General features: G+C 29.0%; 44 protein-coding genes, 1 pseudogene and 1 riboswitch (2 of these 46 cut by a window edge). Of the genes and pseudogenes, 11 read left to right on the forward strand and 34 right to left on the reverse strand.

What is annotated here, in order from left to right; genetic code table 11:
• Positions 1–561, forward strand: the 3' portion of a protein-coding gene (locus tag HMPREF9630_RS08790; protein ID WP_009528158.1) for a hypothetical protein. It extends 504 nt beyond the left edge of the window; the window shows 561 of its 1065 coding nt (coding positions 505–1065); its start codon lies off the left edge, out of view; its stop codon occupies positions 559–561.
• A 342-nt stretch (positions 562–903) separates the two neighbouring features.
• Here HMPREF9630_RS08790 and HMPREF9630_RS08795 read toward each other — a convergent pair whose 3' ends face one another.
• Entirely contained in the window at positions 904–2892 is a 1989-nt protein-coding gene (locus HMPREF9630_RS08795) for a cell division protein FtsA (RefSeq protein ID WP_009528159.1), read from the reverse strand.
• Between the two features lie 140 nt (positions 2893–3032).
• The gene (lexA, locus tag HMPREF9630_RS08800; RefSeq protein WP_009528160.1) at positions 3033–3656 is read right to left on the reverse strand and encodes a transcriptional repressor LexA; all 624 of its coding nucleotides are present in this window, start codon (positions 3654–3656) and stop codon (positions 3033–3035) included.
• A gap of 520 nt (positions 3657–4176) precedes the next feature.
• Between lexA and HMPREF9630_RS08805 the strand changes: the two genes are divergently transcribed.
• The 5 genes from HMPREF9630_RS08805 (at position 4177) to HMPREF9630_RS08825 (ending at position 8587) form a co-directional block, all read left to right on the forward strand.
• On the forward strand, positions 4177–4902 hold the full coding sequence (locus tag HMPREF9630_RS08805; RefSeq protein WP_009528161.1) for a polyphosphate polymerase domain-containing protein: 726 nt from the start codon (positions 4177–4179) through the stop codon (positions 4900–4902).
• A gap of 120 nt (positions 4903–5022) precedes the next feature.
• The gene (locus tag HMPREF9630_RS08810) at positions 5023–5724 is read left to right on the forward strand and encodes a DUF4956 domain-containing protein (RefSeq protein WP_009528162.1); all 702 of its coding nucleotides are present in this window, start codon (positions 5023–5025) and stop codon (positions 5722–5724) included.
• Positions 5725–5802: 78 nt separating this feature from the next.
• Complete coding sequence (locus HMPREF9630_RS08815) at positions 5803–7440, forward strand: carbohydrate-binding domain-containing protein (protein ID WP_009528163.1); 1638 nt, start codon at positions 5803–5805, stop codon at positions 7438–7440.
• Between the two features lie 119 nt (positions 7441–7559).
• Complete coding sequence (locus HMPREF9630_RS08820) at positions 7560–8057, forward strand: helix-turn-helix domain-containing protein (RefSeq protein WP_009527519.1); 498 nt, start codon at positions 7560–7562, stop codon at positions 8055–8057.
• Positions 8039–8587: an IS630 family transposase gene (locus HMPREF9630_RS08825; RefSeq protein WP_009528164.1), complete on the forward strand. Its 549-nt coding sequence runs from the start codon at positions 8039–8041 to the stop codon at positions 8585–8587. Before HMPREF9630_RS08820 ends, HMPREF9630_RS08825 begins: the two co-directional genes overlap by 19 nt.
• A 164-nt stretch (positions 8588–8751) precedes the next feature.
• On the opposite strand, the gene HMPREF9630_RS08830 is transcribed toward HMPREF9630_RS08825, so the two are convergent.
• The 23 genes from HMPREF9630_RS08830 to def form a co-directional block, all read right to left on the reverse strand.
• Entirely contained in the window at positions 8752–11394 is a 2643-nt protein-coding gene (locus HMPREF9630_RS08830) for a valine--tRNA ligase (protein ID WP_009528241.1), read from the reverse strand.
• A gap of 120 nt (positions 11395–11514) precedes the next feature.
• The gene (locus tag HMPREF9630_RS08835) at positions 11515–11847 is read right to left on the reverse strand and encodes a hypothetical protein (RefSeq protein WP_009528242.1); all 333 of its coding nucleotides are present in this window, start codon (positions 11845–11847) and stop codon (positions 11515–11517) included.
• 62 nt (positions 11848–11909) lie between these two features.
• Positions 11910–12674 (reverse strand): nucleoside phosphorylase, encoded by a 765-nt coding sequence (locus HMPREF9630_RS08840; RefSeq protein WP_009528243.1) that lies wholly within the window; start codon positions 12672–12674, stop codon positions 11910–11912.
• A gap of 19 nt (positions 12675–12693) precedes the next feature.
• Entirely contained in the window at positions 12694–14229 is a 1536-nt protein-coding gene (locus tag HMPREF9630_RS08845; RefSeq protein ID WP_040465239.1) for a YifB family Mg chelatase-like AAA ATPase, read from the reverse strand.
• 232 nt (positions 14230–14461) lie between these two features.
• Entirely contained in the window at positions 14462–15106 is a 645-nt protein-coding gene (gmk, locus tag HMPREF9630_RS08850) for a guanylate kinase (protein WP_009525013.1), read from the reverse strand.
• Between the two features lie 19 nt (positions 15107–15125).
• Complete coding sequence (locus HMPREF9630_RS08855; protein WP_009528245.1) at positions 15126–16004, reverse strand: YicC/YloC family endoribonuclease; 879 nt, start codon at positions 16002–16004, stop codon at positions 15126–15128.
• Between the two features lie 25 nt (positions 16005–16029).
• Positions 16030–17934 (reverse strand): alpha/beta hydrolase family protein, encoded by a 1905-nt coding sequence (locus HMPREF9630_RS08860; RefSeq protein ID WP_009528246.1) that lies wholly within the window; start codon positions 17932–17934, stop codon positions 16030–16032.
• Positions 17924–18349, reverse strand: a complete 426-nt coding sequence (locus tag HMPREF9630_RS08865; protein ID WP_009528247.1) for a Fur family transcriptional regulator — start codon at positions 18347–18349, stop codon at positions 17924–17926. Before HMPREF9630_RS08865 ends, HMPREF9630_RS08860 begins: the two co-directional genes overlap by 11 nt.
• Before the next feature lie 367 nt (positions 18350–18716).
• Positions 18717–19502 (reverse strand): YlmH family RNA-binding protein, encoded by a 786-nt coding sequence (locus HMPREF9630_RS08870; RefSeq protein WP_009528248.1) that lies wholly within the window; start codon positions 19500–19502, stop codon positions 18717–18719.
• A gap of 216 nt (positions 19503–19718) precedes the next feature.
• Positions 19719–19997, reverse strand: a complete 279-nt coding sequence (locus HMPREF9630_RS08875) for a YggT family protein (RefSeq protein WP_009528249.1) — start codon at positions 19995–19997, stop codon at positions 19719–19721.
• Positions 19985–20482 (reverse strand): cell division protein SepF, encoded by a 498-nt coding sequence (locus tag HMPREF9630_RS08880; RefSeq protein ID WP_009528250.1) that lies wholly within the window; start codon positions 20480–20482, stop codon positions 19985–19987. Before HMPREF9630_RS08880 ends, HMPREF9630_RS08875 begins: the two co-directional genes overlap by 13 nt.
• A gap of 13 nt (positions 20483–20495) precedes the next feature.
• Entirely contained in the window at positions 20496–21206 is a 711-nt protein-coding gene (locus HMPREF9630_RS08885) for a YggS family pyridoxal phosphate-dependent enzyme (RefSeq protein ID WP_100216163.1), read from the reverse strand.
• Positions 21203–22468: a biotin/lipoyl attachment domain-containing protein gene (locus HMPREF9630_RS08890; RefSeq protein ID WP_009528288.1), complete on the reverse strand. Its 1266-nt coding sequence runs from the start codon at positions 22466–22468 to the stop codon at positions 21203–21205. The genes HMPREF9630_RS08885 and HMPREF9630_RS08890 overlap by 4 nt, the downstream gene beginning before the upstream one ends.
• A gap of 264 nt (positions 22469–22732) precedes the next feature.
• Entirely contained in the window at positions 22733–23746 is a 1014-nt protein-coding gene (locus HMPREF9630_RS08895; protein WP_009528252.1) for an NAD(P)H-dependent glycerol-3-phosphate dehydrogenase, read from the reverse strand.
• A gap of 9 nt (positions 23747–23755) precedes the next feature.
• A complete protein-coding gene (plsY, locus tag HMPREF9630_RS08900) occupies positions 23756–24346 on the reverse strand; it encodes a glycerol-3-phosphate 1-O-acyltransferase PlsY (protein ID WP_009528253.1) in 591 nt (196 codons plus the stop codon).
• A gap of 140 nt (positions 24347–24486) precedes the next feature.
• Positions 24487–25356 carry a class I SAM-dependent methyltransferase gene (locus tag HMPREF9630_RS08905; protein ID WP_009528254.1) on the reverse strand — a complete coding sequence of 290 codons (870 nt, stop codon included), beginning with the start codon at positions 25354–25356 and terminating at the stop codon, positions 24487–24489.
• A gap of 69 nt (positions 25357–25425) precedes the next feature.
• Entirely contained in the window at positions 25426–26364 is a 939-nt protein-coding gene (mnmL, locus tag HMPREF9630_RS08910; protein ID WP_009528255.1) for a tRNA modification radical SAM protein MnmL/YtqA, read from the reverse strand.
• Between the two features lie 32 nt (positions 26365–26396).
• Complete coding sequence (locus tag HMPREF9630_RS08915; RefSeq protein WP_009528256.1) at positions 26397–27218, reverse strand: undecaprenyl-diphosphate phosphatase; 822 nt, start codon at positions 27216–27218, stop codon at positions 26397–26399.
• 37 nt (positions 27219–27255) lie between these two features.
• Positions 27256–28266 (reverse strand): hypothetical protein, encoded by a 1011-nt coding sequence (locus tag HMPREF9630_RS08920; protein ID WP_009528257.1) that lies wholly within the window; start codon positions 28264–28266, stop codon positions 27256–27258.
• 260 nt (positions 28267–28526) lie between these two features.
• Positions 28527–30179 carry a nucleoside kinase gene (locus HMPREF9630_RS08925; protein ID WP_009528258.1) on the reverse strand — a complete coding sequence of 551 codons (1653 nt, stop codon included), beginning with the start codon at positions 30177–30179 and terminating at the stop codon, positions 28527–28529.
• Between the two features lie 69 nt (positions 30180–30248).
• Positions 30249–31604: a magnesium transporter gene (mgtE, locus tag HMPREF9630_RS08930; protein WP_009528259.1), complete on the reverse strand. Its 1356-nt coding sequence runs from the start codon at positions 31602–31604 to the stop codon at positions 30249–30251.
• Positions 31605–31636: 32 nt separating this feature from the next.
• The gene (fmt, locus tag HMPREF9630_RS08935) at positions 31637–32557 is read right to left on the reverse strand and encodes a methionyl-tRNA formyltransferase (RefSeq protein WP_009528260.1); all 921 of its coding nucleotides are present in this window, start codon (positions 32555–32557) and stop codon (positions 31637–31639) included.
• An 18-nt stretch (positions 32558–32575) separates the two neighbouring features.
• A complete protein-coding gene (gene def, locus HMPREF9630_RS08940; RefSeq protein ID WP_009528261.1) occupies positions 32576–33073 on the reverse strand; it encodes a peptide deformylase in 498 nt (165 codons plus the stop codon).
• A gap of 330 nt (positions 33074–33403) precedes the next feature.
• Here def and HMPREF9630_RS08945 point away from each other — a divergent pair, with 330 nt between their 5' ends.
• The 4 genes from HMPREF9630_RS08945 to HMPREF9630_RS08960 all read left to right on the forward strand — a co-directional run bounded on the left by HMPREF9630_RS08945 (position 33404) and on the right by HMPREF9630_RS08960 (position 36986).
• The gene (locus tag HMPREF9630_RS08945) at positions 33404–34189 is read left to right on the forward strand and encodes a prepilin peptidase (protein ID WP_009528069.1); all 786 of its coding nucleotides are present in this window, start codon (positions 33404–33406) and stop codon (positions 34187–34189) included.
• Between the two features lie 112 nt (positions 34190–34301).
• Positions 34302–34982 (forward strand): cell division ATP-binding protein FtsE, encoded by a 681-nt coding sequence (ftsE, locus tag HMPREF9630_RS08950; RefSeq protein WP_009528070.1) that lies wholly within the window; start codon positions 34302–34304, stop codon positions 34980–34982.
• Positions 34979–35860 carry a permease-like cell division protein FtsX gene (gene ftsX / locus HMPREF9630_RS08955; RefSeq protein WP_009528071.1) on the forward strand — a complete coding sequence of 294 codons (882 nt, stop codon included), beginning with the start codon at positions 34979–34981 and terminating at the stop codon, positions 35858–35860. The genes ftsE and ftsX overlap by 4 nt, the downstream gene beginning before the upstream one ends.
• 4 nt (positions 35861–35864) lie before the next feature.
• Complete coding sequence (locus HMPREF9630_RS08960) at positions 35865–36986, forward strand: murein hydrolase activator EnvC family protein (RefSeq protein WP_009528072.1); 1122 nt, start codon at positions 35865–35867, stop codon at positions 36984–36986.
• Between the two features lie 214 nt (positions 36987–37200).
• On the opposite strand, the gene HMPREF9630_RS08965 is transcribed toward HMPREF9630_RS08960, so the two are convergent.
• The 5 genes and pseudogenes from HMPREF9630_RS08965 to HMPREF9630_RS08985 form a co-directional block, all read right to left on the reverse strand.
• Complete coding sequence (locus tag HMPREF9630_RS08965) at positions 37201–39195, reverse strand: phosphodiester glycosidase family protein (protein WP_009528073.1); 1995 nt, start codon at positions 39193–39195, stop codon at positions 37201–37203.
• Between the two features lie 399 nt (positions 39196–39594).
• Complete coding sequence (gene metK, locus HMPREF9630_RS08970; RefSeq protein ID WP_009528074.1) at positions 39595–40782, reverse strand: methionine adenosyltransferase; 1188 nt, start codon at positions 40780–40782, stop codon at positions 39595–39597.
• A 95-nt stretch (positions 40783–40877) separates the two neighbouring features.
• Positions 40878–40980: riboswitch (SAM riboswitch) on the reverse strand.
• A 191-nt stretch (positions 40981–41171) separates the two neighbouring features.
• Positions 41172–42116, reverse strand: a pseudogene (locus HMPREF9630_RS08975) (DDE-type integrase/transposase/recombinase).
• A gap of 105 nt (positions 42117–42221) precedes the next feature.
• Positions 42222–43985 (reverse strand): ABC transporter ATP-binding protein, encoded by a 1764-nt coding sequence (locus tag HMPREF9630_RS08980; RefSeq protein WP_009528075.1) that lies wholly within the window; start codon positions 43983–43985, stop codon positions 42222–42224.
• A complete protein-coding gene (locus HMPREF9630_RS08985; protein ID WP_009528076.1) occupies positions 43978–45723 on the reverse strand; it encodes an ABC transporter ATP-binding protein in 1746 nt (581 codons plus the stop codon). Before HMPREF9630_RS08985 ends, HMPREF9630_RS08980 begins: the two co-directional genes overlap by 8 nt.
• 866 nt (positions 45724–46589) lie before the next feature.
• Between HMPREF9630_RS08985 and HMPREF9630_RS08990 the strand changes: the two genes are divergently transcribed.
• A complete protein-coding gene (locus HMPREF9630_RS08990) occupies positions 46590–47531 on the forward strand; it encodes a diguanylate cyclase domain-containing protein (RefSeq protein WP_009528077.1) in 942 nt (313 codons plus the stop codon).
• A gap of 450 nt (positions 47532–47981) precedes the next feature.
• Here HMPREF9630_RS08990 and HMPREF9630_RS08995 read toward each other — a convergent pair whose 3' ends face one another.
• The 4 genes from HMPREF9630_RS08995 to HMPREF9630_RS09010 all read right to left on the reverse strand — a co-directional run.
• On the reverse strand, positions 47982–52601 hold the full coding sequence (locus HMPREF9630_RS08995) for a DUF7601 domain-containing protein (RefSeq protein ID WP_009528078.1): 4620 nt from the start codon (positions 52599–52601) through the stop codon (positions 47982–47984).
• Between the two features lie 560 nt (positions 52602–53161).
• A complete protein-coding gene (locus HMPREF9630_RS09000) occupies positions 53162–55123 on the reverse strand; it encodes a putative bifunctional diguanylate cyclase/phosphodiesterase (RefSeq protein WP_242824702.1) in 1962 nt (653 codons plus the stop codon).
• Positions 55124–55531: 408 nt separating this feature from the next.
• Positions 55532–56638: an AI-2E family transporter gene (locus tag HMPREF9630_RS09005; RefSeq protein WP_009528080.1), complete on the reverse strand. Its 1107-nt coding sequence runs from the start codon at positions 56636–56638 to the stop codon at positions 55532–55534.
• 240 nt (positions 56639–56878) lie between these two features.
• Positions 56879–57671: the 3' portion of a YeiH family protein gene (locus tag HMPREF9630_RS09010; RefSeq protein WP_009528081.1), read on the reverse strand. 251 nt of this gene lie beyond the right edge of the window; only the last 793 of its 1044 coding nucleotides appear in the window; its start codon lies off the right edge, out of view; the stop codon is at positions 56879–56881.

The raw sequence follows: 57671 nt of genomic DNA on the forward strand, positions 1-57671 counted from the left end.
GATGATGTATACTATAATTTAATCGCTTCATTGGTTATAAGAGACAAAAAGCTATCAAAAGAATCTAAATTTTTATATGATACTCATAGAGACAGCAAAGATGATTACAAATTATATGTAAAAGTTACTATGGAAGACGGTATAGGCGACCACTATATAGGGACTTATATGATTGACACTGTTATGAGAACTGTTACTGATCAAAAGACAAAAAAAGTTTTATATGACGATTCGGCAGTTATGAAATATCCTGAAACTTTTATAACTGAGAAACAGGCAGGAGAAATGGCTGCGAAGATATTAAGAAAATTGAAGATATTGGGAGCTAATCAAAGATATTATGTCACTGATGTTAAAGAGACTACAGATGATAATAATTATTTAGTGGAAGGTAGAGAAGGATATTTCTTGACAATAATGATTGACAATCCTAAAAATCCAGAAATCAAAGAGCTTTTAGGACATTTCTTTATTAACAATACAAGTACAGTTATGATGAAATACTATGTTGTAGAAGATTTATATGAATATATTTATGGAAAATATACTCCATTTGGTTAAAATTAGTTTTTTAAAATCTTGTATTAATGCTAATAACCAATTAAACAGTGTAGATAATCTATATCTTATGAGTAACACTTTTTAAAATATATTTAGTTAATAAATTTATGGTGTCACATAATCTATCTACTACATTCTTCAATATTTATATTGGTTTTTAGTATAAAATCTTATAGAATAACGGAAAATCATAATAATTAATCTTTTCAATAAACTATGTATCAATGTTATATAATTATATAAGTTATCCATAATTTTATTAGAAAACAGTATAACTATAAATACAAAAGCACTGATAAATATATAGTATATTATGTATTTATCAATGCTTTTTTGCTTAATTTATATTATTTTTTCTTCCCAAAAAATTTCCACTCTGTCACCATTTCTAAGTTCGCTTGTAAGCTCTGCTGTATTACCGTTATGTTTCATAATTAGATTACCTTTCGGCTTAGAGCGATCAAAATCTATATTGTCAAATATATCTATAAACAATATCTTATCTCTTTTTGATTTAATTGTTATCATAGAACCGTTATATATGACCGTTATACTCTTTTTAACAGACTGTACATCATCTGAAGTTTCTTTTTCTTTCGGCATATCGGATATTTTTATTTTATCATTAGGTTCTACACTTAAATCATATTTTGAAAATTCTCCGTTTATAAAAATTTGCTTGTCATCCGCTATATTCATATTTTGTCTTATTTTATCTGTACTATCCAAAATGTCATAACTTATTTCATCTCCATTTTCAAGCATTGTAGAATAATCTTTACATTCTATTGAGTTTATCTTTATATTGCAAAAATAAGGAACTATATCATCATTTATATATATATACTTTTCACTTATCAAATCTTTTATTGAAACTTGTGCATTTTGACCTGAAGTAGCAGGCTCTATTGATATTGTATCTCCATCATGTATATTTGTGTCAATATTTGCTTTTTGATCATTTAAATTTATTTTAGCTTCTTCACCATAAGTTCCGTTAAATATTTTTTTATCTCCATTTATAGTTACAAGTATTGATTTTCCTTTTCTTGATATTAAATCTCTCGGATTAAAACCCGCCAATATCAGCGCATCACTTATTTTAAGATCTGCTGATCTAAATAGCTTGATCTTCTTATCATTCACTTTTATCTCCATAAAATCTTTTCTCTCATTTTTTATTGCACATGTCAATATACCTACAGGTGTTATAGATTGCGGTCCTTCTAAAATAGGTGTATCATATTCTATATTTTGAATGTTTTCGACAGATTTTACCACAACTCTTGATTCTTGTAATTGAAGATTGTCTGCTATAAGTTTGTTAAGAATTGGTAATTGAGAACCTCCTCCTATCAAAAAGACGGCACTTGGAGATTTTCCATTAGTTTTTAATATAGCATCTGATATATTTTTTGCAACCAAATCTATAGAATCTTGAATTTGCTCCAATATTTCATTTGTAGTCATATTTATTTGTGTACCGACTATATCTGTAAAAGATTGCTCTGAAGATTTACAAAGATTGCATTTTATAATCTCAGCCGTATCAAAATCTAACAGGAATTTTTGAGATAGAGCTTCTGTTATTTCATCGCCTGCTGTAGATGTCATTGAATATCCAATTATTGTTCCGTCTTTTGTAATCGCTATATCTGATGTGCCTGCACCTATATCGACCATTGCAATATTTAAAAGTCTAACATTTTCAGGTATGGCAACTTCTAATGCTACTATAGGCTCCAATGTCATATACGATATGTTCAAGTCAATTTTGTGCATTACCGAATCCAATGCCTCAACTACTATTTTAGGTAAGAAAGTAGCTATTATTTCAAGTGAAATTTTTTTACCTTTATGTCCATTAGGATTTTTAATCTCATAATCATCCAATTTATATGTCATCACTGTATGTCCGACATTATAATACGATACATTGTCATTCAAATTTTCTTTAAGTATGTTTGCTGCTTGCTGTAATACTTCTATTTCTATATTTTTCATTATTTGAGAATCAATTAACGTTTCTTCTTCAAATTCTTCAATAACATTTGTATGTATTGTTTTTAATGAACGTCCTGCCGCAGCAATCGCAACATCTGTAAGTTTTACTCCGCTTTCTTTTTCCAATCTGTTTTTTACTATCTGGGCTACATCAGCCACTGCTTGAATATCATGTACCTGTCCGTCATACATAGCTCTCTTTTTATGCAGTTCCATAGCTACATTTTTTATTTTTATTATATCTCCATCTTTTTCGCCTAAAATTCCCATAATACTTCTTGTACCTATGTCCAAGGCAAAGAAAGTTTCATTTTGATTAATGTCCATTTTATAAAGACCCCTCTTAAAAAATATTTACATAAAATTTAATTTTTTTATTTTAAATCATTAACTCTATATATGCTTAAACTCCAATATTTTCCGTCTTAATAACAAAAAATCTGTAAAAATCTTGACTTTATAATAAATCAAAAAAAACTTCTAATACATTTTTTCACTCTTCCAAGTATTCTTATGTTTTTAAAATATATTGCGTCATAATTTGAATTTTCCGGTTGGAGTCTTATTCTGTCTTGCTTTTCCATATAAAATCTTTTTACTGTTAAATTTCTATCGTTAATTAAAGCTACCGCTATTTCGCCATTTCTAAGTGTTTGAATTTTTTGTACTATAAGCAAGTCTGAATTATATATACCTGCATCTATCATTGAATCATCATTGGCTTTTGTTATAAAAAAATCTCCCTGACTTATCCAATTATTGGGTATAGGTATGTAATCCTGTATATTTTCTTTATCAAATACATCAAAATCCATATTTCTATATTCTATAAGAGGAAGCAAGGTTATATTATTCTTATAATCATATTCGTCAACTCCATCCACAAGCGTTATCGATCTGTTCTTATTAGACTGCCTATTAATATAATTTTTTTCTTCCAACGATTTCAATATCCTGTGTACAGTAGAAGTAGATTTCAAATCAAGAGATGTCTCTATGTCTGATATAGATGGGGAAAATCCATTTTCAGATAAATACCATTTTATATATTCATATGTTCGTGCTTCATTGGCATTAAGCTCTTTTTTCATATTCTAACACCTCCTCAAAATATTTTTTCTATTGTCCAACTGAAAACCCGATATTGTAAAACTTTATAAAATCAATAAATCTACAAAAATGCAATAACTTTAAAAATTTAATACTTGCTTTTTAAATTTTGTACAATATTAACAGTAAAACAATCCATATTTTTTATAAATTTTTCTTAATCGTTTTAGCTTCTTTAAATTTAAAAATTTTATTTATAACATAATAACATAAAAATATAATTTTATAAATTCTTTTTTGTAAATAACACTATAAATAGCTGATTCATTAATAATATTAACTTAAATTTTTCATATTTTAGTTTAAAGTTAATATAAAAAATAACTTATTTTTTATATTTTTCAAAAATTTTTTTATATAAAAAACTGTAATTTCAAACATTATATGGTATTAACAAAACTTTAAGTAAATTTAAACTATAATTTTAACTTGAGTTTAAGTAGAGAATTTATAATTAATTTATCAAAAACAAACAACAGTCATAAAAAGGGGTGATAATATATGAAAAACACAAATATATTCAAACGTGTAGAACAAAAATATTTAATAACAAAGCAGGAGCAAAAAATTTTATTAGATGCTATGAAAGAACATATGCAAGAAGATGAACACGGAAGAAGTACAGTAATCAGTATATATTTTGATACACAAAACAATCTGCTTATAAGACGTTCAATGCAAAAGCCTGCATACAAAGAAAAACTCAGAATTCGCTCATACGGTATTGCTACACATGACAGCAAAATATTTATAGAACTCAAGAAAAAATATAAATCAGTCGTATATAAAAGAAGAATATCAATGCCTGAAAAAGAAGCTATGGATTATCTTATAAACGGTAATAGGCCTGACAAAAACAGTCAAATATTAAACGAAATTGACTATTTTATAAAAATAAACGAAGGTATCACATCTAAAATGTATATATCTTGTGATAGAGAAGCATATTTTGATATGGAAGATGACAATTTCAGAATAACATTTGATACAAACATAATGTGGAGACAAGATAAGTTGTCCTTATGTGAGCGCCCTTACGGAACACAGATTCTAAAAGATGGTATGGTGCTTATGGAAATGAAATCAGTAAACGGTCTTCCTTTATGGATGACAGACATACTTACAAAAAATCATATATATAAAACATCTTTTTCAAAATATGGAAATGCCTACAAAATGGCAAAAGAAATAAAAGATATGAAAATATTGATATTAAAAGCATCTTAATTTTTTTATAAAATCATTTAATATTATATTTTATAATCATATTAAGCCAATATAAAACTAAAAAAGGCAATTAAATAATATTAATACTACTTAAAAACAAAAAAGAAAGAAGGAAAAAATATGAATATGGCTATTTTCACAGGAGTATTTGAAGATGCTTCGACAACTGCAACAACAGTTGGAATAACAGGTTTTATGACTTGTTTAATATCTGCACTCATAATAGGACTTATAATAGCACTGACATACAAATATAAAAATAAATATTCTAAAAATTTCGTCACAACATTAGCTCTTATGCCAGCTATGGTTTGTGTAGTAATAATGATGGTAAACGGAAATGTAGGTGCCGGTGTTGCAGTGGCAGGTGCATTTTCATTAGTAAGATTTAGAAGTGTTGCAGGAACTTCAACAGAAATAGGTGCAATATTTTTAGCAATGGGTAGCGGACTTATGACAGGTATGGGATATATAGGTTATGCAGCAGTATTTACAATAGTTATATGTATGATGCAAATAATATATAACCATATAGGAATAGGCTCAAAAAAATATGCAGCCTTGGACAAAACGTTAAGAATAGCAATACCTGAAGACCTTGAATACACAGGCTCATTGGATGACTTGTTCCAAGAATACACTACAAGTTGCCAAATGACAAATGTAAAAACTACAGATATGGGAAGCCTATTCAAATTAACTTACAATATAACTTTAAAAACAGAAAATATAGAAAAAGAATTTATAGATAAACTTCGTTGCAGAAACGGAAACTTGGAAATATCAATATCACAACAAGAAAATAATATAAATGAATTATAATTCATTTAAAATAAATATTAATTTATAAAATTTAATTTACATTTAAAAAATAAAATTTCAAATTCGGAGGAAACTAAAATGAAAAGAAAATTAGCAACACTAATATTAACAGCCGTATTGGCAATGAATACGATAGCTTGCTCAGCAACTGCAAAAGCATCTTCAACAACTGTTACAAATACAACAACTTCACAAACTACTTCTCAAACAACTTCCAACAATAGCACTGCAATAGACGCACTCGACTCTGCAAATCTATTTTCTAAAAAAGACAAGGAAATAGAATATGACGAAAAAACAAGCAAAAATATAAAATTAAATAATGAATCTGTAACCATCAGTGAAGAAGGCACATATATATTATCAGGAACAATAACAAACGGACAAGTTATAGTAGATGCACCAAAAGAAGCAAAGATAACATTAGTTCTTGACTCTGTATCTATAAACAATGACACATCAGCAGCTATTTATGTAAAACAAGCTGATAAAGTATTCATAACTCTGGCAAAAAACAGTATAAATACACTGTCAAATAAAAGCGAATTTGTAGCAATAGATGATAACAATATAGACGGTGTAATCTTCTCTAAAGACGACCTTACACTTAACGGTCAAGGCAAGCTAATAATAAATGCCAATTATGGAAATGGCATAGTATCTAAAGATGATTTGGTAATAAAAAACGGTGATTATGAAATAACAGCAGCTAATCACGGTTTACAAGGAAAAGACAACGTAAAAATATCAGATGGAAATATAACTATAAAAGCAACTAAAGATGCAATACATTCAGAAAACAGTGATGATACATCACTTGGATATGTATATATAGGCGGTGGAAATCTGAATCTCACATCAAGCAGTGATGCAATAGACTCATCAAGTATAGTACAAATAGACAATGGAACGATTAATATAACAGCCGATGATGATGGTATACATTCAGACGGAAGACTAATTATAAATGGTGGAAAAATAAATATATTACAAAGCAACGAAGGATTAGAAGGAGAAAAAGTTGATATTACAGGAGGAGAAATAAATGTAATATCTAAAGATGACGGATTAAATGCAACAAGTGGAAGCAGTACAACAAATACTCAAACTCAAAATAATTCACAGTCATCAGAAAGTACGCAAAAACAAAGCAAAAAAGACAGACTATCTCCACCACAATACGGTCAAATGCTAAATTCATCAAACAGACCTGAACCTCCACAAGATGGACAAATGCCTCCACATATGGGAGGAGGAATGGACGAAGTTCAAGAAAACGCATATATAAATATAACAGGTGGAACAATAACTATAAAAGCCGGAGGTGACGGTGTAGACTCTAACGGAAATATCACCATAAGTGGAGGAACAACATATGTTTATGGACCTACTAATGATGGAAACGGCTCATTAGATTATAATGGAGCAGCAACAATATCAAGTGGAACATTCGTAACAGCAGGTTCATCAGGTATGGCTCAAAATTTTGGAAATGATTCAACACAAGGTTCAATTTTATTAAATTTATCTTCAAGCAAAAATGAAGGAACAAAAGTTACAGTTACAAACTCATCAGGAAAAGCCATACTGACATTCACACCTCAAACAAAATACAACTCACTGCTAATAAGCTCACCTGATATAAAACAAGGAGAACAATATACAATAACAGCAGGAGATGAAACTCAAACCGTTGAAATGACAAGTAATATATAGTTCAAACGAAAGACGCAGATAATTCAAACTTCTATTTCGTTATACTGATTAATACTAAAATCTAATAGAACTATGGATATATTTCATAAAATATGATATACTAATATAGGGTGAAAAAAATGCATAAAATTAGTATAGAAGAAGCGAAAAAAATAAGCGAAATGAGAAATACAATTAAAGATAAAAAAGAAGATAAAAGACTACATGCTATACAATTAAGAGGACAAGGGAAAAGTAATAAAGAAATAGCTGAAAAACTTGATACCTCAATTAAAGTAGTAAATAACTGGATATGCAAATACGTAAAAGAAGGAATAGAAGGACTTTTAAGCAAGGGGCAAAAAGGAAATCATAGAAATCTAACATTTGAGCAAGAAGAAGAAATGTTAAAAAAATTTGAAGAAAAAGGCAAAAAAGGACAGATAATAACAGTCAAAGAAATAGAAGAAGAATATGTAAAAATAGTAGGACATAGTATAGGAACAGCACAAATATACTATGTTCTAAAAAGACATGGGTGGAGAAAAGTAATGCCAAGAAGTAGACATCCGAAGAAAGCAAATCAAGAGGTAATAGAAGCCTCAAAAAAATTAACAGTATGGCAGAAGAGTTATTAAACGTTTACCCTGATAAAATAGTAAGAATAATGTTTCAAGATGAAGCAGGTTTTGGAAGGATAAGCAAACCAAAGTATTGTTGGTGCACAAAGGATGTAAGAGCGGAGGTACCATGTCATCACATAAGAGAATATAAATACGCATATGGAGCAGTAGAACCACAAACAGGAGAAAACTTCTTTTTAGTAATGCCATACTGTGATACAAATAATATGAACGTATTTTTAGAAGAATTATCGAAAGAATATAAAGAAGATATAATATTATTAGTATGTGATGGGGCAATATGGCACAAATCAAAGACATTAAAAATACCTCAAAACATAAAGATAACACATATACCACCATATACACCAGAGATGAATCCCATAGAGCAAATATGGAAACAAATTCGTCAGATGGGATTCAAAAATGAAGTATTTAGAACACTAAATGAAGTAGTAGACAGATTATGTGACACAATAAATTTATTAACAAAAGATATGGTAAAAAGTATCACAAGAAGAGAGTGGATAAAATCCATAGCTTAAATAGAGTTTAGTATAAAAGGATATTAATATAAAAAGCAAAATAATCTATTAAAAACGATACAATATATAAACCTTTTATAAGGTAATTAGTATAAAAAAAGTGTACCAAGTAAAATGTGGTACACTTTTTTTATTAAAAGTATTTTATTCAAGAATATATAATACTATTTTATTTTTTCAATGCTTGCATTTACTTCTTCGAGCATTTTTTCAAATTTTTCTTTTTTTGCTTTCTCTTCATCTATCAATTTTTGAGGTGCTTTTGCAATAAATCCTTCGTTGGCAAGTTTTTTTACCACTCTGTCTATCTCGCTTATGAGTTTTTCTTTTTCTTTTTCCAATCTTTGAAGCTCTTTTTCAAAGTCTATTAACTCGCCTGTAGGTATATATAGATTTGCAAATTCTGTTATCACTTTTATAGTATCGCTTGGAAGTTTGCTTTCATCTTCAAATATAACCTCTGTTGTTCCTCCAACTGCAATAAAATATTCTATTCCTTTTTCAAACAATTCTTTTTTACTATCATCCTGCATAGAAATATATAGTTTTGCTTTTTTTGATGGAGGTATATTCATATTTGCTCTGGCGTTTCTCATCTTAGTTATAGAATTTATTATGTTGTCCATAACTTGTTCTTCTTGAGGATAATTTCTGCTTTCATCATAAACACACCAATCTGATACTATAATCATTGTATCAGGATTCAAATGCCCCCATATCTCCTCTGTGATAAACGGCATAAACGGATGAAGTAATTTTAATATATCTTCCAGAACGGATTTCAATGTGAAAAGTGCGGCTTGCTTTGAAATTTTATTTTCACTGTTATATAGTCTTGGTTTCACTATCTCTATATACCAATCACAAAACTCGTTCCATGCAAAATCATACACCTTGTTTACAGCTATGCCAAGCTCATATTTATCCAAATTCTGTGTCATTTCTCTTGCTACCGTATTTGCCCTTGACAATATCCATTTATCAGAAATTTCTAAGTTGTTTTCTATATCTTTATCTGACAATGCCACATCTTCATCTAAATTCATAAGGATAAATCTTGCACTGTTCCATATTTTATTGGCAAAGTTTCTTGAAGCTATAACTCTTTCTTCATAATATCTCATATCATTTCCGGGGCTATTTCCTGTTGCAAGTGTAAATCTTAGTGCATCAGCTCCGTATTCATCTATTACTTGAAGAGGATCTATACCATTTCCAAGAGATTTACTCATCTTTCTGCCCTGTGAATCTCTTACAAGTCCATGTATAAACACATCTTTAAACGGTACTTTGTCTGTTATAAAAAGAGATGAAAACACCATTCTTATAACCCAAAAGAATATTATATCATAGCCTGTAACAAGTGTATTTGTAGGGAAGAAATGATTAAACTCTTTGGAATTTTCAACCCAACCGAGTGTTGATAAAGGCCATAGAGCTGATGAAAACCAAGTATCAAGTACATCCTCGTCCTGTTTTATATTTTTTGAACCGCATTTTTCGCATTTTTCTACCTTAGTTTCCGATACTTGCATATGATTACATTCTTCACAGTAATATGCAGGTATTTGATGTCCCCACCAAAGTTGTCTTGATATGCACCAATCTCTTATATTTTCAAGCCAATTCAAATATATTTTATCAAATCTGTTCGGCACTAAATTAAGCTCACCATTTTTTAATGCTTCTATTGCCGGTTTGGCAAGCTCATCCATTTTTACGAACCATTGTTTCGATGTCATAGGTTCTACAACTGTATGACATCTGTAACAATGTCCTACATTGTGTGAATGATCTTCTATCTTAACTAATTGTCCTAAATCTTCAAGGTCTTTTAATATCTGTTTTCTACATTCATATCTGTCCATACCTTGATATTTTCCGGCATTTTCATTCATACTGCCGTCTTCATTCATTACGAGTATTTGTTCTAAATTATGTCTCAATCCTACCTCAAAATCGTTAGGATCATGGCAAGGCGTAATTTTCACTACACCTGTACCGAACTCCATATCAACATAATCATCAGCTATTACTGGTATAATTCTATTTAATATAGGCAGAATAACATTCTTGCCTACTATATCTTTGTATCTGTCATCATTTGGATTTACGGCAACAGCTGTATCACCAAGCATAGTTTCAGGTCTTGTTGTAGCTATCTCCACCACTCTATCAGAATTTTCTATCTTATAGTTTATATGATAAAAATGCCCTGATGACTCTTCATGATCCACTTCAGCATCTGAAAGTGAAGTTTTGCAATCCGGACACCAATTTATTATTCTATTGCCTTTATATATATAACCTTTTTCATATAATCTTACAAAAAATTCATTGACAGCTTTATTACAACCCTCGTCCATTGTAAATCTTTCTCTCGACCAGTCGCAAGAATCACCGAGCTTTTTCATCTGCTCAACTATTTTGCCGCCAAACTCTTCTTTCCAGTCCCATGCTCTTTTCAAAAACTCTTCTCTGCCTATTTCTTCTTTAGTTTTTCCTTCTTCTTTTTTTATTTTCTCAACCACTTTTACTTCTGTAGCTATAGATGCGTGGTCTGTACCGGGTTGCCACAATGTATCATAACCTTGCATTCTTTTAAATCTTATGAGTATATCTTGAAGTGTATGGTCAAGCGCATGGCCCATATGAAGCTGACCTGTGATATTAGGTGGAGGAAGCACTATCGAATAAACCTTATCTGTGTCTGTTACCTTACATTTAAAATAACCTCCGTCTTCCCATTTTTTATATATCTTTTCTTCAAAATCTTTCGGTGTATATTTTTTTTCTAAATTTTGCATAAAAATATCTCCTAATTTTATAATATTTAAGTTTAAAAAGTGTTTTTTATTATATCAGTTTTTTATAAAATTTTATATATAGTTTTTTTATTTGTTTTTATCTTTTATTTTAAATAATATTTAATACATATATTTTCTTTTAATAATCATCTCATAGCACCATATCAAAGCTACTATACCTATTGTCGATATCAATGTTAGAAGTATTATCCCTAATTCAAGTTTAAAGAATGAAATAAAGGCGGTTACAAAATATAATAAGCCATATGCCTTCCACATCTTAGCATTCGCATTATTATAGGCCTTTATATCTTTAACTTTATTTGGATCTATAACCTCTCCTGACCAAAACCACATAGGCTTTTCAAGTTTGCTTGCAAATACGCCTATACTGTAAAATACAGTGCTACAGATAAGTGATATTACCATCATTATTAAATCTTGACTTTCCATAACTTCCTCCCCATATGTGACAAAAAACTGAAACTAAGTAAAGTGTTTATTTATATAATCTCCTATAGTTCAACAACTGCATCAAAACATAATTTTAACGCTAAAGAAATACTGCCTGCTCCCCAATTTCTATCATTGTGATTGTCTATATTTGCCAATGTATCTGCTGTAAACAATATTTGACCGAATTCAGCTTTTCTAAATTCTGCACAAGCCATAAGAGCTGAACATTCCATTTCTACTACGCCAAACCCTTCTTGTTTTCTATATTCAACCATATCTTTAGTTTCTCTGTAAAATCCGTCTGTACTCCAAGTTTTACATTTTTGATATGATATTTTATTTTTCAAAAATGCTCTTTCAATCGCTGCTACTGCGTTCTTATTTGCACATATTGTCCTTTTTGGTGGTAAATAATGATATGACGTACCTTCATCTCTTAATGCTTCAACAGGAATCAAAAATACATTTTCTTCAATATCTGTTAACGTCCCACAAGAACCTGACGAAATTATTTTTTCAGCTCCATATCCTATTAAAAAATCCAGTATCTGTACTGACGCTGATGCTCCTACCGGTGCCTGACACAAACAAATATCTTTTTCTTTGTATTTGAATATATATATGGGATATATCTTTGTTATACTTATAAACTCTCCAATTTGCTCTAAACTCATTTTCTTTGCAAATTTTTCTATTTCATCTCCAAGAAATGCAAATACTGCATATTTAGGAAAACTGTATAAGCCTGCTCTATTTGGCATAATAACTGATTTTTCGTTATCATCATACTCCAATATAGGAATAGAATTTTTATAAATTGCCATGATATGCCCTTTCTTTTTATTATATCTTTTCCCAATATTTGCTATATGTTTTTCTAAAACTGATGGCTTCTGCTATGTGATTTTGTTTTATTTTTTCACTTTGCTCCATATCTGCTATAGTTCTTGCTACTTTTAAAAGTCTATGATAACTTCTTGCAGTAAGTTTCGATGATTTAAAAAACATCTGAATCAACTTTTCTGCATCACTTTCCAATTTGCAATAATATTCTATATGTTTGGAATTCATCTGAGAGTTATAATTTATGTTTAAGTCTTTAAATCTTTCTTTTTGAACTTGCACAGCAATATACACACCTTTTTTCAGTTCCTCGGATGACAGCTCTTCAGTACCATTGTTTGTCAAATCATCATAAGGTATAGGAGTAGTTTCTACAAATATATCCATTCTGTCAAGTATAGGCCCGGATGCTTTTTGTAAATAGTCATGTATCTTTTTTTCAGTACAAACACATTCTTTTAAAGGATTCATAAAATTACCACAGGGGCATGGATTGGTCGCCGCAACAAGCAAAAAATTGCTCGGATATGTCAACTTGTAGTTTACCCTTGATATTGTTACAAACTTATCTTCTATCGGTTGCCTCAATCCTTGTATCAATTTTTTATCAAAATTTAAAAACTCGTCCATAAACAGTATACCGCTGTGAGATAAAACCACTTCTCCTGGTATTGCCATTGCACCGCCACCAATAAGTGAAGTATATGTTATCGTATGATGAGGCGAGCGAAACGGTCTGTTCCTAAACACAATATCATCCGGTATTTCTCCTAAAAATGAATAAATCTTGCTCACTTCTATATACTCATCTTCATTTAACGGTGGCATTATTGTATTCATTCTTGATGCCACCATTGTTTTACCGCTCCCAGGACTTCCTATCATAAACAGGTTGTGAAAGCCTGCTGCTGATATTTGTGCAGCTCTTTTTATCGCAGACGAACCTTTTACATCAGAAAAATCTTTTGAGCTCGGTATATTTATGTATGAGCTGAAATCTCCCACTCTTTTAAGTTCTCTTACATCTTGAAGATATTCTATAACTTCATTTATATCTTCGGCGGTATATACATTTATATCCGGTATCATAGATGCTTCTTTTTCGTTGCTTTTAGGAATTATTACATTTTTTATATTTTCATCTTTTACAAGACCTAATATCATTGCCGTTGAGGCTTTTATTTTTCTTAATTTGCCATCTAACGATAATTCGCCTAAGAAAGCTGTATTTTTTATCTTCTCATTGTTCATAGCTACATTTTCGCTTAGTATGGCAAGTGCTATTGGTAAATCATAATGTGAGCCTTCTTTTTTTACATCTGCCGGAGACAGATTTATCACTATTTTCTTTGTTATCGGATAATTAAAAAGTGAGTTTGTTATAGCCGATTTTATCCTGTCTTTAGATTCTTTAACTGCAACAGCCGGAAGCCCTACAATAGTTATACCCGGCATACCTTTACTTATATCCGCCTCCACCGTTACCTTAAATCCGTCTATTCCATATGTACCTGCTGTTATTACTTGACTGAACAAAAAAAACACCTCTTTTGAGTTTGTCAATTTATACTAAATCCTATTTAAATTAAGATATCTTCAAATTATTTCGCTATCAAAATATATTTGATCATCATATTAAAAAATATCTATGTTTAATTTAGACAATAGTATTATTAAATTTTTATTCATAATAAGACAAGATTTTTGAGAATACAATTTTTATATAATTCCCAAAAATCTCAATAATACAACATTCTAAAATATATTTTTACTCTTCGTTTATAACTATATTGCCTTTTCTTATATTTTCCAGATAAAATTCCATTTCTTGCTTACCATATCTTTGAACACTATATCTCTCCGAGTCTATTATACTTCTTATAAGATTAAGTGCATCGTCCAACTTATCGTTGACTACAAAATAATCATAATCTTTCATAATAGTAACTTCTTCAAGCATTCTGTCCAAGCGCTTTTTTATCTGCTCATCACTGTCCTGATTCCTTGTTCTTATTCTATTTTCCAAAACTTCAAATGAAGGCGGAAGTATAAATATCAATACAGCATTTTTATATATTTTTCTGACATTCATAGCCCCTACTATGTCTATTTCCAATATTATATCCTGACCGTTGTCTATCTGTTCTTTTACCCATGCTTTAGATGTGCCGTAATAATTATCAAATACATTTACATATTCAAGCATTTCATCATTGGCTATCATTTTTTCGAAATTTTCTTTTGTAGTGAAATTATATTCTACTCCGTCTCTTTCTCCATCTCTCGGTTTTCTTGTTGTTGTCGAAACAGATAACTTCATATCGTCAAATTTTTTCATATAAGCCTTACATAAAGTACCTTTTCCAACTCCTGCCGGTCCTGATACTACTACTAAAAGACCTTTTTTGTCCATAATTATAATTTCTCCTCACTTACTCTATATTTTGTATTTGTTCTCTTATTTTCTCCAATTCTGCTTTTATATCCACAACCAGTGATATTATCTCTGTTTTTTGACTTTTAGAACCGATGGTATTTATTTCTCTGTTCATCTCTTGCAATAAAAAGTCTATTTTTTTGCCGATTTCTTTTTCCTTTTCTCCCAAAAAACTTAAAAGTTGACTTATATGCGTATTAAATCTCACTATTTCTTCTGTTACATTTAGTTTATCAGCATATATGGCACTTTCCTGAAGTATTCTGGCATCATCTGCCTCCACTCCGTTTTTTGCAAGCAACTCCGATATTCTTTTCTGCAATTTTTCAAATACGCTTTGCAACATATCTTGTGTATATAGTTCCAATTTATCTATAAGTACTTTTAACAGCTCGACCCTTTTTTGCAAATCTTTTATGATTTTTTGTCCTTCTGCATTTCTCATTACACATAGATTATCCATTGCCAATGATACTGCATTTTTAACCATATTCTCCAGCTCTTTATTCGGCTCACTGTTTTTTGTCATAACTTCAGGTAAATTCAGATATGAAGATATTTTCATATCATTTTCTATATCAAGCTCTCTTTGTATCTTTTCAAAAATAACTTTATAATCGTGTATCTTTTTTTCATCTATACTGTAATTGTCAAGAATACTGTTATTATCTACCTGTATATATATATCTAAGCGTCCTCTTGAAACTTTAGAGTTTACTATAGCTTTTATACTGTCTTCAAAATAGTTCAGTTGTCTTGGCATTTTGCTCACTATTTCGAGATATCTGCTGTTTACGCTTTTTATCTCAACCGTTACCTTTGAGCCGATATCATTTAAAACAGCTCTTCCAAATCCTGTCATACTATTTGCCATAATCTACCTCGTCAACATAAAAATACTACAAATTTTGCTCAAACCATTTCAATATCTGTTCAAGTCTTGATACCCTGCTTTTAATCTTACCTGTTCTTGATAAGTCGTGATTTTCACCTTTATATATTACTAATTTAGTTTTAATATTATTTAATTTAAGATGTGTAAACATCTGCACAGCTTGTTCAAGCGGACACCTATAATCTTCATCGCTGTGTATTATAAGTGTTGGAGTTTTTATATTCTTTACATTTTTAAGTGGAGAATACTCCCACAATTTTTGAACATCAAAATTACAACCGTTCTGATCTGTTGCAAAATAATAACCTATATCACTTGTGGAATAAAAACTTATCCAATTTGATATACATCTTTGTGTTACGGCTACCTTAAATCTGTCTGTCTTACCTATTATACAATTTGTCATATATCCGCCGTACGAACCACCCATTACTCCTAATCTTGAAGAATCTACTGCATTGTATTTTTGTAAAATTATATCTGTAAAATTCATCAAATCATCATAATCGACAGTTCCGTATTTACCTCTTATATCTGCAAATTCATTGTCTTTTCCGTCAGAACCGTGAGGATTGGTGAAAAATACAAAATATCCCTGTTTTGAAAGCAGATACATCTCATATATGAAATTACTTGAATATAAAGTTTTTGGCCCTCCATGTATACAAAGTATCGCCGGATATTTTTTATTCTCATCAAAATTTTGAGGATATAAGATATATCCTTTCATATTTGAATTGTTGGAATTATACTCTATTTCTTCTAATTTATATGAATTTATATGCTTTTCAAATTTTTGTGAAAACTCCGTTATGTTTTTAAGTGAATTATTTTTATAAGAATAAATTTCTCCGATATTCTGTCTGTTAAATCCATAAACTATAAGTTCGTCTTGTAAAAACTCATATTCGTCTACACTTGTAATATTGTCAAAAAATAATTCTATATTTCCATTTTCAAGCTTATATATACTGCATTTTTCATCTTTCGTAAGCTGAAAATACAATGCGTTTTTATGTTTTTTTATACTTCCTTTAGTTTTGTATCTTATATCAGAATTTATTGAATTACCTATGCCATATTTATTGTCAGCATACAAAGATAATGTATTGTCTTTCAATCTGTATAATTTAATATTTTCATTTACACCGTAATCTTTTTGATAGCTTGCCATAACTATCATCTCGCTATCAAGCGAATTTATATATGTAAACTCCACATCATCTTTATCATATAAACAAACATTATCGCCTAATCCTATATCATATGAATACACTTTATTAAATGGAGAATATATCTGCTTTATTCTATTTGCAATGTAATATATTTTCTTAGCTTTATAATCTACTGTTACATCCAATACATGATAATCGTCAGATATTTTGTTATATTTTTGTGTGCTTAAATTATATAGATATAATCTACCTACATCATTATAGGTATATCCCGCCCCATTTTCTACAAAGTTTATTCTCTCAATTTCTTGCTTAAAATCTTCTTTGTCTATATCTTCATCTATTTTTTCATTTGATAAAACCAATATCGTATACTTGTCTATTACAAAAAAATCCGATATATCAAAAGGGATATTAAAATCTTGATTACTTTTTTTTGCACTTATGTCTTGTATACTTATTATAGATTTGAATCTCTTACTTTGTTTTTCGCTCTTAGATACATATATTATGCTGTAATCATCATAAAACTTGGATATAATGGGCTTTTTTTGATTTCTTATTCGAAATGTTTCTCCATTTTTATAGCAAAACAATTTACTTTCATATACATTTTTATCATAATTCATCTTAATCTGCTTAAACATAAGCATATCTGAAGATGGATTTTTTTCAAATGAATTTACAAATCTGAACTTTTTAAAATCATTTATTATATGATCTTTATTTATCATTCTTAGCCTCTTTTTCTTTACATTCACTGCATATTCCAACAAGCTCAAATTGATGTCCTGTAACGTCAAAACCTTCCACTTTTCTATCAGCCAATATTATCGGACAAAAATCTAAAACTTTTTTCTTTCCGCATTCCTTGCAGGATATGTAGTGATTGTGTTTACCGTAATCTTCTTTTACCTTGTACCAACGTCTGTCATCTTTTTCTATTTTTTCTAAAAATCCAATCTCACAAAAAGACTCCAAATTTCTGTATATGGTAGACATATCAGGTTTGGTGCTGAGTTTATCTCTTAAATCATTGACATTTATAAATCCTTCAGTATTTAAAAATATATCTATCATTTCTCGCTTCGCTTTTGTCAATCTCTTCTCTTTTGTCTTTAAAAGCTCTATTATTTCTTGTGCATCCATATCACCACCACCCTAATATTTTATTATTTTTTAACAATTATACCACAATTTATTTTTATAGTCTATTAAAATACAAATATATGAATATTTTAGACCATATTTTAAGGCACAAAAAAACATATTCTAAAATATCATAGAATATGTTTTTTAAATAAATTCTTCATCCATAGTTTTCACTACTCTTTTTATTAAATTTTAGAAATTTATTAATTCTTGCTTGCAAAAAAACTTACGCTGTTACTTATTTAAAACATATAATAATATACCAATAATATTATTATAACATCATACAATAAAAGCAATTTTTGTAATACTAAATATAATTAAGTCTTTTTGGTTTAAAAATATTAATTCACAATATCAAAATCTATTTGTAATGTGCCAATGATATTCTTATTTTTCCTTTTTTTGAAAGTCCATTTGATGATATAAATACGAATCTTCCATAGCCTTTCACTGATATGAGTGAATTTTCTTCTATTTCTTTTGATTGTGAAAATACAGGTTCATAGTTTACCTTCACTCTTTCCGATTTTATAACCGATATTGCTGATGCTCTTGATAAGTTAAAAGCTTCAGCTATTATATTATCAAGCCTGAGCGATGATACACTATAATCTTTTTTTACAAGCTCTATTTCCGTTTCAGTAAGCTCCTCAATAGGAAGTATCTTCCCTTTTATAGAACAATGTCTGATTGATGTTATATTCGATATCATATAATTGCCGATAGCTTCGTCTATCACAACATCTATAAAATCTTTATGGACATATATGTCGCCTATTTTTTCCCTTGTTATCCCTACGGACATAAGAGCTCCCAGACAATCTCTATGGCTTATCTTTTCAAACTTGAAATTTCCATATAGTCTTAATAATTTTATAGGTAACTCCACTTCATATATATAATCAGGATATATGAGAAACATCTTTCTTTCACTGTTTTCGTTTCCGCCTACAGCTTGGTATGATATTTCATTTGAAAAAGCATTTAATACAGAGATGAATAATCTCTGTTCATATGGGTTCATAAAATCGGTTCTTCTTATATCAAAATTATCCAATACACCCTCTAATTTTGATATATTCTTTATTATAAAATCTCTTACATCTTCCTGTTTTATAAATAAAGTATATTTATTTTTATCTATCATCTTGCACCAATCAGAGCTTATTTTCAGCACAACAAATAAACTATTTAAAAATAATAGTTTTTTTTAGAAAACATTGCGATTAATATTATATTTATAAATATAATAAAATCCAATTAAATAATAAAAAACAAAAATTTTCCAATACCATAAAAATCAATGAATTTGAAATTAATTACAATATATTTTTATACAAAAATAAAACATATCAATATAAACTTAAAATATAACAAAACAAATTCTTATCAAAACATTAAATACAAGCCTCAATAGGAAAAATGCTATTATAGGGCTTATATCTATAGCCATAAGCAGACCGAATCTGTCCAATATATTTCTTATAGGCTCCAATATCAGATCTGTAAATTTTATTATAGTTCTGACAGGCTCTTTATATATATCAATACTTGGTATCCAAGATATTATAACTCTTGCCATTATAAGCAAAATGATAGCTTGATAAATCAAATTCAAAGCTTCTATAATTAGATAGACCATCTATGTCTTCCTTTTTTTTCAAATTCTTGATTTATATTTGAATCTATATCCACATTAGGAGGTGCTATTACAAATATTGTATCTGATATTTTTCTTATATCTCCATCTATTGCATATATAGCTCCATTTATAAAGTCAAAAATTTCTTTTTGACATTGTTGTGCATTTCTACCTTCTTCTTTGTTATCTTTCATATTGGCAAAATTAACAACAACGATTTTTTTGTTTTTTAAACTGTCCACTATATTAGCAGCTTCAGAATACTCTTTAGGCTCATATATTATAACCTTTGTCTCTTTAGCTGTATACGCGTTCTCCATTTTTTTAATGTTGTCGCTATTAATAGACATAAATCTCGGTTTCAATGAAGGAGATGATTTTTCTTCTTCCATTTCTACATCGAAATCATCAACATTCTCCAAATCATCAACATCATAATCATTATCTGTAGTAAATACGTTTTTTAGCTTATCAAAAAGTCCCATCTTAGGCTCCTCCTTAAATATTTTTATTATATATTCTCTCTCCAAATATAAGCGTACCAAGTCTTACCATAGTTGCGCCTTCCTCAATAGCTATCTGATAGTCATTACTCATTCCCATAGATAATTCATCAAGTATGACACCGTTTATATTTTTTGAGTTAATTAATGACATAAGTTCTTTCATTTTTTTAAAATATATTCTTGTATTCTCTTTTTCCACTTCGTAAGGAGCCATTCCCATAAGTCCTTTGATTATAATGTTTTTATAATTTTCACTGACTTGTTTTACAAACTCAACCACGCTATTTTCATCTAAGCCGTGTTTTGATTCCTCTTTGGATATGTTGATTTGTATTAGGCACTGTATTGTAATGTCCTTATCTTTTGCTCTTTTGTCAATTTCCTTGGCAAGATCGACGGAATCTAATGAATGTATCAATTTGACCTTGTCTATGATGTGTTTAACCTTATTTTTCTGCAATGTACCAATCTGATGCCAATTATAAGACGGAAAAACCTCCGCTTTTCTCAAAAGCTCCTGAGGCTTATTCTCTCCAAAATCCATAATTCCAAAATCAGCAGCCTCTGCCACTTTATCAACATCTACTGTTTTACTTACAGCTATCAGCTTAACATCTTGATTGTATTTTGATTTTGATTTTGCCTCATTTATCAGATATGATATTTTTTCAAGATTTTCCTTTACTGTTTTTTCCATTGTCATCTTACCTTCTGACCGTCTTTGATGTCTTTTGGTGATAGTATTATCTCGTCATATAACTGCATCTTTGACGGTTCTTCAAAATCATCATATGAAAAACGTACTATTGTATTCTTATCGTCAGATAAAAGTATGTCACCTATTTTTGAAAATTTTGCAACTCCTACTTCATCTACGACATAAACACCTTTTTTACCGTCTGATTCTATTATAGAATCATTTGGAATAATTATTCCCTTTGCATAACTATATATTATTTTAACATTGTCTTTTCTTTTTTTCAAAAAATCATAATCCTCTGATTCCACTTTGAAAAGTCCGACAAATTTGCCATTTGCGTCTTTATAAAAATCATAGAAATATGCATTAAAAGTAATATCTCCTGCTATAACGCTGAGTTTAACATCTCTTCTTATAGATTCTACATCACTTTTTTCTATTTCAGTAGCCAAATAGTAATACTGGTTGTCTACTACATAACCTAATAAATTTCCTTTTTTTACAGAATTTCCATCTATCTCTTTTATATTATTGCTTGCAGAATTTATATCATTAACTGTGATTTTTTTTATATTGTCAAAAGAAAATTTATCTTCAAAGCCATCATAATAATATGATATAACGCCTGACTGCGCAGCTCTCAAATATATATTATTTGATGCAAGCTTGGACTCCAATTCTTTTTTTTGATTTAAAAGCGTTTGAATATCTGCATTTTCATACGAAGCAGTATCTTCCATAACATTTTTCTTTCCGATAAGTGATGCAAGCTCTGCCTTTAATTTAGCAATAGATTTAAAATCGCCATTTTTTATCTTTTCCTGTATATCCATGTATAGAAAATTTATATCATTTTGAAGTTTTCTATTTTCTGTTTCAATGGAATAATTTCCATTGTTATTTTGTATATCATCAATTTGTATATTAAGTCTTGTAAGTATAGCTATATCATTTTCTCCTGAAGATGAGTCTTGAACCTTGCATATAACAGCATCTTTAGGAACTCTGTCTCCTTGATTGTAGAATTTGGTTAAAATACCTTCTCTACCACTGATTATCGGTACATTCTTTCTTATTATAACGACATCTTTGGTTATGGATTTTTGCATTTCTCCCAAGTCGGCTATCTTAGTTTGTATTATGCTCTTACTTATCTCAGATTGTATATATACTATACCGTATGCAATAAACGCTACTACTGTAAGAACACTTCCCAAAATATATAAATTTATTTTTTTCTTATTCTTCTTTTTTTTAATTGCCATAAAATTCTAAATTTCGCCTTTTATCTTTTTACAAAAAAATTCATCTTTAAAATAAATTATCAAAAATTATAATTTAAAATATGATTATAGACAAATTTAGTTAAATCAATAATTTAAACCATACAAAAACACTAAATATATTGTTTTATAAAGTATTAGAGTTCATTCTATCACATTTTAAAAAAATAATAAAGTATTTTTACAAATTTTTTAATACTTTTTTCATAACAAAAACCCATTTATAAACAAATATATCTATTTTGTCTATGATACAAATATTTCTTCACTTAAATTTTCTGATTTTTTATCTCTCTTCATCAAATCTTTTATTCCTTGATTTATATCACAATCGTTATAAATTACATCATATATTGTTTTTGTTATCGGCATGGAGACATTGTGTTTTACGGACAAAGTATATCCTGCCAACGTAGTGCTGATTCCTTCTACTATCATTCCTACTTTTTCTTGAACCTGCATTCTATTTAAACCTTGTGCTATATATAAACCTGCTCTTTTATTTCTCGAATGTTTAGAAGTGCAAGTCACTATCAAATCACCTATACCGCTAAGTCCTGAAAATGTTGTCGGATTTGCTCCCAACTTTATGCCCAATCTCGAAATTTCGTGTATTCCCCTTGTTATTATAGCAGCTTTCGTATTATCACCATAGCCTATGGCATCACATACTCCGCTTCCAAGGGCAATTATATTTTTTAATGCGCCTCCAAGCTCAACTCCTATTATATCAACATTAGTATAAACTCTAAAATAGTCATTGGAAAATATATGCTGAACTTTTTTTGCCATATTCAAATCTTTAGACGAAGATACTATAGTTGTAGGCATTTTTTTTGAAACTTCTTCTGCATGAGAAGGTCCTGACAATACCACAAAATTGTTTTTTCCTATAATTTCATCATATATCTGAGATATTCTCAAATTTGTCCCTGTTTCTATTCCTTTTGATACATTAACCACAATTTGTTCGGACTTTAGATATGGTTTTAATAATTCTATATACTGTCTTGTGGATTGCGCAGTAACTGATAATATTATTATATCAGCAAATTTTATTGCAAATTCCAAATCATTTGTATATTTTATTCCTTTTGGAAATACAATATCTTTCAAATATTTTGAATTTGTATTGTTATTTATAAATTCATCTAATTGCTCTTTTCTTCTCATATATAGGCACACGTCCTGATTGTTCTCTTTCAGCACCAAAGCCAATGAACTCCCCCAACTGCCTGCACCTATTACAGATACTTTCATCTCTACCTCCTAGGACTTTTTTTCACCCAATTTCCTCTCTGTATGATTAATAAGCCTTTTAATATTTTCATTATGTTTATATGCAACTATACAAAATATGAAGAACGTAAATGCCGCATAGTGCAAAGGATTATTAAAAAGTATTATCACTATATTTACTATAAATAATGTAACCAATGCTGCAAGTGAAACATATCTCTTTATATATAAAAGAGTAAGTCCTACAACAGCACATAAAAGAATCTCTTTTATAAAAAGACAAAACAATATTCCAAGAGTTGTGGCTACTCCCTTTCCGCCTCGAAAACCAAGCATCACAGGATATATATGCCCAAGTACAACAAAAACTGCTGAAACAAGTGCATAGTCCATTCCCCAAAAATATTTCACTACAAAAACTGTAAAAAATCCTTTGAAAAAATCTACTAAAAACACAAAAAGAGCAACTTTTTTACCCATAACTCTCAATGCATTTGTAGTTCCTGCATTACCTGATTCTACATTTCTTATATCTATATTTTTGTATTTTTTTGCAAATATATATGATGGCGATATATTACCAATCATATACGAAAATAATATTATAAGAACAATTTCCAAAACTTTCCTCCAAATTATAACCTATTGTGATTATTCTAAAACCGCTTTCATTTTATCACAGTTGTTTCAATATTTCAATCTTAAGCAAATAACTACGACTAAAAATTTAATAGATTTTAAAATTTTGTAAAATTATCCCTTTAATTATCGCATCTTGCATATATTCCACAAGGCAGTAACAAGTCTTGATTTTTTATAGGTAGTGCAATTTCACCTGAATATATATTTTCAAATTTTTCACTTATTTTTGAAGTTGTTATTGCATTTTTCAAAGAAATAGGTGACAAGCCTGTAGTATATGAATTTATTATCATAAATAAAGGTCTATCTACAAGTATTTCATTTACAAGCTCAAATAATCTTGCAAGCGAATCTTCCAACTTCCATATTTCTCCATTTGCACCTCTTCCATAAGATGGGGGATCCATTATTACGGCATCATATTTTCTGCCTCTTCTAATCTCTTTTTCTATAAACTTGAACACATCATCTACTATATATCTTATAAAATTATTTTCTATTCCTGAAAGCTTTGCATTTTCTTTTGCTATCAATGTCATACCTTTTGAAGCGTCAACATGAACAACTTCTTTTGCACCGGCTTTTGACGCATTGCAAGTGGCACATCCTGTATATGCAAATAAATTCAAAACTCTCACACCTCTATTTGCATTTTCAATCTTATCTTTAGCATAGTCCCAATTTACAGCTTGCTCAGGAAATATACCTGTATGTTTAAAGCCTGTGGGTTTGACATTAAATGTCAAGTTTTTATATTTCACAGTCCAACTTTGCGGTAATCTCGTTTTGAACTCCCAACTTCCGCCACCTTTATTGCTTCTGTGATAAATTGCGTCATATGTGTTAAATTCTCCATCATCTATATCGCTTTTCCAAAATATTTGAGGATCAGGGCGTCTTAATACATAATCTCCCCAACGCTCTAATTTTTCACCATCTCTCGTAGCTATTATCTCATAGTCTTTCCACTTATCAGAAATTAAAAGCATCCTATTTAATCTTCCTTCCCATTATCTTTATATAAATTTTTTAATATTCAAAAAACACATTATTTTAATCTATACTAAAAATCTTTTTACTGATTTTCCATTCAAATAATTACATTTACATCCTTGTGTCAAATTATTTTTAATCATATACTCCTCAATGTAGTCTTTTATTTTCCACCATGACACACCGTAGTTGCAAAATACTGTATCTTCTTTAGGTGCTCTGCCAACAAGCCTTTGCACTACAATATTTTTATCTAAATACGCTAAGAATTCTCCTGCTTTTTCAACATAATCCTGCAATGTCTTGACATCCAATTTGCCTGAGATATAATCTTTTTCCATATCTGTATTTTTAGCTATATATAGGCTGTGCATTTTTACAAAGTCAATTTTTAAAGCCGATAAAATTTTTGCACCTTCTATAACATCTGTTAAATCGTCATAAGGCAAGTTCAAAATCATATGCGTAGATATGTCAAAGCCGTATTTTTTTATCATAATGACTGCATCTATATATTCAGCTAATGTATGTCCTCTGTTTATCTTGATGAGCGTCTTGTAATTAACACTTTGAAGCCCCATCTCTATACATATATTTATATTATTCTCATATTTAATTTTTTTCAATATTTCAAGATATGACTCATTTATACAATCAGGTCTTGTAGATATTGCAATTTCTACCACATCATCTCTTACAACACTCATCATACATTTTTCAAATATATCTAACGGCATAAAAGTATTTGTAAAGTTTTGAAAATATGCCACAAATTTTTTGGCTTTGTATTTTGTGCCTATATATTCTATATTTTGTACAAGCTGACTTGTTATACTTATTTCATTTGACAACATTTCAAAGCCTACTGCAACATCTGAACAATATGTGCAGCCATTGCCACCATCTAATCTATTGGGGCAAGTTACCGGAAGATTTACAGGTATCTTATACACCTTTTCATTGTATTTTTCTTTCAGATATGATGAATATGAATTATAAAGCATATTATTTCCTTTTTAATATATACATAGATTTTTTATTTAGCAATAATCAAAAAATATATTGCCATAACTACTGACAAAACTACTCTATAAAGTCCAAATGCTATAAAATTATGTTCTTTCACATACTTCATAAATTTTCTTATCACAATTAAGGCAAATATGAATGACAATACTGTTCCAAGCAATATCAAAAAAACTTGCCACATACTCATAGGAGTTCCTCTTAATATAGCTTTTACTATTTTTAATGATGTTGCCCCAAACATTGTAGGTATTGCCAAAAAAAATGAAAATTCTGCCGAAACTGTTCTGCTACAGCCAAGCAACATGGCACCTATTATTGTAGCTGCAGAACGAGAAGTTCCCGGTACAAGTGCAATACATTGAGCCAATCCTATAAGCAAGGCCGTTTTATAGCTCATATCCGCTATTGATTTTATCTTAGCTTTTTTATGCCTTGCTTCAATAAATATTATTACTATTCCCCAAACAAACAACGTAGTCATAACTACATACGGATTCATCAATTTTTCATCTATGAAATCATCAAATTTGAGGCCAAGCACAGCAGCAGGCAAAACACCTATTATTACTCTTTTCCATATTTCTATTGTTTCTCTTTTCTTGCTTGCACTTTTTTTGTAAGAAAAAGGATTCAATTTGTTAAAGTAGATTAAAATAACTGATAATATTGCTCCAAGCTGTATTATTATTGAAAACATATTTGCAAAACTCTCAGGTTTGAGCTTTATAAATTCATTTACAAGTATTAAATGCCCTGTAGAGCTGACAGGAATAAATTCCGTAATGCCTTCCACTAATGATAATATTACAACTTTAATTATATCAAGCATATTGCCTCCAAATATTATATGTATATATGTTTTTATTTTAAACAATATCAAATCTTTCAAGTATTTTATAAAGATATTTTTCTGCTCTTTCAAATTCTATAAAATATGGGCTTGTGCATATTGTAACTATATCCGCTCTTTCATAACACTTGGCTATGGCATCAATCTTAAGCTCATCATCTATATAATCCATATCTTTACTGAAAAAATCCAAATCTATATCTAAAACTATACTGTTATAGTTATATAATTCTTTGCTGATATTGTCAATACTATATAAAGAATCAACAATTGCCACGTCCTTTATAAAACCTCCGTTTATTAAAGGCACAATAAAATTTCCGACATTTAAGTGATAATTTGTATATAAAAATGCTATTTTATCATAGTATGAAAAAATGTCATCAATTATATTTTTAAAAAAAGTATAATCATTTTTTGAAATATCATAATTTTCATTTAAACTAATATTTTCTACAAAATTTGATATGTTTTTAAAATCCCTTTCAATCTCAAACCTATACTTTTCAAGACAATCATATTCATTTGACAAAAAAGTGTTTAAAAATTCCTGCAAACTGTATTTAGGCACCCTCATGTCTTTATGTTGGTCAAAATGTATCATCATATTTTTTAAATTATATTGAGCGATTTTTTCAGTTAAATATGTGATTTTTTCATTTTTATTTATGTAAGAATTTATAAATTCTATATAATTTTCTTCATCAAGCATCTTTTTTAGTTTTTCAAAAATTGTATAAGCAACAAAATAAAAACAATGATTGTGATTATCAAAAATATATATATGTTTACCATTTTTCTCAATATGCAAAAAATTTTTCAAGCCGAATACATTCATTTCTTCTTTATTTTCGTCAATTTCGCTGAATGCTACTTTATCAGATAGTTTCAGCTCATTCAATACATTGTTTTTGTTGGCATACACATCTATTAAAGGTGGTACATATATACTTTTGTTTTTTCTCATATTATATGAAAATTCATTGTTTCCAAGCATTTCATTTATATAAAAACCTTTATATATCATTTATATCTCCAACAAATAATTTTAATTTATATACTAAAACCTATTCAAAATAACAAGTACTACTATAAAATACATTTGAATGTGTTTGATTAAAGAGATTGCTGACGATGTCTTAGATAAAAATTATCCTAATAAAACAATTCAATTTAAGATTTTTATTATATGCCTATTTAATTAGATATTAGACTTTATTACAGAAAAAAAGAGCTATTTAAAACAAAACTAAGCTCTTTTTTAATTTATTTTTAAAAATATTTTCACTAATCTACCAATTTACTTCCACCTATAAATTCTCTTAATATAGATGTATTCGGTATATCAGATTCATCATCTATGCTCAAAAAATACTGTGTAAACTTCAATATTCTCTTAGCCTCTTTATAATATGGTGAATCAGGACTGATTTCTTCTAAAAGCGGTTCGATATATTTTTTCATAGCTGAAAGTTCATATATGAGTGCTGAATTGAACATTATATCAGCATTTTCCTGAAATACGAATATATTTTTTCTTTCTCCTTCATTTACTGAATCCCACATATCCATAGTAGCTTCAGCCGAATATCCTCTGTGTGAATTGTCTCTTATTATTCGTCTAATCAATCTAACATCTGTTGTAGATATGCTATTGTACTCGTCCAAACTTAATTGTGTAAGTTCAGAAACATATATTTTATACTTATATGCTGATGATATCGCCTCCGTAAGTGCAGGGTTAAGTCCATGTATCCCTTCTATGATTATAGGTTGGTCTTCACCTATTTTTGTAGGTATTGTATCTGTATCATCTTTTCTTTTTCCTGTTATAAAATCATACACAGGCAGTTTAACTTCATATCCTGATATGAGCATATCCAAGTCTTCATTGAATTTTTCTACATCAAGAGCTTTTAAAGATTCAAAATCTCTTTTTCCATTTTTATCAGGTATATTTTTATCTCTATCTATAAAATAATTATCCATAGATATTGATATAGGTCTTTTTTTGCTTGCAATAAGCTGTATTTTCAATCTTTGAGAAAAGCTCGTTTTTCCCGAAGATGAAGGACCTGCTATAAGTATGATTTTTTTGTTATCTCTACATATAACATCTGAAATTTCACAGATTTTCTTTTCGTGATACGCTTCCGCATACCTGATTATATCGTGATAACTTCCATTTTTTACAGCATTGTTCAACTCGAGCGCTGTAGGTATATTTATAGTTTTCGCCCAATCTTTAGCCTCTGAATATATAGAGAACAGTCTCGGTTCGTGTTTGAATTCTGTCAATTTATCAGGGTTATTTACATCAGGTCCTAATAAAACCACTCCACCATTACATAAACGTATATTATATATTTTAAGATAATCTGTAGATGGTACCATATATCCGTAAAAATAATTCTTATATCCGTCTAAATCATATATGTTCACCTTTTCGTCTTTTCTATAATCTAAAAGTCCAAGCTTATGAATATCATTTTTATAAAATTCTTTTGCATCTTCAACATCAAGTTCACTTCTTGTTATAGGTAAACCTGAATCCGTTATTTTTTTCATTTCTTCATATATATTACTCACATAATTCCTATTTATTGGATTTGATTTTTCTTCTATATCACAGAAAAAACCGTTGCTTAGTGAATGTTCAATTCTACATATAGCTGTATCACTGATCCTTTTCAATGCAACTAAAAATACAAATGAAAGGCTTCTCATATACACGTTTCTTGCATCTTTTGAAGATATATCAAGTAATTCTATATTTGCATCTTCATATAAATCAGTTGTCAACTCTTTGAGATTATTATCCACAATAGCAATTGTTATAATATATTTATATTCTTTTTGGATGTCATACTTTTTAATGAATTTCTCAATAGTAGAACCTTCTTCTAAAGCATAATTCTTGCCCTTATATTTTATATTCATCAAACACCTCTTTAATATAAATAATTTTACTGTAAAGTTAAAAATTTCTAAACAAAAAACTGCAAAGCCTTATGTCAAATATTTCATAAATATTGTAGCAAGTCCTAAAAAGCATCCAAAACCCGCCATATCAGTCATAGTAGTTACAAATACTGATGATGCCACAGCAGGATCTATATTAAATTTTTTAAGAGTTATCGGTACAAAAAATCCTCCAATTGCTGATACTAATATGTTAAACAGTAAAGCACATGATATTATTACACCAAACGCTATATTTCTCACTCTTATATATGTTATAACACCTATCAAAACACCTATTATAAGTCCGTCCATTATTGCAACACATAATTCTTTTTTCAGTACGTCTTTTTCATTTTCGTAATTAAGCTCTCCCATTGCTATACCTCTTATCATTATAGTCAATGTCTGTGTTGCCGCATTGCCTCCCATACCTGCAACTATTGGCATAAAAGTTGCAAGAGCTACTATTTGAGATATTGTGCCTTCAAAAAAGCCAACTACACTTGATGCGAGCATTGCTGTAAAAAGATTTATTGTAAGCCACATAGATCTGCTTTTTACAGATGTAAGTATATCTCCGGTAAGTTCTTCTTCTGTATCAAGTCCGGCCATGTGATACATATCTTCCGTATGTTCTTCCGTTATTACGTTCATAATATCGTCAAACGTTATTATACCTAAGATTTCATTGTTTTTTTCATCAACTACCGGCATGGATGCAAAACCATATTTTTCGAACAAAACGGCAACTTCCTCCTGGTCCGTATTTACATCTACACTTATTACGGAAGTTATCATCTCGTCTTTTATCTTAGTATCACTATTGCAGGTAAGTATCTGTCTTAATTGTACAACTCCCTTTAAAATATTATCATCATCTACCACATATACATAGTATGGCGTTTGATAATCAGGAGCCATTTTTCTCAGATATGCAATGGTTTCATCCATGGTCATATCTTCTTTTACTGTCAAAAACTCGGTTGCCATTATACCGCCGGCTGTATCTGACGGATACTCCAGCAATTCTTTTATTTCATCTTTATCTTCTTCGTCAAGATACTCAAATATATCTTGCTTTTGTTCTTCGTCCGCTTCTTCCAACATATCTACCAATTCATCAGAAGATATATCGGGGATTACATTATTTTTTCTGTCTTCAGATATCTTATTAATTATATCTAATTTATCTTCTATTTCTGCTTCGTTGATAAGTTCTACTATATAATCATCAGGAAGTTTTTCTATTATATTATAAAATTCTTCTTCATAGTTTTCAAGAAACTCCAAAAAGTCTACAGGATGTATCTCTTCAACTATTTCTCGTATCTTTTCTTTATCTGTTTCTTTAAGCAGAGAGAATATTATTTCTTCAATATTTTTGTTATATATACTTATCAACCCTTTTCACTATAATTTTTTCACAAAATTTGTTATTTAAAAATAACTCCTTTTTCCAACTTATTGCCTCTTAAAAAATCTTCTATCATCATTTTCTTTTTTCCTGCCATCTGCACTTGTAAAAGAGATATGTCTTTTGTAGCCGTTGTCACAACAAGTTCATTTTCATCACATTTTACTATCATGCCTACTTTATCTGATGACTTGTCTTCTAATTTTTTTGCTTTGAATATTTTAAAATTTGTATCATTATATATGCTGAAAGAATTTAAACCTCTTATAGTGTTTATTATTTCATCTGCCGATTTTGAATAATCTATATGCCCCATTTCTTTTGTTATAAGTGTACAATATGTTGCATTTTGATGATTTTGTTGTAATCTTGGCAAATCCATACTCATATTTAACATATTTATAATATTCCCAAGTGTTTTTTCGCTTAATTTGGCGAGTTTTTCTGTTAAACTTACATAATCGTCATCTAATGATATTTCAAGTTCATCTTTCAGTATTATATCTCCACTGTCGAGTTCTTCATTCATATACATGGTTGTAATGCCTGTAATATTGTCTCCGTTTAAAAGACAAGTATTTATAGGAGATGCACCTCTATATTTCGGAAGTAATGAGGCGTGTACATTTATACAACCATATTTAGGCATATTCAGTATCTCTGTTGGCAATATTTTCCCATAAGCAGTTACTATTATAATATCAGGATTAATTTGCCTTATTTTATCTATAGCTTCCTGACTTTTTATGTCTTCCGGTTGATATACCCCTAATCCAAGCTCTAACGCTCTTTTTTTAACCGGTGGCATTTCTATTTTCATATTTCTGCCTTGTTTTTTATCTGTTCTGGTTATTACTAAACCTACATCCACACCTTTTGATATAAGTGTATCTAATGAGTTCACCGCAAATTGCGGCGTACCCATAAAAATAGCTTTCATAGTTTTATCATTCCTTTATTATTCTTGTGTGTTTTCAAGTTTATCTATATATAATATACCATTTAAGTGGTCAATTTCATGACATATTGCTCTTGCAAAAAAATTTCTCGCTTCAAACTCTACATCTTCAAAATTCTCATTTTTAGCTTTTACTATTATATGTGAAGGTCTTTTTACTTCTCCGCTTCTCTCCGGAACACTTAAGCATCCCTCCAACCCAACTTGCTCTCCGTCTTGTTTTATAATTTCCGGATTTATGAGTACTATTGCTCCATCAGGAATATCTTCACCTTTTCCAAGCTGTTCATCATCTTCATCCACATCTCCAACATCCACTACAACCACTCTTTTAAGTACACCTACTTGTGGGGCGGCAAGACCTACTCCTTCATTAAGATACATTGTTTCTTTCATATCTTCTATGAGATTTATTATGTTTTCATTTAATTCTTCCACCACTCTTGATGTCTTTCTGAGTATCGGATCGCCTTCTATTCTCAAATTTCTTATCGCCATTGTATTTCCTTTCTATTAACTTATAGTAATTTAACCTCATTATATAAATAAAAACCTATTTGCAAATCAGTGTTTTCAAATCTTATTCATCAAAAATAAGATTATTGAATTAAATTTTTTAATGTTTTGCTAAAATAATCTTCAAATTTTACAAAACTTTTATATTTATTAATTTTATCATAAATTTTGTATATATTCAAATTTTATAATCAGTTTTTTTGAATATACTCAATACTTATTTTATTTTTGTTAAATTATATCTTTTGTGATATAATTACTTATATTTATTTCAAAGATATTCACATTTATACAAAATTTGAAAGGGTTATCATGGAAATTGAATTTTTAATAGGATTTTTTGTTTTCCTGTTCGGAGCCACATTCGGAAGTTTTTACAACGTTGTAATATATAGAATTCCTCTTGATATGTCTATTGCCAAAGGGCGTTCCATGTGCTTTTCCTGCAAACATAATTTAAATGCATTGGATTTATTCCCGCTGTTCAGCTACATATTTCTTAGAGGTAAATGCAGATATTGCGGAGAAAAAATATCTATCAGATACTTTTTGGTAGAATTGCTTACCGGCATATTATTCTTAGTTGCTTATATCAAATTTTCCATATCATATGAGTTTGTCCTTATGATAACTTTTTGGTCTATGCTTGTTATTGTCGGATTTATAGACTTTGATACCATGGCTATATACGATATAGTACTTGTTGTATTTTCTTCGATAATCCTTATTATTTTATTTTTATATAAAGGTATTGAAATAAAACATAATATATTTGCAGCATTTATCGGCTTTGCAATATATTATACAATATATTTTGTAGCTAAAATAATATATAAACAAGAAGTGTTCGGATTTGGCGATGTACTTCTAAATACATCTATAGGTCTCGTACTGGGATATCCGAAAATTATAATTGCATCATTTCTATCGTTTTTTATAGGCTTGTTTTTTATAATAATCCTTGCTTTAATTGGAAAAAAAATACAGCTTAAACAAGAAATTCCTTTTGGTCCGTATATGTGCATATCCGCTTTTTTAATGAGTCTGTACGGTCAAAATATTATAGATTTTTATATGAGCACTTTTATAAATTTTTAATTTGTATTTTACTATTTAAAATGACATATAGTAATAAATGTGATTGATTACAAACAGCACTGTTTTACATTTTTATTTGAAATAGGCAATTACAAAATTTAGGAGAATAAATTTGATAGTTTTTAATGATGTTTCTAAAATTTATGATAAAAAAAAGAGTTATGCTCTAAAAAATATTAATATTACCATAGATGACAGTGAATTTGTATTTTTGATAGGTTCATCAGGTGCAGGTAAATCAACACTTATAAAATTATTACAAAGTGAAATTACGCCAACGTCGGGAAACTTAACTGTAAACGGAATAAATACGTCCACTTTATCAGGCAGAACTTTACCAAAATATCGCAGAAAAATAGGTATGATATTTCAAGATTTTAGGCTGTTAAACAACAAGACAGTATATGAAAATATAGCTTTTGCAATGGAGATATTGGGCAGTCCTTCTAAAGTTATAAAAAAAGATGTTAAACAAGTTTTAGAATTGGTTGGCTTGGAAAATAAAGAAAAGTCCTATCCTAACGAACTGTCAGGCGGAGAACAGCAAAGAATAAGCATTGCAAGAGCCATAATAAACAGACCGTCTCTGCTTATAGCGGACGAACCGACAGGCAATTTGGACGCAAAAAACTCCATGCAAATAATAAATCTGCTTGATGCCATAAATTCTCATGGTACTACTGTAATTGTAGCTACCCACGACAAAGAAATAGTAAATAAAATGAAAAAAAGAGTAATAAAAATAGAAAACGGAGAAATATTAAGTGATATACAAAAGGGGCAATATATATGAATAAATTGTTTTTTTATATAAAAGAGGCATTTAAGAGTATATTTCGCAGCAAAAACACATCATTTGCAACTGTATTTTCTATGACAATCACTCTTTTTATCTTAGGTATAGTATTGTTTATCGTCTTAAATATAAACCATTTTGTAATTACAACAAGGCAGGATTTCAGTGGCATACAGATTTTTTTAAAAAACGATGTGGATAAAGATGGAATAGAAGAATTTAGAGATTTTTTAGAGCATAACAGAAATTTTTCAGACATACAGTTTGTATCTAAAGAAGAAACAATGAAAAAATTCATACAAAACATGGAAAATGACTCTAATTTATTTGATGATATAAATAATCCTTGTGAGAATTCGTTCATAGTTCATATAAACGATACACAAATTTTTTCAAAATTAGTTGAAGAGCTAAAAACAAACTCACAAGTATCAAGTATTTCATACTATGCAGATACGCTAAACATACTCATAAAAATATCCAAAATAATAAGTATAGTAAGTATAGCAATAATTTTTATACTATTTATGCTTTCACTTCTAATAATTGAAAATATGATAAAAGTTACTATATTTTCAAGAATGCGAGAAATAAATATAATGAAAACTATAGGAGCTACAAACTGGTTTATAAGGTGGCCGTTTATAATTGAAGGTGCAATACTCGGTTTTATAGGTTCATTAGTCTCTTTCAGTCTGCTTAACTTTATATATGTTGAATTATATATGAATTTATCAAATTCAAATATATTTTTACAATATATGATTGATAAAGATATCATGTCACATCTTATATTTTCACTATTTTTGTGCGCAGGAATCGGAATTGGTATATTAGGCTCCATAACTTCACTTAGAAAATATTTAAAGGTTTAAAATTATGAATAAAAAAATTATAATTACTCTGTTTTTTATATTTACAATATTCAGCTTAGTGGTATATGCTGATAAAACTCAAGAATTAAATAATATAAACCGTCAAATAGATGATATAAGAGTTCAAATAGGAGATAAAAAAGAAAAACTCAGTACTCTAAACGAAGAAATATTGAAAATAGACGCTCAAATAACTGTTCTGGAAAGTAAAATACAGAATTTAGAAAAACAAATAAATGAAGTACAAAGCAAAATAAATGTAAATATAGAAAAAATTGCCCAAAAGGAAAAAGAAATTAATTCTCTTACAACAGCACTTGAAAACAGAATAAGAGTGATGAGCAAAATAAATAATCTTGATTATATACAGATAATATTTTCTTCAAAAAACTTGGGAGATGCACTGTCCAATTATACAATAATAAAAAAAATAATTCAGCAGGATAAAGATAATTTAAAAAAATTGGAAACTGCAAAACTCGAACTGAACAATATAAATAAAGAACTAACAAATATGAAGTTATCACTGACAAATTTACAAAATTCCTATAATAAAGAAAATGACCAATTAAAACTTGCAAAAGCTAATCAAGAATCCAATATGGCAAAACTGCAAAGCGATATAACATCATTAGCACAAATTGCACAACTAAAAATGCAAGAGGCACAACAGATAACTCAAGAATTAAAACAACTTACAGCATCAAATCAAAACAGCTATAAAGGAACATATTCAGGAGGAAAATTTGCTTTTCCTGTATCAGGAGGTGTGCTTACATCTTACTTTGGATACAGAAATCACCCTATATTAAATAGAAAAATATTGCACACAGGTATAGATATAGGAGGTAGCATGGGTACACCTATAATATCGGCTGACAACGGTAAAGTTATATATGCAGGTCCAAAATCCACATACGGCAATACTGTAATGATAGATCATGGTTCAGGAGTAGTAACACTATATGCACACTGCTCATCAATAGACGTATCTGTAGGTCAAACTGTATCAAAAGGACAAGTTATAGCAAAAGTCGGAACAAGCGGTCGTTCAACAGGTCCTCATTTGCATTTTGAAGTTAGAATAAACGGAGAATTTACAGATCCTCTGCCATATGTAAGATAATTATCACCCTTTTATACTATTTTCTAATAAAATTATGGATAACTTATATAATTATATATAGATGTTTTTTAAAATATAATGCTCAAATATATTTTGCTTGAAATGCTTTTTATAAATATCTTCAAAACAGATATTTATAAAAACTTTAGCAATTCTACTCGCAAAACAATTTGAGCATATTTTAATTTAAATAAGATTTAGTATTATTTTTCAATTAATTAAACATAGATTTGTAGTTATATATAAGATTTCCATTTATATCCTCATACATCTGAAGATATTTTACATTTTTAAGGTCATTGTAGTTTTGATTTTTCAAATCTACAATTGAAATATAGCTCACATTTCCTCTTTTATAAGCATCATTTGTATTTGATTTATATATAACATAAATATTTTTTTGTTTTGCAACGCTCTCAACTAATTTATCAAACATATTTTGTTCAAAAGAATTGAAAAGCTTGCTTTGACCTTGCATAGCTATTATTATATTTTTATATTCTGAATTTAATGCTGTTTTTAAATTATTCAGTTGACTTTCATTTTTATAAAGTCCTACAGTATTGTTAAGGAATACCACCTGTGTATTTTCAAATATCTTATTTGGAACAGAGGAATTTATATTTTGTGAATTCCCTCTTAAATTACTTGTAAAATACACATCATTATTACCTATAACCAAATTGTTTACGGCATCTTCAGAATTTATTAACATTTTTGATTTTATAACTTGTGATATTAAATCATTTCCGTCATCCATATTTGAATATACATTGAATTTTTTTATTTCAGAAGTATTTTGCTTATATTTATCATCATTAGAGTGTGAATCTAAAACCTCCACTTCAGATATTCCTGTAACTCCTTGCACTGTAGCATTTATAGTACCTTTTCCGGAAGTTGTAGGAGTTATGGCTCTATCTTTTATTTGGCTGTTGAATCCGCTTGTAGTAAGAGTAAAAGATGGTGTATTATACTTTGTAATTTTTGAGCCGTTATTGTCCTGTGCAGATGCTATTACTTCTACATTATCTCCTGTATAAATTATTTCTTTTAAAGGTACTATATTCACTTTTGCAACATTTCCTGTCTGTTTTTCATTTTTTATTGCAATTGCATTTATTACCTTTCTTTCGCTATAAAGATAATTTTGTGCTTTTCCATCCGCATATAACTCGGTAGAACCTCCACCGTCAAATATCATAGCATCTACTATGCCTATTGAATAAAAATAATTTTGAACATCTTTTTCGTCCAAGCCTAGAGTAGATTGTGTTCTTCCATCATTTGTAAAAACTATGAGTTTATTATTTTTTGTTATACCTATGGCTGTTCTTTGCGCTTTCCCGGGAATTGATGATGTTATGGGTGTCTTTTGTCCATTTTTTATAAGTACACTTCCTCCACCTATGATTGTCTTTATATCAGGTCTGTTTTGCAATATATCCAAAGTTAATTCCAGTTGGTCTCCTACATGATAATTATTTTTCAGCTCGCTTCCGTCAACATTGAATGACATTATAGCGAAGCCTCCATATGGAATTTGAACAGCATCTTTACCTTCCCTGATTTCCTTTACAATATTATCACTTCCGACTATAACCTCAACTCTGTTAGGGTTTGAAGTGTTTTTTCCAAATGTTGTATAAGCATAGTCTGATGTACGTACTGTTATTCCTCTATAAGAATTACTTATAACTTTATTCATTGTAGGTGCTGTATAATCTTTGTTAGTAGTTATATTTTTTATAATAATATTCGGATTCAGATATTCAAATGTAACTTTATTGTTGTCTGTTATAACCATACTTGCATATTTCCCACTGCTTTCAGCAGGAGAAGATAAAACTTTGTGATTTTTTACCATAGCTCCTATTGATGAAGTAGGTGTCTGCAGCAGGAAAAAATCCGTATTTGCTGCAGCTACAATATTAGGTGTACTGTCTACAACTTGTTTTATGCTTATTGTTTTAAACAGACCTTGAGTGTTGAACAATATATCCATACTGTTGTTAGGATCGTTTAAGTCAGCCTCTATAATATTAAACTCATTTGTTCCATACCCATAATTTTCTACAACCTTTTTAAGATTTATAGATGACGATAACGGTATTGTGTACACTGTCTGATCCATGATTTGAGCATTTGATATACTTGCCCCGCCAATTAATGATAATGTAAGGCTGAGCAATATTAATTTCTTTTTCATTTAATCTATCTCCATTTTTTATTTTTTACAACTATAAAATTAAATTCACCTCTTATATCATATATAATTGAATATAAATATTTTTTTAATACATTTGAGGATATCTTAGTTAAAATGGTCTTTGGTGTTAATAAAAATTTTTATAAAATCTCTATTTTATATTAAAGTTAATCATATAATTGCAAAAAATATTTTTAATTTATATTTTTTATAATAATTGTATAATAACGAAAAACATTATATTTAATACCAAAAATATATATGTATAATCATTTTTAAAGCATGTGAATATTATACAGCTTTAAAATAAATTTTATTTTAAATTTTATTTAATTTTTTGTGACAAAAAAATCTCTTTAATATAAATAATATCAAAGAGATTTTTCGATTTATCATATTTTATAGATTTTGTTTTAATTGCTCTACTTTATTTGTTTGTTCCCAAGTAAATTCTTTGTCTTCTCTTCCGAAATGTCCATATGCTGCTGTCTTTCTATATATAGGGCGTCTTAAATCAAGTTCTTTTATTATTGCTCCAGGTCTCAAATCAAATGTTTTTGATATCGCTTCACTGATTTTTTCTTCAGGCACTGTTGCTGTTCCAAAAGTATCTACCAATATTGACACTGGTTCTGCAACACCTATAGCATAAGCCAACTGTATTTCACATTTTTCTGCAAGTTTTGCGGCTACTACATTTTTTGCTATCCATCTTGCCGCATACGCTGCTGAACGGTCTACCTTTGTAGGATCTTTTCCTGAAAATGCTCCACCGCCATGTCTTGAATATCCGCCATAAGTGTCTACTATTATCTTTCTTCCTGTAAGTCCTGAATCTCCATGAGGTCCTCCTATTACAAATCTGCCTGTAGGATTTATAAGATATTTTGTGTTGTCATCTATTAATTTTGCATCTACAATAGGTTTTACAACGTGCTCAATTAAATCTTTTTGTATTTGTTCTCTTGTTACATTTTCATCGTGTTGTGTGGATATAACTATTGTATCAACTCTTGCCGGATTTCCATTTTCATCATATTCAACAGTTACTTGAGTTTTTCCGTCAGGTCTTAGGTAATTAAGCACTTTTTGTTTTCTAATCTCTGACAATCTTATTGCCAACTTATGTGCAAGTGATATAGGTAACGGCATAAGCTCTTTTGTTTCATTACAAGCATAACCGAACATTATACCTTGATCACCTGCTCCAAGTTTTTCTTCATCGTCTTTGGCTCTACCTCTACCTTCTTTGTCTTCAAGTGAATCATTTACACCCATAGCTATATCTGCTGACTGCTCATCTATTGCATTTATTACCGCACAAGTGTCACAATCAAATCCGTATTTTGCTCTGTCATATCCTATTTCTCTAACTGTCTGTCTAACTATTTTTTGTATGTCAACATATGCTTTTGTAGTTATTTCACCAACAACTGCTATTAGTCCTGTAGTTGTAAGTGTTTCACAAGCTACTCTCGAATACTTGTCTTGTCTTAACATTTCGTCAAGTATGGCATCTGAAATTTGGTCGCACATCTTATCCGGATGCCCTTCAGTCACTGATTCAGAAGTAAATAATCTTCTCATAAATCTCTCCTTTGTTATTTTATATATTAAAAAAATTTTGCCAAATAAAAAACCTCGCAATATACGAGGTTATAAGATACAAAAAATTCTTATTTCCCTCATCTGTCAAGTAATGCAACTTGCAGGAATTGGCACCTTCGCTTTTCAGCCGGTTGCCGGGTTTCACAGGGCCTTTCCCTCCACCTCTCTTGATAAGGTTTTTTATTTAGAATACATTATATATATTTTTTTAAATTTGTCAATATAGTTTTTATAAATTGCTTTGTGTTTTATGTAAAAAAGTCAAACATTTTTGACACAAAGCCTATAATATAATTTTGATTATTGTATATCATATTTTTTTAACAATATATGCGGGTAACCCCATATATTGTTAAAAATTTTCTAAATCACACTCTCGCTTTTTCTATATAATCTTCTAACATTTCATTTGCAGTTTTGAATTTCAAAACTTTCTTCGCTATATTGTTTTACCTTTTTGCATATCTTTCAAAACTCTTATACATCTCTTCTTCGCTCTTGAATCTTCTATTTGCATAAAATTTCTCACTATCTTCTCTATGACTTCTTTCTACATACCCATTTTGCCACGGACTGTATGCGGCTGTTAGTTTATGCTCTATACCTAATTCTTCTAATGTTTTTTGAAATCTACTTTTTTTATTTGTTCTGTCTTGCTCATTTGTAAATTCTAATCCATTATCTGTTTGTATTTGCTCTATTTTAAATCCCATTTCTTTTTCTAATGTATTTAAGTAATTACTTGTTTCGTATGTGCTTTTTTCTTTTACAAGCTTCAATATTCTTTTTCTTGTATATACATCTATACCTGTTATTTGATAATATCTGTCTACTTCACTTTTAAATCCTATGCATTCTAACGGTACATATTTTATATCTACTTGTACTTGCTCTCCTGGTCTTGTTACTTTGCTTACTTTCTTTTCTTTCTTCTTTTTTCTAATTTCTTTTTTTTCTTGTATAGTTTTTAATTTTAATTTTTTTATCTGTCTTGTCATTGAATCATAGCATCTTGTATATCCTTTTTCTTGTAACTTTCTGTATACTTGTGCTAACCCTTCATGCTTATGATATCTATAGCAATGTTTTATCTTTTCTTGTTCTTCTGCTGTGTGCTCTTTTGGATGGCTTTTTGGTTTTGTTGACTCTTTTCTTAATGATTCTATTGTTCCATCATATCTTTTCATCCAATAATGTACATACTGTCTTGTTACATGGTATTTTCTTGCTGCTTTTGCATTATTTTTTTCTTTTATTGCATATTCTATTATTTGCTTGCGTCTTTTCATTCCTTCTGTTATACTTTTATTCATAAGAAAGCCTCTTTACTGATTTTTATTTTTTCCAAATCTTATTATATCAGTTGGCTTTCTTTTTTTATACTTTTTTGTCACAAATCTATTGTAGCATAACAGTTTTTATAAATTGCTTTGTGTTTTATACATATCGAAATATTTTCCTTTTTTGTCTAATAATTCACTATGTGTTCCCTGCTCTATTATTCTTCCTTTTTCAAGAAGATATATTTTATCAGCATTTTTTATTGTAGATAATCTGTGCGCTATTATAAACGTTGTTCGTCCTTTCATCAACACATCCATAGCGGATTGTATTATCTTCTCCGTTTCAGAATCTACTGAGCTTGTTGCTTCATCAAGTATAAGTATTGTAGGATTTTGCGCTAAAGCTCTTGCAAATGAAATAAGCTGCCTTTGACCGGAAGATAGGGTTGCGCCTCTTTCTACAACTTTTTCATCTATACCGTCTTTCAAATTTCCTAAAACTAAATCTCCACCAACCATTTCAAGTGCTTTTTGAGCATCTTGTCTGCTTATATTCTCTTTATTAAGTGTTATATTGCTCAAGATTGTACCTGTAAATAAATATGGCTCTTGCAATACTATACCCATATGATCTCTTATGGTTTGATCTTGCAAAGTCTGTAGATCCATACCGTCAATCAATATTTTCCCTTGTTGTGGCTGATAAAATTTCAGCAGTAAATTCATAATAGAGCTTTTTCCTGAACCCGTATGTCCTACCAGTGCAATAGTTTGTCCTTTTTCTGCACTTATATTTATATTTTTCAAAACATATTCATCTTTTTTATAATAAAAACTTACATCTTTAAATTCTACTGTACCGCTAATTTTCTCAATTTTTTCGTCGCTGATGTCTTTTCCCTCTTTATCTATCATTTCAAAAACATGGGATGATGCAACTGTTGATTTTGACATTTCGTTCATTTGCTGTACTATCTGATGTATATGGTGAAACAATATACTTATATAATCTACATACACATATAATAGTCCTACAGATGTTACAGCATTATATTTTATAACTTTATTTCCGAAATAATAAATCATAACTACAAATACAATATTTCTAAGTGTACTTATTATATTATATGAGGTTGCCGAATTTAACACCAGAAGTTTTGTACGCTGATTAACTCTTTCTTCATTCGTCTTGTCAAAATCCTTTTGTATCTGTTCTTGATTATTAAATGCTTGTATCACACTTATTCCTTGTACAGTTTCGTTTATTGCTCCGTTTAATTCACTGACCTTTGACCTTATTACATTGTTGTAAACTCTTGCCTTTTTGTTGTAAATATAGATTATAAAAGCTACCAATGGCAATAGAAACGTTGCAAGAAGTGCAAATTGAGTCTGTATTGTAAACAATATTATATATATGCTTATAACATAAACTGTACTTTTAAATATTTCTCCTAATACTTTTACATATAGTCCTTGCACTGCTAATGTATCGTTTGTAACTTTAGACACTATGCTTCCTGCCGGCATATTATCAAAAAATGATATCCCTATTCTCTGAATATTACTATATATTTGCACACGCATTTTTTGTACTATTCTCATAGCCATTATCTTTAATTGTATGTCGCTCATATACTGAAATATCATAGCTGTTATATTTACAAACAAATATAACCCTATCCAATAGAGTATTGAATTTTTATCTATAACTGCTTTTTTAAGCTCTTCATCAAATATTTTTCTTACTGCAAAAGGTGCTAATAATTCAAAAACTACTGCCAAAAGTAAAAATAAAAGTCCTTTTAAAAAATTAGATTTGAATAAAAGCGTATAACTTGCCAATCTCTTTATATCTTCTTTTTCAGCATCAGGATTTTGATTTATATTGTTATTCATCTTCTCCCTCCTCCATTTGCTGAATATGATACTGTCTATTATACCAGCCGTCTTTTGAAATTAATTCCTCATGTGTTCCACGTTCAATAATCATACCGTCATCAAGCACGATTATTTCATCTGCATGTGATACTGCTGATAATCTGTGTGTTACTATTATAGTTGTTTTATTCTTACGATTTTTTCTGATGTTTTCTATTATTTTAGCCTCTGTTCTGGAATCTACTGCCGACAAAGAATCATCCATTATCAACAGGTAAGGGTCTTTTATAACAGCTCTGGCTATAGATATCCTTTGTTTTTGCCCTCCAGATATAGCTACACCTCTTTCTCCTACCAATGTATCCATTTTATTTGCAAATAAATCTATATCTCTCAGCAAATCTGATATTCTTATAACTTCAAATAATTCCTCTTCGCTTGCACTCTTTTTTCCCATCAAAATATTTTCTCTTATAGTTTTAGAAAATAGTATATTGTCCTGAGATACATAGCCTATTTCATTCATCAAACTGCTTTTTTGAACTTCACTTATACTCAAATCATCTATAGATATATTTCCATCACCTACAGGATACTCTTTTAATAATTGTTTTATTAATGTAGACTTTCCGCTTCCCGTTCTTCCTACTATTCCGATTGTTTTACCTCTTGTTATTTCAAGATCTATGCCTCGCAAATTTACATTTTTTGAGTTAGGATATCTAAATGTATAATCACTGAATTTTATATTGTCAAACCCATCTATATTTCTTGTAATTTTTTTATTTTCTACGTCATCATCTTCTTCAAGCACTTCATAAATTCTTTCTATTGATGTCGTACCTCTTTGTGCTGTATTTATAAAATCACCTATGGCATACATAGGCCATATTAAATATCCTAAATATACATTAAACGAAATAAGTGCACCTATTGTAATTTCACCTGCCAATATTAGATTAACCCCATAACCTATTGCTATCGCATAACTTATTGATGTAAATATTTTGGTAGCAGGCCAAAAAGTAGATGCAACAAGCTCTGTCTTTAATGATTTATTAAATACATCTTCTGTTGTATTTTCAAAATTTTCAATACTCTGCTTTTCAAGTACATATGAGCGTATTACACGAATACCGTTAACATTTTCCAACACCTCATCGCTCATTTTACTAAAAGCTTCCTGCTGAGCCATATATAATTTATGTATATATTCTCCTACATAGCTTGTAAGCATTGTGAGTATCGGTAGAGGCAATATGCTTACTATAGTCAATTTCCATGAAACCGTAAAACCCATCGCAAGTATAATAGCGAGCAGATATCCTATCCCATCACTGATTGCAAGAACCCCATAGCCGAGCATTTCACTTATTGTATCTATATCACTTGTAGCTCTTGACATCAAATCTCCTGATGAAAACTTTTCAAAAAATGTTCTCGGCATCATCAATATTTTTTTCATCATCATAGCACGAAGTCTAAGATCAATTATAATTGCATTTAAAAAGATTTCATATGCCCATATATAACCAAATATATATTCTGCTGTCAAAATAGCTGCAAGATATGAAATATCCGTAAAAAGCTCTGTTCCTGTGATACTCCCGTCAGATATGCTGTCTACAGCCCTACCTATTATTATAGGAGGAAGTATAACTATAAGGTTTGTAAGTTGCAAAACCAAAATACCTATTATATAATGTCGTGCTCTTTCTTTTAAAAACCACTTCAATTTTTTTAATTGCTTAAACATATATTCCCTTTCCATTTATTTATATAAATTAATACTAAAATCTATATAAAATAATATGTGATACTAAAATATAAAAAACTCCTACATAACTAATCAAATACATTCCATTCAGCATTTTTATTATATGCTTATTTAATTTTAATAATAGTATTATATAATTTTTCTATATTTTATAATATTTAAAGGAGATGAAAAAGTAATTAAAAATTTATCTGCTTTTTCATCTCCTGAATAATTCTTAATAAATTCAATATACACTATGATATACATTAGTATTTTAACATTTAGAATTTAAAAAGTCAATCTGCATAAAGAATTTAAGCATTATAATCGTGCTACATAATGTATATTTTTTATTATCAATTATCAAACTTTCAAATTTTCAGTATTCATTCTAATGACCTCTTACACTAAAAAATTAATGGAATATATGGATATTTTCGTTTTTAAGAATTAATCTGCTAACTAAAATTATGTATATCTATTAAAGGAAAAATTTTATATGCCTTTAATCGGTTAATTAAACGAATATTAGTATTAAAACAACAACTTTGCATATATTATAAACTTTTATATAATCAGCTAAAAAACTTTTTTTAATTTATTTACTTGTTTTACAATTTGCTTGAAACATTCGATTTTCTGTGATAAACTTAGCCTATATTTATACCGATATTATAATAACGGATTTATGCGATTGAAACGGTATAAGCCATAATTAATACTAAACACTAATTGAAAGTATAATATAATCATATTTTTAAAATGTTATACTTTTTCAAAATAATTAATTGCACATTTTATATTTTTTAATAGTATTTAGTATTAATTTCAAAAGAAAGCGTTATTTATTAAGGAGGAGTTAAGTGGATTTTTCTAAACTTGTAGAGGAACTTTGGAAAAAATTTTTTTCTAAAGTAGATGAAAAAACAAAAGGAGATATAATTAAATGGTTCTCCCCTAAGTGTGTTATTATAGGCACAGGAGCTCATGAGTTTTATACAGGATTAGATAATTTTTTGTGCGCTTTTGCTAATGAAATGACCGAGAGAAATGATATAGAGTTTAATTTAAAAAATATTTGGTGTGAGCAAATGCAATTTGACTCTAAAACCTGTCTGGTATATGGAAAAATATATGTTTTGGGAGAAAGTAAAGACAAGTCTGTACTCATTAACATGGATGGTCGCTTTACTTTAATATTTCACATGGTTGAAGGACATTGGGAAATTATTCATATCCATTATTCCATTCCTAATCAAGAACAAGGCGATGGAGAGTATTATCCTAAAACTCTTTTAAAAAAGGTTCAAGAATTACAAAGTATTAATGATGAAATGAGAGCGTTGGCACAAAAAGATGGCTTGACAGGTCTTGATAATTTTCGAACATTCAGTAATCAATGGGAGCATAGAAGTAAATATGGTTGGTTTTTTGTGTTGGATTTAGATCATTTTAAACAAATTAATGATACTTACGGACACTTAGTAGGTAATGAAGTTCTATTATATATGGGTAAGGTATTTCGATCTGTAATACGTGAAAATGATTTGCTTTGCAGAATGGGCGGAGATGAATTTTTAATTTTTTGTAGTGAAATGAAAAATAAATCAGATGCGACAGAATTTGCTCAAAGACTTATAAACGAAGTTAGAAAAGCAGGAGAATCAAATTTGTATTGGACAACAGTGTCAGTCGGTGCGGCAGAGGTAACATCCGGTATGTCTATTGATGAAGCCTTAGAAAATGCCGATAAATCTCTTTATGTTGTTAAAAAAACAAAACGAGGCGGTTTCTTTGCTATATAATACTAATATTTGTTTAATTAGCTGATAAAATATATGTATATTTTTTGCTATAATCATATATATTTTTCTTAGCAATGAATTTTTAAAAACAAAAATGTTCATTATTTTATCATACTAATCATCATTTATAATACCAAGTATTTCATACTTTATGAGATTATATATTTATAGATTATAAGTAGTTTTGTTGCAACACAATTATGTAGATATTTAATTGATTTTTAGTATCAGGTATTAGTATCAATTAATGTTCAGTATTAGAATATTAAAAAACTTTATTAAAAAAGAGATTGTTTGCAAAATAATAAGCATATTTCAAACAATCTCTTTTTTATTATAAAAATTTATATTCAAATTTCCTGTTTATACATTTTTTATGTTGTTCAATATCAATAAGATAAATGATTTTTAATTATATCTATATTAAAATAATATTTTTTCCTTTTTAATCTATCTATCATTTTTTCTATATCGTCTTAATATTATAAGTCCGAATAGTGATAAAATAGAAGTCATAATTAATGTTCCTTGAGGAAATTCATTCCCTGTTTTGACTAATTTCGAATCTCCAAGCGGTACTCCGTCTTCATCTACATATTCTATACTGCCGTCAGGATTTTCTCTCTTAGTATATGTTCCAAGCGGTACTCCGTCTTCATCTGATACTACTATATTATCAGGCGAATTAGGATCGTTAGGATTCGGTGTATCATCTATCGGATAACTCGGTATTGACGGTGTAGGTAAATTCGGTTTTTCAGGTCTGTCCGGTTTATCCGGTTTTTCAGGTCTATCCGGTCTGTCAGGCGGTGTATTTGGAGTAGGATCTGTAGGTTTAGGCGGTGTAGGATCATCAGGAGTATTAGGTCCAGGAGGTGTTACAATTCGAGTATTTACAAATTTTACAATGTCTCCTTCTTCTGTTACAACAGTTCCTTTTTCTTCTCTACCGTCTTTTCCGTTAACAGTTGTAGTATAATTATTATCAACATCTTCACTTACTTCATAAGTTGTATTGAATTTTATACCTTTAATTATTATATATTCTCCATCTGAAAGATCTATGGTGTCTTTTGCTTTTATATATCCTTTAATTATTTCTCCGTCAGAACCTTTATATTCATAGGTATAATTCTTATCAGGATCATTTCCTATATTGAATCTGAATTTAAATTTTTTTGATTTGTCGTCGACAGAACCGGACACTTCTTTTTCTATTTTCAGCTGTCCATGTGTAGTAGTTCTATTGACAAACTCAACTCTTTGCAACTGAGGTTTTGTAGTTATTGTTCCTGATTTGACCTTTTCATAAGGTATATAATCCTTGTAATCAGTTTCTGTCAATATATAATTAATTTCTGTAGGTATTTCCTTTATTGTTATATTATCGCCGTCTTTTAACTCAAATTCACCATTATTACCTATCTTGCCTGTTATTCCGTTCAAATAATAATCGAACATACCGTCAAAAGGTGTACCGTCTTTATATTTAAACTCAACTTTAAATTTAAAAATGTCATTTTTATCAGCCCACTTACCTTCAACTCGCTTATTTACAAAAAGTGTTGCCGATGTAGTAGACGGTACTATCTGTCTGTTTATTACGGTTATTTTATTTTTATCTTTTCTTATATTGGTATTTCCGTCCGTTTCTATATCTATTTCATAATTGTCCTTTAATTTTATAATAGTGACATTATACTCTTTTGTATCCGGAATATAACCGTCTAATGTTTTAATTTCTTTCAGCTTATATTTACCGAATTTTAAACGTTCAAAAATAATTTCTCCATTTTCATCCGTAGTTTTAGAAGCCACATAGAGCCCGTCTACAGATTTTAATTCAAATTCTACGCCTTTTAACGGTTTATCATTTCCGTCAACCTTTTTTATATTCAACTCGGCAACTATAGATTTATTTATATCTATAGCTCTGTTAGGAATCACATATCTCTTATCTACAGAGTCAACGTCTCCTTCTCCCTGAATGAATGCTTTATTATTAACCGCATCTCCCGTTTCTCCATAGACATCCGTAATATACATAAACTGATACGCTTTATTTTTATCAGGTATGGTGAAACTTAGTTGTCTACTGTTTCTGTCATATTTTATATATTTCTCCAAATATTCTTTTTCTGTATGAAGTGCTGTTTGTTCAAAAGCTTTAACAGGTTTTCCAGATTCAGTTTTATTTACAATTTTGCCTTCTACAATTTTATAATTTTTACCGTCAAATTGTAAATCATTTGTATAAGGCTCTCTTCTTATTTCCAGTCCGCTTCCGAGTTTATCGGCTATAACAATCTCATCTTTCGTCAAATAATTATTCGGGTCATATTGAATCGTCCATTCCAAATAACCATTTTCAATATTACTCTCATCACTTATAAATTTATCATAAAATTTAGGGTTGGTAGTATCTATAACTTGATCATCACTTAAAAAACTTTTTCTAATATTAACTGTCGCAATATTTCTTATCTCTTTATAAAATTTATTTGCATCCTTAGGTTTAGCCTCTAACAAAATAACATACGGTTTTGTTATTTTCTTGAAAGTAAATTTAGGTTTGTTAACATCCGAAAAATCAGTGATAAGTTTATCTTGAAAATCACTGCTGTCTACATCTGTATATTTTACAGCCTTTACCGTTGCATCTTTGTTGTCTTCATTGGTATAAGAAACAAATCTCTCTCCCTCATATAACAAATAATTTTTACCTGCAACTATTTCAGTAAGTTCCCAACCTTCAGGCAACATATCTTCCACCACTATATCTCCGATTACATTATTGCCGGCTGTATTATCTATACCAGCCGCATTTATGCTGAGTCTGAATATAGCAGAATTTGTTTTTGTATTAAATGAGTTTTTTCTATTATCTATAGGTGTATTTGTATTATTGTCGAATATATTGTCATTAATTTTATCAATATCGTTATAATTTGATTTTATTACATCTGAATTTATTGCAGGTAGAGCTTGCTTTTCAAGCATCCTCGCTTTATATAACGGCCAATCTTCTGCACTTTTAACAAATTTTTTATCTGTGAACATATATGATATATTGAAATTTTTGTTAAATTTCAGTCCGCTTGTTCCCTGTTGAAGAGCATTTAATAATATTCTATGATCCGTTATTACAGTTGTAAATGTAAATTCATTCATACTGTCTTGATTTAAATTGGATACTTCCAACAAATCTCCTGCATATACATGATAATTTTCTTCATTATCTGCATTATCTACATAAATCTTATATGTTTTATGTTCTATGTTTTGTCCTACCGGAGATTTAACTTCAAATTTATCCGTATATTTCTGGAATTTTATCCAGTTCATTTGTATATTTCCTTGAGCATCTTTTGGAAGAAGACTTTGTTTTCCTTCAGTTGTACCAATATTCACTCCGTTCAAAGAAATTACAGGTGTTTCATCATTTTTACGTATTTGGTAATTTCCTTTTCGGATATTCTCCAAATTTGCATCAGGATCAAAAATCATCATATCATAGACATATGTTTTATCCGTTATTCTTATATTTTTATCTCCTTCAACTTTTATATTCCACGTGATTTCTTGCCCTGTATAATTTCCGTCTTTTTTTACCGCTCTTTTTTTAATTAAAGGATTACCTATTGTAACCGCTTTTTGATCATTCAACTTCAGTTGCCCTTCGTAACCCCAAGTTATAACACCTATATTCGAAAATCTTTTTGACGGACCTGTTTCCAAATTATCCGTATAATTTAAAATCTTGGATTTTATAGTAAGTTTTATCTTGCCGTCTATATTTCCTACATTATAAATAGAATTATTATTTTCCGGTGTTATATTTTTACTTTCTTTTTCATATTTTCCGTCTTTTAATACTTCTTTTTCCAATATAGCACTTACAAATTCAAGTTTTGTACCGCTATTATAATAATCTTGAGGTAATTTATCTTCTATTTTTACATTCTTTAATGATTTTCTCTCACTGTTGAACTCTATTACCCAATCTATATAATAATCGTTATTTTCCTTATAATATTCGGCTGTGCTTCCTTTTGCAGACTTTTTCATCCACATTCTGTCAATCGTTACTGCCGAATTATCTTGAGCATATTCTTTATCATTTTTAAGAATTTTAGCTGTATTTTCTTTTGTAAGTGTTAACTTTTGGTTGTTTTTGACAGCTGTTTGATACTCAGCCGGAGTGGAGTAAAACTCTGCACCTATTTGAGTCTTGAACTTGATTGTAAGTGGTGTTTTATCTGTGTCCTTAAACTTATATTTTAATTCTTTAGATATGTCATTCCATTCAATGGAATCTTCCGGCACAGCATTTTCACCAACTTTAAAACTGCCTTTTACATAATCTCCGACAGTTTTTAAATCATCGTAAAATAAAAAATCTTTTAATTCAGCCTCATCTTTATATGAATTTTTCTTTATATTTACTGTCCATTCTACAGTTGCATCGTTATAGTCTGCTTTTCCTGTTTTTTCTATTGATATATACCCTTCTCCCGGAACAGTTTTATATTTTTTGCCCAATATATACACTTCCGTATATGCAGGTATTACCTGCTTATCTATCATAAATGTATCACTGATTGAAAACTGCAATTTATTGGCATTTTCAAAAAAATCTTTACTTCCGTCAAAAGATATATTTAAGAAAAGAGTATCTCCATCTTTTGTATATTTTGCCGTTCCTATTTTTATCTTTTCTCTATCATCTTTTAATTCAAAAGAATTATTTATATCCTTTATATCTATACCTTTCCCTATTTTTATCTTAGCTTTATCTCCATGTTTGACATATTTAAGGGGCGCAGGATCCGATTTTTTAACAGGTACATTTATACTTACTTTTAACTGGAAGTTTTTGTCCATAACTATACTTCCACCCTCAGGAACTATATTTCCGTCCTGCATTAAAATAACATCTTTTTCTAATATACCACTCACATCGTCGGATTCATCCGCATATAAATTTTTTGGAACCGATATACTTCCTATCAGTAAAATAAAAGTTAATATAAAGCTCAATAATCTGATCGGTTTACTTTTTTGTTTCATTCTTCTCTCCTTTCTTTTAACCAGTTTTCGATTTAAAAATATTAAAAAATATCATATAATTCACATTATATTTTTATAATAACTTTCAATATTTTACTTAAAACACGGTTTTAGTATCAATTGTTAATAAAATTTTATCAGATTTTTGCTGTACTGAAATACGTTAAAGTCTGCTGAAACATATTTAACAAAAAAAATGGTTTAAATAAACACTTTATATTACAACAATACCATTTCATTTCTAAAAATAGTCCCTTTTACTTATTTAAAGTGTACCATATTATTTTTATTTTATCAACATATATTTTAAAAAAAGATATTTTCAAATCATATTTTTATAAACTTGTAAAAAAATAAAATTTTCTATTATTTTATAATTTAATACTAAAACACTATTACAAAATATAAAATTTCTAATTTTTATATATTTTTCAATTTAAAAAAATATGATTTTTTAGATAATATAATTATAATACAGTTTTAATTAGTACTTAGTATTGAATATTTCAAAATTTATAGCAAAAAATAAAAAACTTATAATAAATTATAAGTTTTTTATTTTATATTCTATTTATCAAATATGTTTTTTCAAACTCTTGTGCATTAACCGGTCTGCCGTAATAATATCCCTGTATCTGATCACATCCAAGCTCCAATAATATATCTTTTTGTTCTTTTTCTTCAACACCTTCTGCTATTGTTTCCAATTTCAGACCTTTCGACATCATTATTATGGCATTTACTATCATATATTCATTTTTATCAGTAACTATATTATCTACAAGTTCTTTAGATATTTTTATCTTATCTATATTGAAATTTTTGATATAACTTAGTGATGAATATCCTGTACCGAAATCATCTATACTTATATTTATTCCCATGTTGTGAAGTTTATCAAAAAGATTACATATAGACTCTCCTGCTTGCATTACGCTCATTTCTGTCATTTCAAAATCCAGCCAAACAGGATTTATATGTTTTACATCTACAAAATACTTTACTTCACTTAAAAAATCATAATTTTTAAGATATTTAGGCGATATGTTTATGGATATTCTGTAATTCTTATTATATTTTAAATTCCATTCTTTTATCTGTTCCGATGATTTCTTTATAGTCCATTGAACTATTTTTAATATCGCATTGCTCTCTTCCGCTATGGCTATAAATTCTCCCGGTGAAACATTGCCTAAAACAGGACTGTTCCATCTAAGTAATGATTCCATACCTATCAATTCACTTCCATCTATGCTGAATTGAGGCTGAAAAAACATCGCAAACTCATCATCATAGTTTATAGTTCTCAAAAGCCCTTCTATAGTAATCTTCCTGTTTATCTTATCAGCCATTTCCTGATCATAAAATCTATAGTTGTTGAATGACTTATAATCAATCTTAGCTTCTTTTGAAGCATATTCGGCATTTTTTAATAATTCCGAATAATTTGCCATATTTCTTTCATACTTGCAACAACCTATTGCTACATCGATATTTATGAAATCCGTATCTATATATATTAGATTTGTCAATTCCAATGTAATGTTTTGTGCTATATCTTCTAACTGAGACATATTTTTATTATCTTGTATTAATACTGCAAACTCATTAGAATCCGTTCGAAATACTTTTTCCCCTTTGAATATATTCTTCAACCTTCGTGATACTTCCTTTAAAACCATATCTCCTGTTTTATGTCCTGAAGTATTGTTAATAATTTTAAAATTTAATATATCTATGATAAAAATTATTACATTCTCTATAGGATATTCATCATATGAATCTAATATATCCATAAGATATTTTCTTGAGCCAAGCATAGTTAAGGAATCCGTATTTATTATTTTTAAAAATTCCTTATTTTTTTCTTCTAATTCTTTAGTTCTTTCATATACTCTTTTTTCAAGCTCATAATTTATCTGTAATTGAGATTCCAACAAGATCTTGTTTTCTTTAAGGCTCGTATAATATAGTGCTATAAGCAAATATACTATCATTGCAAAAAATGCTACCAAAATTTGTGAATTTGAAAGTGCTTTCAGCCTGTATAAAACCACATCAGTTACCATAATAACGAACAATATCAAAGTAACTATATATCCGCTTGATCTATTTAGTGTATATTTTATACTTTCATCTTTATCATTTGAAACAATACTGCTATTTTCTTTTCTATGATATAAATATACAGCTATTGCTATAATATTTATAGGTATTACATACAATACGTCTAATAATACGGTAGAACTGTAAGATATAGTAGAAGCTTGATATACAAATACCGAACCAACCACAGAAAATATAATCAAAGAAACTGTAACTCCTGTCATAAAATTTGAAAATATTATCTTTTGTGAATTAGATGATAGCAGTATTATAAGAGTAAGTAATAACATTGATAATGTTATAGATGTAAAAATTATGTTTAAATCTCCAAGCGACAGCAATATTCTCGGAAACATAATATTTATTATGCCTCTAAGCATATAGTATGAACATATAAAAAGCAATATAAAGTTCATAAAAGATTGCTTCTTATCGACACAGGACCACTCTGATTTTATTATAAAAAAACACACGGTTGCAATAACAAAAGGTATTATCAAGTATATCATATCAATTAGACTTTTCACAAAAACATATGGAAGAAACTTGAATCTAAGCATAACATATCCCATATCTGTGACAAAGGCAAGAAATACAAATACTCCTATTAAAAAATATATTAAATTATTTTTTTCTTTGCCATTTTTTAAATTAAAAAAAATAAATATACTTATCGCTAAGCTATTTATAGATTTACTTATATCGATAGCATAATTAATCTTGCGAAATGCTGCTATTTGATATAAAACAAAACTTATGGCAATTATAAAAAGAATAACTTTTTTTATTTTATAACCCATAATATCCCTTTCATTATTAATGTATTACAATCTATTTAACCTATTGTTTACAAATCTTTCAACCAATGTATATATAACCGACATTGTCGGTACTGCAACTATCATTCCTAAAAATCCTGCAAATCCTCCTATAACTGTTATTGCAAAAAGCACCCATATACCCGGCAAGCCTACGGATTTTCCTACAACTCTCGGATATATCAAATTCCCTTCCAATTGTTGTAATATTAAAAACAATATTAAAAACCACAATGCTTTTATAGGTTCTACTATCACTATGGATAATACTCCATACACACAAGCTATTGCAACACCAAACAATGGAACTAAAGAAAAAACTCCTATTATTGCAGATATTGGAATAGCTTTTGGTATACCAAGCAAACTCATAGATATTAGAAATAAAAAGCCAAGTATCACAGATTCAGTGCCTTGTCCTGCAATGAATCCTGAAAATGAAGTATTTACAACTTTAAAAAATTCAACTATATGTTCTGAACGTTCATTTCCGAATATAGCCAGTATTAATCTTTTTGCTTGCTCAATCAAGTTTTCTTTTTGTGCAAGTATGTATATAGAAAAAACTATCCCAATGAATAAACTTATCAATCCGCTAAAAAAAGTTGCAGTTAAAGAAAGTATGGATTGAATCGTAGTAGATGCATAAAGAACCGAAGATTTTTTTATAAAATTAACTGCACTGTCAATCATAGATGATATGTCTATGCCGATATTGTCAAATATTTTTAAATTACCATGTAGCTTTAAAAAAGACTCCACCGAATCCACACTATTCAATTTCGTACTAATTTCATTTATACTGTTTGCAATCTCCGGAATTATCATAGATGTTATAAAATATATTGAAAATATAAATACAATTATCGTTATAAATATAGCCTGAAACCTATATGTACCTTGTCCTCTAATTATTCTCCCAATCAATTTTTCAAAAAACATCATAGGGATATTAAGGATAAATGCTATACATATCCCAACTATAACCGGAATGAACAAATTTAGTATATTTCCTACAATATTATATATATTTGTCAAATTAGCCAATGAAAAAAATAATAAATTTGCAATTATTATAAGTTTTAATATCTTCTTATAGCTACAATTATCCATAAAAAAACAGCCTCAACTTTTATAATAAAAATAAAATATATATATCAAAATTACCTAATTATGTATATAAGCTTTCCATAAATTACTTTACAATCACTATTATATTAGTTTTCACAAATTTTGCAATAGAATTATTTATTTTCTCTAAACAAAAAAAGTATAATAGAATTATTTTTATAGGCATATTTTCATATAAATAATATAAACAAATATTTTTCTCAGTGTTTATTTGTATACATTCTAAAAAACACCTATTATTTTTTGAATACTTATACTCATTATTATAATTGATAACCAACAGCAACTACCCAATATCATGGGTTTTATGCCTGATTTTATAAGTTTTACTATATCAGTATTAAGCCCTATAGCAGACATTGCCATAACTATAAAAAATTTGCTCAATTTTTTAGCAATGTGGAAAAACTCATGAACATATACTGCCATATTCTGATTTATTACATTATTTCCTATCAAAACCTCTGCTAAAGTTGTAACAAACGAACAAATAACAAAATATAATATGAACATAGGAAATATCTTCTTTATATCTATAGATGCGTTTTTATCTGCTGTTTTTTTTGCTCTATATATTGCAAGTGTCAATGTTATAGGTATTATAGCCAAAGTCCTCGTAAGTTTAACTATGGTCGCTTTATCCAATACTAATGAACCTGTATTATGTATACTGTCCCAAGCTGATGCAGTAGCAGTTACAGAAGATGTATCATTTACAGCAGTTCCTGCAAAAAGTGCAAAACCGTCATTAGAAAATCCCAATATCATTCCTATTGTAGGAAAGATAAGTGCCGCTATCAAATTAAATAAAAATATAACTGATATTGCCTGAGCAATGTCACTATCATCAGCATCTATCACCGGAGCAGTAGCCGCTATTGCAGAACCTCCACATATAGATGAACCTACACCTATTAGTGTGGCTATCTTAGTATCTATTTTAAACAATTTAGACATAAAATAAGCAACTATAAGCGATGTAAGTATAGTAGATAATATTATAGGCAATGAGGTA

The organism is Peptoanaerobacter stomatis (assembly GCF_000238095.2).
GTDB classification, from domain to species: domain Bacteria; phylum Bacillota; class Clostridia; order Peptostreptococcales; family Filifactoraceae; genus Peptoanaerobacter; species Peptoanaerobacter stomatis_A.

Coding starts and splice junctions, on each gene's coding strand:
- HMPREF9630_RS08795 (WP_009528159.1), bottom strand. CDS start 2,892: ATGGACATTAATCAAAATGAAACTTTCTTTGCCTTGGACATAGGTACA.
- lexA (WP_009528160.1), bottom strand. CDS start 3,656: ATGAAAAAAGAGCTTAATGCCAATGAAGCACGAACATATGAATATATA.
- HMPREF9630_RS08805 (WP_009528161.1), top strand. CDS start 4,177: ATGAAAAACACAAATATATTCAAACGTGTAGAACAAAAATATTTAATA.
- HMPREF9630_RS08810 (WP_009528162.1), top strand. CDS start 5,023: ATGAATATGGCTATTTTCACAGGAGTATTTGAAGATGCTTCGACAACT.
- HMPREF9630_RS08815 (WP_009528163.1), top strand. CDS start 5,803: ATGAAAAGAAAATTAGCAACACTAATATTAACAGCCGTATTGGCAATG.
- HMPREF9630_RS08820 (WP_009527519.1), top strand. CDS start 7,560: ATGCATAAAATTAGTATAGAAGAAGCGAAAAAAATAAGCGAAATGAGA.
- HMPREF9630_RS08825 (WP_009528164.1), top strand. CDS start 8,039: ATGGCAGAAGAGTTATTAAACGTTTACCCTGATAAAATAGTAAGAATA.
- HMPREF9630_RS08830 (WP_009528241.1), bottom strand. CDS start 11,394: ATGCAAAATTTAGAAAAAAAATATACACCGAAAGATTTTGAAGAAAAG.
- HMPREF9630_RS08835 (WP_009528242.1), bottom strand. CDS start 11,847: ATGGAAAGTCAAGATTTAATAATGATGGTAATATCACTTATCTGTAGC.
- HMPREF9630_RS08840 (WP_009528243.1), bottom strand. CDS start 12,674: ATGGCAATTTATAAAAATTCTATTCCTATATTGGAGTATGATGATAAC.
- gmk (WP_009525013.1), bottom strand. CDS start 15,106: ATGGACAAAAAAGGTCTTTTAGTAGTAGTATCAGGACCGGCAGGAGTT.
- HMPREF9630_RS08855 (WP_009528245.1), bottom strand. CDS start 16,004: ATGGCAAATAGTATGACAGGATTTGGAAGAGCTGTTTTAAATGATATC.
- HMPREF9630_RS08860 (WP_009528246.1), bottom strand. CDS start 17,934: ATGATAAATAAAGATCATATAATAAATGATTTTAAAAAGTTCAGATTT.
- HMPREF9630_RS08865 (WP_009528247.1), bottom strand. CDS start 18,349: ATGGATGCACAAGAAATAATAGAGCTTTTAAAGACAAAAGAGAAGAGA.
- HMPREF9630_RS08870 (WP_009528248.1), bottom strand. CDS start 19,502: ATGATAGATAAAAATAAATATACTTTATTTATAAAACAGGAAGATGTA.
- HMPREF9630_RS08875 (WP_009528249.1), bottom strand. CDS start 19,997: ATGGTCTATCTAATTATAGAAGCTTTGAATTTGATTTATCAAGCTATC.
- HMPREF9630_RS08880 (WP_009528250.1), bottom strand. CDS start 20,482: ATGGGACTTTTTGATAAGCTAAAAAACGTATTTACTACAGATAATGAT.
- HMPREF9630_RS08885 (WP_100216163.1), bottom strand. CDS start 21,206: ATGACAATGGAAAAAACAGTAAAGGAAAATCTTGAAAAAATATCATAT.
- HMPREF9630_RS08890 (WP_009528288.1), bottom strand. CDS start 22,468: ATGGCAATTAAAAAAAAGAAGAATAAGAAAAAAATAAATTTATATATT.
- HMPREF9630_RS08895 (WP_009528252.1), bottom strand. CDS start 23,746: ATGAAAGTATCTGTAATAGGTGCAGGCAGTTGGGGGAGTTCATTGGCT.
- HMPREF9630_RS08905 (WP_009528254.1), bottom strand. CDS start 25,356: ATGCTTTTAATTTCTGATAAGTGGAAAGACTATGAGATAATAGCTACG.
- mnmL (WP_009528255.1), bottom strand. CDS start 26,364: ATGCTTTATAATTCATATTCATCATATCTGAAAGAAAAATACAATGAA.
- HMPREF9630_RS08915 (WP_009528256.1), bottom strand. CDS start 27,218: ATGCTTGATATAATTAAAGTTGTAATATTATCATTAGTGGAAGGCATT.
- HMPREF9630_RS08920 (WP_009528257.1), bottom strand. CDS start 28,266: ATGATATATAAAGGTTTTTATATAAATGAAATGCTTGGAAACAATGAA.
- HMPREF9630_RS08925 (WP_009528258.1), bottom strand. CDS start 30,179: ATGAATATAAAATATAAGGGCAAGAATTATGCTTTAGAAGAAGGTTCT.
- fmt (WP_009528260.1), bottom strand. CDS start 32,557: ATGAAAGCTATTTTTATGGGTACGCCGCAATTTGCGGTGAACTCATTA.
- def (WP_009528261.1), bottom strand. CDS start 33,073: ATGGCGATAAGAAATTTGAGAATAGAAGGCGATCCGATACTCAGAAAG.
- HMPREF9630_RS08945 (WP_009528069.1), top strand. CDS start 33,404: ATGGAAATTGAATTTTTAATAGGATTTTTTGTTTTCCTGTTCGGAGCC.
- ftsX (WP_009528071.1), top strand. CDS start 34,979: ATGAATAAATTGTTTTTTTATATAAAAGAGGCATTTAAGAGTATATTT.
- HMPREF9630_RS08960 (WP_009528072.1), top strand. CDS start 35,865: ATGAATAAAAAAATTATAATTACTCTGTTTTTTATATTTACAATATTC.
- HMPREF9630_RS08965 (WP_009528073.1), bottom strand. CDS start 39,195: ATGAAAAAGAAATTAATATTGCTCAGCCTTACATTATCATTAATTGGC.
- metK (WP_009528074.1), bottom strand. CDS start 40,782: ATGAGAAGATTATTTACTTCTGAATCAGTGACTGAAGGGCATCCGGAT.
- HMPREF9630_RS08980 (WP_009528075.1), bottom strand. CDS start 43,985: ATGAATAACAATATAAATCAAAATCCTGATGCTGAAAAAGAAGATATA.
- HMPREF9630_RS08985 (WP_009528076.1), bottom strand. CDS start 45,723: ATGTTTAAGCAATTAAAAAAATTGAAGTGGTTTTTAAAAGAAAGAGCA.
- HMPREF9630_RS08995 (WP_009528078.1), bottom strand. CDS start 52,601: ATGAAACAAAAAAGTAAACCGATCAGATTATTGAGCTTTATATTAACT.
- HMPREF9630_RS09000 (WP_242824702.1), bottom strand. CDS start 55,123: ATGAACTTTATATTGCTTTTTATATGTTCATACTATATGCTTAGAGGC.
- HMPREF9630_RS09005 (WP_009528080.1), bottom strand. CDS start 56,638: ATGGATAATTGTAGCTATAAGAAGATATTAAAACTTATAATAATTGCA.